This is a genomic window from Marinobacter sp. G11 (assembly GCF_021282325.1).
Taxonomy (GTDB): Bacteria; Pseudomonadota; Gammaproteobacteria; order Pseudomonadales; family Oleiphilaceae; genus Marinobacter; species Marinobacter vinifirmus.
Genome location: NZ_JAJSPB010000014.1, coordinates 57,672 through 101,539, shown reverse-complemented (window position 1 = coordinate 101,539; position 43,868 = coordinate 57,672). Strand labels below are relative to the sequence as shown.

At 59.7% G+C, this 43,868-nt stretch carries 32 protein-coding genes (1 of these 32 only partly in view); 17 read left to right on the top strand and 15 right to left on the bottom strand.

Annotated elements, in window-relative coordinates; all coding sequences use genetic code 11:
- Nucleotides 1-217 precede the first annotated feature (217 nt).
- The 3 genes from ilvD to ilvG form a co-directional block, all read right to left on the bottom strand.
- Nucleotides 218-1,894, bottom strand: a complete 1,677-nt coding sequence (ilvD, locus tag LWH94_RS10855) for a dihydroxy-acid dehydratase (protein WP_232902223.1) — start codon at nucleotides 1,892-1,894, stop codon at nucleotides 218-220.
- A 321-nt stretch (nucleotides 1,895-2,215) separates the two neighbouring features.
- Nucleotides 2,216-2,497, bottom strand: a complete 282-nt coding sequence (locus tag LWH94_RS10850) for an ACT domain-containing protein (RefSeq protein ID WP_232902222.1) — start codon at nucleotides 2,495-2,497, stop codon at nucleotides 2,216-2,218.
- The gene (ilvG, locus tag LWH94_RS10845; RefSeq protein ID WP_232902221.1) at nucleotides 2,494-4,194 is read right to left on the bottom strand and encodes an acetolactate synthase 2 catalytic subunit; all 1,701 of its coding nucleotides are present in this window, start codon (nucleotides 4,192-4,194) and stop codon (nucleotides 2,494-2,496) included. The genes LWH94_RS10850 and ilvG overlap by 4 nt, the downstream gene beginning before the upstream one ends.
- A gap of 295 nt (nucleotides 4,195-4,489) precedes the next feature.
- On the opposite strand from ilvG, the gene LWH94_RS10840 reads away from it, so the two are divergent.
- From LWH94_RS10840 to LWH94_RS10825, 4 genes are all read left to right on the top strand, one after another.
- Complete coding sequence (locus LWH94_RS10840) at nucleotides 4,490-5,572, top strand: efflux RND transporter periplasmic adaptor subunit (protein ID WP_232902220.1); 1,083 nt, start codon at nucleotides 4,490-4,492, stop codon at nucleotides 5,570-5,572.
- Nucleotides 5,573-5,577: 5 nt separating this feature from the next.
- The gene (locus tag LWH94_RS10835) at nucleotides 5,578-8,655 is read left to right on the top strand and encodes an efflux RND transporter permease subunit (protein ID WP_232902219.1); all 3,078 of its coding nucleotides are present in this window, start codon (nucleotides 5,578-5,580) and stop codon (nucleotides 8,653-8,655) included.
- Nucleotides 8,655-9,392, top strand: coding sequence for a pseudouridine synthase (locus LWH94_RS10830; protein ID WP_232902218.1), 738 nt, complete (start codon nucleotides 8,655-8,657; stop codon nucleotides 9,390-9,392). The genes LWH94_RS10835 and LWH94_RS10830 overlap by 1 nt, the downstream gene beginning before the upstream one ends.
- A 153-nt stretch (nucleotides 9,393-9,545) precedes the next feature.
- The gene (locus LWH94_RS10825; protein ID WP_232902217.1) at nucleotides 9,546-11,423 is read left to right on the top strand and encodes a sensor domain-containing diguanylate cyclase; all 1,878 of its coding nucleotides are present in this window, start codon (nucleotides 9,546-9,548) and stop codon (nucleotides 11,421-11,423) included.
- On the opposite strand, the gene LWH94_RS10820 is transcribed toward LWH94_RS10825, so the two are convergent.
- The 4 genes from LWH94_RS10820 to LWH94_RS10805 all read right to left on the bottom strand — a co-directional run bounded on the left by LWH94_RS10820 (nucleotide 11,393) and on the right by LWH94_RS10805 (nucleotide 17,918).
- Nucleotides 11,393-12,859 carry an amidase gene (locus LWH94_RS10820; RefSeq protein ID WP_232902216.1) on the bottom strand — a complete coding sequence of 489 codons (1,467 nt, stop codon included), beginning with the start codon at nucleotides 12,857-12,859 and terminating at the stop codon, nucleotides 11,393-11,395. The two genes, LWH94_RS10825 and LWH94_RS10820, sit on opposite strands and share 31 nt — an antisense overlap.
- A 73-nt stretch (nucleotides 12,860-12,932) precedes the next feature.
- The gene (gene djlA / locus LWH94_RS10815) at nucleotides 12,933-13,715 is read right to left on the bottom strand and encodes a co-chaperone DjlA (protein ID WP_022989418.1); all 783 of its coding nucleotides are present in this window, start codon (nucleotides 13,713-13,715) and stop codon (nucleotides 12,933-12,935) included.
- Between the two features lie 50 nt (nucleotides 13,716-13,765).
- The gene (locus LWH94_RS10810; protein WP_232902215.1) at nucleotides 13,766-16,567 is read right to left on the bottom strand and encodes an HD domain-containing phosphohydrolase; all 2,802 of its coding nucleotides are present in this window, start codon (nucleotides 16,565-16,567) and stop codon (nucleotides 13,766-13,768) included.
- 70 nt (nucleotides 16,568-16,637) lie between these two features.
- Nucleotides 16,638-17,918 (bottom strand): MgtC/SapB family protein, encoded by a 1,281-nt coding sequence (locus LWH94_RS10805; protein WP_022989416.1) that lies wholly within the window; start codon nucleotides 17,916-17,918, stop codon nucleotides 16,638-16,640.
- 173 nt (nucleotides 17,919-18,091) lie between these two features.
- Between LWH94_RS10805 and LWH94_RS10800 the strand changes: the two genes are divergently transcribed.
- From LWH94_RS10800 to LWH94_RS10790, 3 genes are read left to right on the top strand one after another with little or no spacing between them, the layout of a single operon-like run.
- Nucleotides 18,092-19,582 carry a SulP family inorganic anion transporter gene (locus tag LWH94_RS10800; RefSeq protein WP_022989415.1) on the top strand — a complete coding sequence of 497 codons (1,491 nt, stop codon included), beginning with the start codon at nucleotides 18,092-18,094 and terminating at the stop codon, nucleotides 19,580-19,582.
- 2 nt (nucleotides 19,583-19,584) lie between these two features.
- Entirely contained in the window at nucleotides 19,585-20,460 is an 876-nt protein-coding gene (locus LWH94_RS10795) for a universal stress protein (protein WP_058341072.1), read from the top strand.
- A 12-nt stretch (nucleotides 20,461-20,472) separates the two neighbouring features.
- A complete protein-coding gene (locus LWH94_RS10790) occupies nucleotides 20,473-22,023 on the top strand; it encodes a phospholipase D family protein (RefSeq protein WP_232902214.1) in 1,551 nt (516 codons plus the stop codon).
- A gap of 5 nt (nucleotides 22,024-22,028) precedes the next feature.
- Here the strand turns inward: LWH94_RS10790 and LWH94_RS10785 are convergent, their stop codons facing one another.
- From LWH94_RS10785 to LWH94_RS10775, 3 genes are read right to left on the bottom strand one after another with little or no spacing between them, the layout of a single operon-like run.
- Nucleotides 22,029-23,219 (bottom strand): NAD(P)/FAD-dependent oxidoreductase, encoded by a 1,191-nt coding sequence (locus LWH94_RS10785; RefSeq protein ID WP_232902213.1) that lies wholly within the window; start codon nucleotides 23,217-23,219, stop codon nucleotides 22,029-22,031.
- Between the two features lie 45 nt (nucleotides 23,220-23,264).
- Complete coding sequence (locus LWH94_RS10780) at nucleotides 23,265-24,071, bottom strand: PhzF family phenazine biosynthesis protein (protein WP_232902212.1); 807 nt, start codon at nucleotides 24,069-24,071, stop codon at nucleotides 23,265-23,267.
- Between the two features lie 8 nt (nucleotides 24,072-24,079).
- Complete coding sequence (locus tag LWH94_RS10775) at nucleotides 24,080-24,349, bottom strand: hypothetical protein (protein WP_152521774.1); 270 nt, start codon at nucleotides 24,347-24,349, stop codon at nucleotides 24,080-24,082.
- 210 nt (nucleotides 24,350-24,559) lie between these two features.
- Between LWH94_RS10775 and LWH94_RS10770 the strand changes: the two genes are divergently transcribed.
- Nucleotides 24,560-25,975: an aminotransferase-like domain-containing protein gene (locus LWH94_RS10770; protein WP_232902211.1), complete on the top strand. Its 1,416-nt coding sequence runs from the start codon at nucleotides 24,560-24,562 to the stop codon at nucleotides 25,973-25,975.
- Here LWH94_RS10770 and LWH94_RS10765 read toward each other — a convergent pair.
- The gene (locus tag LWH94_RS10765; protein ID WP_022989409.1) at nucleotides 25,963-26,622 is read right to left on the bottom strand and encodes a response regulator transcription factor; all 660 of its coding nucleotides are present in this window, start codon (nucleotides 26,620-26,622) and stop codon (nucleotides 25,963-25,965) included. The genes LWH94_RS10770 and LWH94_RS10765 overlap by 13 nt on opposite strands.
- Complete coding sequence (locus LWH94_RS10760; protein ID WP_232902210.1) at nucleotides 26,612-28,117, bottom strand: sensor histidine kinase; 1,506 nt, start codon at nucleotides 28,115-28,117, stop codon at nucleotides 26,612-26,614. The genes LWH94_RS10765 and LWH94_RS10760 overlap by 11 nt, the downstream gene beginning before the upstream one ends.
- Before the next feature lie 147 nt (nucleotides 28,118-28,264).
- On the opposite strand from LWH94_RS10760, the gene LWH94_RS10755 reads away from it, so the two are divergent.
- From LWH94_RS10755 to LWH94_RS10740, 4 genes are all read left to right on the top strand, one after another.
- Entirely contained in the window at nucleotides 28,265-29,893 is a 1,629-nt protein-coding gene (locus tag LWH94_RS10755) for an acyl-CoA synthetase (protein ID WP_232902209.1), read from the top strand.
- A 95-nt stretch (nucleotides 29,894-29,988) separates the two neighbouring features.
- On the top strand, nucleotides 29,989-31,359 hold the full coding sequence (locus LWH94_RS10750) for a solute carrier family 23 protein (protein ID WP_232902208.1): 1,371 nt from the start codon (nucleotides 29,989-29,991) through the stop codon (nucleotides 31,357-31,359).
- Between the two features lie 239 nt (nucleotides 31,360-31,598).
- Entirely contained in the window at nucleotides 31,599-32,549 is a 951-nt protein-coding gene (locus tag LWH94_RS10745) for a DegV family protein (protein WP_058341078.1), read from the top strand.
- A 139-nt stretch (nucleotides 32,550-32,688) separates the two neighbouring features.
- Entirely contained in the window at nucleotides 32,689-33,720 is a 1,032-nt protein-coding gene (locus tag LWH94_RS10740) for a hypothetical protein (protein ID WP_232902207.1), read from the top strand.
- 83 nt (nucleotides 33,721-33,803) lie between these two features.
- Here the strand turns inward: LWH94_RS10740 and fdxA are convergent, their stop codons facing one another.
- Together fdxA and mutS are read right to left on the bottom strand one after the other, a co-directional pair.
- Complete coding sequence (gene fdxA / locus LWH94_RS10735; protein WP_022989403.1) at nucleotides 33,804-34,127, bottom strand: ferredoxin FdxA; 324 nt, start codon at nucleotides 34,125-34,127, stop codon at nucleotides 33,804-33,806.
- A 163-nt stretch (nucleotides 34,128-34,290) separates the two neighbouring features.
- Complete coding sequence (gene mutS / locus LWH94_RS10730) at nucleotides 34,291-36,915, bottom strand: DNA mismatch repair protein MutS (RefSeq protein ID WP_232902206.1); 2,625 nt, start codon at nucleotides 36,913-36,915, stop codon at nucleotides 34,291-34,293.
- 103 nt (nucleotides 36,916-37,018) lie between these two features.
- On the opposite strand from mutS, the gene LWH94_RS10725 reads away from it, so the two are divergent.
- The 4 genes from LWH94_RS10725 (at nucleotide 37,019) to LWH94_RS10710 (ending at nucleotide 42,811) form a co-directional block, all read left to right on the top strand.
- Nucleotides 37,019-37,519, top strand: coding sequence for a CinA family protein (locus LWH94_RS10725; RefSeq protein ID WP_269802564.1), 501 nt, complete (start codon nucleotides 37,019-37,021; stop codon nucleotides 37,517-37,519).
- A gap of 124 nt (nucleotides 37,520-37,643) precedes the next feature.
- Nucleotides 37,644-38,687, top strand: coding sequence for a recombinase RecA (gene recA / locus LWH94_RS10720; RefSeq protein ID WP_058341159.1), 1,044 nt, complete (start codon nucleotides 37,644-37,646; stop codon nucleotides 38,685-38,687).
- A gap of 22 nt (nucleotides 38,688-38,709) precedes the next feature.
- Nucleotides 38,710-39,171 (top strand): flavodoxin family protein, encoded by a 462-nt coding sequence (locus LWH94_RS10715; RefSeq protein ID WP_199457251.1) that lies wholly within the window; start codon nucleotides 38,710-38,712, stop codon nucleotides 39,169-39,171.
- Between the two features lie 166 nt (nucleotides 39,172-39,337).
- Nucleotides 39,338-42,811, top strand: a complete 3,474-nt coding sequence (locus LWH94_RS10710) for an EAL domain-containing protein (RefSeq protein ID WP_232902205.1) — start codon at nucleotides 39,338-39,340, stop codon at nucleotides 42,809-42,811.
- 16 nt (nucleotides 42,812-42,827) lie between these two features.
- On the opposite strand, the gene LWH94_RS10705 is transcribed toward LWH94_RS10710, so the two are convergent.
- The gene (locus LWH94_RS10705; RefSeq protein WP_036219667.1) at nucleotides 42,828-43,205 is read right to left on the bottom strand and encodes a PilZ domain-containing protein; all 378 of its coding nucleotides are present in this window, start codon (nucleotides 43,203-43,205) and stop codon (nucleotides 42,828-42,830) included.
- A gap of 236 nt (nucleotides 43,206-43,441) precedes the next feature.
- Here LWH94_RS10705 and LWH94_RS10700 point away from each other — a divergent pair, with 236 nt between their 5' ends.
- Nucleotides 43,442-43,868, top strand: the beginning of a protein-coding gene (locus LWH94_RS10700; RefSeq protein ID WP_232902204.1) for a Lon protease family protein. 1,982 nt of this gene lie beyond the right edge of the window; 427 of the gene's 2,409 nt are visible here — the first part of the coding sequence; it begins with the start codon at nucleotides 43,442-43,444; its stop codon lies beyond the right edge, outside the window.

The window sequence follows — 43,868 nt, the reverse complement described above, 5'->3', positions numbered from 1 at the left end:
GCCTTTGCCTTTGCCTTTGCCTTTGCCTGTATCTTTCGCTTTGTCTTTAAACTTTCCTATTCCCTCTAGGCCCGTCGGTAGGGGGGTGTGGGGTATTTTTCTGACAGGGAAAAAGATGTCTGAGCGAAGCGAGTTGTTTTTCCCCGAAGAAAAATACCCCACACCCCGCGTACCCGCCCCCACAACCAACAGGCTAGGAACCCAAGCTCAACCCAGCTCAAGGTAGGTCAGTAACAGCCCCCGTAGAAGCCGAACTCACGGTGCGCGCATATTTTGCCAACACGCCCCGGGTAAATCTTGGCTCGGGCGGGGTCCAGGCTTTTTGCCGCTGGGTCATTTCTTCGTCAGAAATCTCCAGCAGGATCGAGTTGTTGACCGCATCGATGGTGATGGTATCGCCGTCTTCCACCAGGGCAATCGGGCCGCCCACCGCGGCTTCCGGGGTAATGTGGCCGACCACGAAGCCGTGGCTGCCGCCGGAGAAACGGCCATCGGTGATCAGGGCGACGTCGCTGCCCAAACCCTTGCCCATGATGGCGGAGGTGGGGCTGAGCATCTCCCGCATGCCTGGGCCGCCTTTGGGGCCTTCGTAGCGAATGACCAGCACATCGCCGGCCACTACGGTGCCGTCGAGAATGCGCTCCTGGGCTTCTTCTTCGGAATGGAACACCCGCGCGCGGCCGGAGAAGTGGGTGCCTTCCTTGCCGGTGATTTTGGCCACCGAGCCTTCCGGCGCCAGGTTGCCGAACAGGATACGTAAATGGCTGTCGGCTTTGATGGGGTTTTCAAAGGCCCGGATGATCTGCTGGTCTTCCGGGTAAGGGGTTACGGTCTCGAGGTTTTCAGCCAGGGTTTTGCCGGTGACAGTCAGGCAGTCTCCGTGCAACAAGCCGCGGTCCAGTAGCATCTTCATCAACGGCTGAATACCGCCGATGGCAACCAGCTCCGACATCATGTAGTGACCGGACGGGCGCAGGTCGGCCAGTACCGGCACCTTTTTGCCAATGCGCACGAAATCCTCCAGCGACAGCTCAACGCCGGCGGTACTGGCCATGGCCAGCAAGTGCAGCACCGCATTGGTAGAGCCGCCCAGGGTGATCACCACGGTAATCGCGTTCTCGAACGCCTCGCGGGTCATGATGTCGGAAGGCTTGATATCTGCCTCCAATAGCTTCAGCACGGCCGCACCGGCAGCCTCACAATCGGCCAGCTTGGTGTCAGACACCGCATTCTGCGCCGAACTGCCCGGCAGGCTCATGCCCATGGCTTCGATAGCCGAGGCCATGGTGTTGGCGGTGTACATGCCACCACAGGAACCCGGCCCCGGAATGGCGGTTTCCTCGATCTGCTTCACCTCAATCAGGTCCATATTGCCGCGGGCATGGGCACCCACCGCTTCGAACACCGAAATGATGTCGGTGTGATTCTCACCGGGCATGATGGTCCCGCCATACACAAACACCGACGGCCTGTTAAGCCGCGCCAGCCCCATCATGCAGCCCGGCATGTTCTTGTCACAGCCTCCAATCGCCACCAGTCCGTCAAAACCCTCACAGCCGGCCACCGTCTCAATCGAATCCGCAATCACCTCCCGCGACACCAGGGAATACTTCATGCCCTCGGTACCGTTGGCAATGCCGTCTGAAATCGTGATGGTATTGAAAATCAGACTCTTGCCGCCCGCTGCATCTGCCCCCTTGGCTGCTTCCCGGGCCAGACCGTCAATGTGCATATTGCAGGGCGTCAGATTACTCCAGGTAGAGGCAATACCCACCTGCGGCTTCCGAAAGTCCTCATCCTGAAACCCCACCGCCCGCAACATCGCGCGACTGGCAGACTTGTTAATACCATCCACCACCGGAGCGGAATAACGACGTCGTTTATCCGTGGTCATAACAAAACCTCCCAATCAAAACTCGTTAACGAAATCAGTCTCTCACCAGCAAAACCCACAAAGCCCCAAAGTGCAACCCTGTTAAAAAAGCGCCGCAGGCAAAAAGCAGCCTATACCAGAAATGCTCGTCGGTAGGCGTGACAACACAGGTCCACAAAGTTTTCCCGTGAACCCGCCAATGCCCGTCGGCGCGGTGTGGCTGTTGGATTTTTTGCCGGAAAAAGATGTCTGAGCGAAGCGAGTTGTTTTTCCAAAAAAAATCCAACAGCCACACCGCAAGCCCGCCCCCACAACCGGAAGTCTAGGAGCCCCAGCAGACCCTCAGGCCGAAACGGAACGAACCGAAGCCGCCTGTTCCTGAAGGGCCACATCAACAACCGTATGCAGCTTCTCCAGCTGCGAACGTAACATACCGATAGGCCGGCTACCCGAAAGGGTCAGGGCGATATTTAGGTGGTCATCGGCGGCCTCCATAGACATGCGCGAAATCCGGAAACCCCGAACCCGAACCACCTGGCACAGGCGCTCCAGTGCAGCCGCTTCCTGATTCATGCGGCAGTTTAACGTGTAGCTTGGCATAGCCGTTTGGGATTGCGGGTTCATGCTACGTTCTCCTTGTTTGCAGTGCTGGTGCGCTTGGTTTCGTCGATCATGTCACGGTTGCTGCCGCCGGGTTTAACAATCGGCCATACGTTTTCTTCACGGCTGATGGCCACGTGCAGCAGCATCGGGCCGTCGTAGGCCAGGATGGTTTCTATGCCCCGGCGGATCTGGTCGGTGCGGTCTATGTGCAGGGCCGGGATATCGAAGGCGCGGGCCATGGCCACGAAATCCGGGTTGTCGTCCAGGTTTATGTGGCTTTCCCGGTTGTTGTAGAACAGCTCTTGCTGCTGGCGCACCATGCCCAGACACTGGTTGTCGAGGATGATCAGCTTCAGGGGCAACTTGTACCGGCGGATGGTTGCCAGTTCCTGGGCGTTCATCATGAACGAGCCATCGCCGGTTACGTTGATGACGGTGCTGTTTCGGTCGGCAAACTGCGCGCCGATGGCCGCCGGCAGGCCGAAGCCCATGGTGCCCAGGCCGCCGCTGGTGAGGTGTCGGCGGGGGTGGTCAAACTCGTAATGCTGGGCAACCCACATCTGGTGCTGGCCTACGTCACAGGCGATGACCGTGTCATCCGGGGCGGTGCGGGACAGCTGGCGGATGAAGGCCGGGCCGGTGATGGGGGCCATGGGCTCTTCGTTATCCGCGGCCTTGAAACCACCGGTGGTGTGCCAGGTCTGGCATTGCTTTTGCCAGTCGGCGATGGCCAGCGACTCGCTTTCCAGAGCGGCAATGAATGCCACCAGAATGGCGTTCAGGTCGCCGCGCAGCGCCAGGTCGGCCTCCCGGAGTTTATTGATCTCGGCGGCATCGGCATCGATGTGGATCATTTTCGCGTTGGGGGCGAAACCGTCCAGTTTGCCGGTGGCGCGGTCGTCAAGGCGGGCGCCGACTACGAACAGCAGGTCGCATTCGTCGACTGCCTTGTTGGCGGCGCGGGAGCCGTGCATGCCTAACATGCCCAGGTTATGGGGATTGTGCTTACCAGCGTTGCCGATGCCTTTAAGGGTAACAACGCCCGGCAGGCCGGAGGTTTCGGCAAAGGCGCGGAAGCTGTCTTCGGCCTGGGCCAGGGAAACGCCGCCGCCACTGTAGAGCAGGGGGCGCCGTGCCGAGCGCAGCATGGCCAGGGCGCGGGTGATGTCCGGGCAGTGGGCGTCCGGTGTGGGCGCAGTGGCCGGTGAGGCAGTCGCCACTTCCGTCAGCAGGACGTCTTTGGGAATATCAATCCACACCGGCCCCGGGCGGCCGCTTTGGGCCAGCTGGACGGCTTCTTCGATGATCACCGGCAGTGCTTCGGCATCGTCCACCAGGTAGCTGTGCTTAACGATGCCCAGAGTCATGCCCAGAATGTCGGTTTCCTGGAAGGCATCGGTGCCGATCATGCTGGTGGCTACCTGCCCGGTGATCACCAGCATGGGGATGGAGTCCATATAGGCATTGGCAACGCCGGTGATCAGGTTGGTGGCACCGGGGCCGGAGGTGGCGATGCACACGCCAATCTCGCCACTGGCACGGGCATAGCCGTCCGCAGCCAGGGCGCAGGCCTGTTCGTGGCGGCACAGCACGTGTTCCACACCGACATCGTCCACCAGGGCATCGTATAGCGGCATGATGCAGCCGCCCGGATAGCCGAAAACGGTGTTGATGTTATGGCGGTGGAACGCTTCAAGAATGTGCTGTGCGCCGTTCATGGTCGTTTTTCCCTTTTTCTTTGCCGCAAAAAAGAAACCCCCGGGACCTTTCGGTGCCGGGGGTTTCTGGTGTTTGAGTCAGGTTGTCGCTATCTCACCCGCTTGTCCACGCAAAAGCCCCCGGACGGTACCACGACCACCAGGACTAGCTTTACAAGGACAATCACTGCGTTGAGATTCATAAAATCGGCAATCTGCTCTGAATTCGTAAAAACAATGTGTGTAGAATCTAACCCACGTTTTAAAGCGGTTGCAACCCTTTTATTGCCTCAAATACGGAAGTGATGAGCATTTCATGACAAAAGCAAAACTCGGATCCCTCGGTTTATCTCTTCTGGTTGTTGTTCTTCTGGTGACCTGGATGGCTACGGGTGAGCTCAAAGTGGCCAGTGATGATGCCCCGGCCGAACCCGGGCAGGAGCAGCGCCAGCCCACCCGGGTAGAGGTGGAAATGCTGGAAGCCACCAACTACCGGCCGGTACTGAAACTGCAGGGCCAGCTGCAGCCCTGGCAGTCGGTGATGGTAGGTGCCCGGGTGGCCGGAACGGTAGAGCAGTTGCACGTGCAGCTGGGGGACCAGGTAAAAGCCGGAGAGCCGTTGCTGACGTTGTCTACCGATGGCCGGGATGCCGTGGTTGAGCGCTGGAGAGCCAATATTCGCAAGCTGGAAGCCGACCTGGCCGGTGCGCGCCGGTTGCGTTCGAATAACCTGGCTTCCGAAACCGAAGTGTTGCGGTTGCAGAGTGAACTGGCCGCCGCCAGGGCTGAACGGACGGTGGCGGAACTGGCGTTGCAACATCTCAAACCGTCCGCTCCCTTTGACGCGGTAGTGAATCGTCGGGAAGTAGACCCCGGTACATTGGTGCAGGTGGGCACGCCCCTGTTCGAGCTGGTGCAGATTGATCGCCTGAAAGCCACCGGGCAGATTCCCCAGCAGTCGGTGTCTGCGGTTGAGCCCGGGCAGGCGGTGGAGATCAAGCTCTTGGATGGCACCGCCATGGCGGGTGTGGTCAGCTTTGTCGCCAGTGCGGCATCCCCGGAAACCCGCAGCTTTGCGGTGGAAATCCTGGTGGAGAACCCGGATTTACTGAGGGCGGCGGGCGGCACAGCTACCCTGAACATCCGCTTGCCGGAGCAGAAGGCACAGTTCATTTCACCGGCCTACCTGACGCTGGACGACGACGGCCGGCCCGGTGTGAAGTACGTCAACGGGCAGGACCGGGTGATGTTCCAGACCGTCAAACTGCTCAACGTAGCCACCGATGGCGCCTGGGTGTCCGGCCTGCCGGATCAGATCCGGCTGATTACCCGGGGTGGCGGGTTTGTGGCCGAGGGTGAGGCCGTGCAGCCGGTCGACCGCTCAGACCAGCGGGGCTGACCACCATGAGAGCACTGATCTCTGCGGCCATGGACCGCAGCCGCACCACGCTGCTGACCTTCCTGTTCCTGCTTCTTGGCGGCATGGCGGCGTACCAGGCGATCCCCAAGGAATCGAACCCGGACGTCACCATTCCCATGATCTATGTGTCCATGACCCTGGATGGCATCAGCCCCGAGGATGCGGAGCGCCTGTTAGTGCGCCCCATGGAACAGGAGCTGAGGGCGCTCGAAGGCATCAAGGAAATGCGCAGCACCTCCGCCGAAGGCCATGCCTCGGTGATGCTGGAGTTTGATGCCGGTTTCGACCCGGACAAAGCCCTGCAGGATGTGCGCGAGAAAGTGGACACCGCCCGCTCCAAACTGCCCCAGGAGGCAGACGAGCCCCGGGTGCATGAAATCAACGTGTCCCTGTTTCCGGTGCTGTCCATCGGCTTGTCAGGACCCTTGTCTGAACGGGAACTGATCACCATTGCCCGCCGCCTGCAGGATGCCATTGAAGCCATTCCCGATGTGCTGGAAGTGGAAATAGGCGGCGACCGGGAAGACCTGCTGGAAATCGTGGTGGATGCCCAGGTGCTGGAAAGCTACGGCATCGATTTCGACCAGCTGGCGCAACTGGTTACCCGCAACAATCAGCTGGTGGCGGCCGGCTCGCTGGATACCGGCAATGGCCGCATGGCCCTGAAAGTACCCGGGGTCATCGAGAACATTGAAGATGTGATGTCCATGCCCGTGAAGGTGGACGGCGATACCGTGGTGACTTTCGGCGATATTGCCATGCTCCAGCGCACTTTCAAGGACCCCACCGGCTTTGCCCGGATTAACGGCGAGCCGGCGCTGGTGCTGGAGGTATCCAAGCGCTCCGGGGCCAACATCATCGAAACCATCGAGCAGATTCGCACCCTGATTGCTGACGCCCGCCCGCGGCTGCCGGAGACGCTGGAAATCCGCTACATCATGGATCAGTCCGAGGAAGTGCGGGACATCCTGTCGGACCTGCTCAACAACGTACTGACCGCCATTGTGCTGGTGATTATCGTGGTCATCGCCGCCATGGGTCCCCGTTCGGCTCTGCTGGTCGGCCTGACCATTCCCGGTGCCTTCCTGACCGGCATCCTGGTGATCTGGGGCATGGGCCTCACCCTCAACATTGTCGTGCTGTTCAGCCTGATCCTGGTGGCCGGCATGCTGGTAGACGGCGCCATTGTGGTGTCGGAACTGGCGGATCGAAACCTCAGCGATGGCCAGACGGTCAAGCAAGCCTGGGTAGAAGCCGCGTCCCGCATGGCCTGGCCGGTGATTGCTTCCACCGCCACCACCCTGGCGGTGTTTGTGCCGCTGCTGTTCTGGCCCGGGGTGGTGGGGGAGTTCATGAAATTCCTGCCCATGACAGTGCTGATCTGCCTGATTGCGTCCCTGGCCATGGCACTGGTGTTCCTGCCGGTGCTTGGGGGCGTCAGTGGTGGCAAGCGCTCGCACCATGATCCGGAAGAAAGCCGGTTTGTTCAGGGCTACCGCAAGGTACTGGCGACCCTGCTCAAGCGTCCGGGGCTGACCCTGCTTGGTTCCCTGGTGCTGATAATCCTGATCTACGCCGCCTACGGCCGCTTCAATCACGGGGTGGAGTTCTTTCCCGGTGTTGAACCGGATTCCGCCCAGGTGCAGGTGCGTGCCCGGGGCGACCTTTCCATCCGGGAGCGGGATGCCATTGTGCGGGAGGTAGAACAACGCCTGCAGAATATGCCGGAGGTGAAAGCGCTGTACGCCCGCTCCATGCTGTCGACCAGTACCCAGATGGCACCGGATGTTGTCGGTGTGCTGCAGTTCCAGTTCAATGACTGGTTCACCCGCCGGACTGCCACCGAGATCCTGGAGGATTTCCGTGAACGTACCGCAGACATTCCCGGGGTAGAGCTGGAATTCCGCAAACAGGAAGGCGGCCCCGCTGAGGGCAAGCCGGTGGAGTTATTGGTCAGCAGCATGAACAGCGGCGACCTGGACGGCTATGTGGACCAGATACAACAGCAAATGCGCGCCCAGGGTGGCTTTGTCGACATTGAAGACGACCGCAGCCTGCCCGGCATTGAGTGGCGCCTGAAGGTAGACCGGGAGGCCGCCGCCCGCTTTGGTACCGATGTGTTGAGTATTGGCAGCGCCGTGCGTCTGGTAACCAACGGCCTGATACTGGCCACCTACCGGCCTGAAGACGTACGGGACGAAGTGGACATTGCCGTGCGGGTGCCCAACAACTGGCGTGAGCTGGAGCAGCTGCAACGCCAGACCATCAACACGCCGAGGGGCCAGGTGGCGCTGTCCGAATTTGTGACCCTGGAGCCGGGCGACAAGACCGGAACCATTGTGCGGGTAGACGGCCAGCGTACCGTTACCATCAAATCCGATGTGGCGCCCGGGCAGAGGATGGATGAACTGCTGCGCACCTTGCAGGCAGAGATGCCGGAGCCGCCGGAAGGCGTCACCGTGCGCTTTGCCGGTGAAAACGAAGACCAGCAACAGGCCGCAAACTTCCTGGTGGCAGCCTTCCTGGTGGCGGTGGGGCTGATGCTGCTGATCCTGGTAACCCAGTTCAACTCCCTGTACCAGACCTTCCTGATTCTGTCGGCCATTGTGCTGTCCACCGCCGGCGTGTTGCTGGGGCTGCTGTTCAATGGCCAGCCCTTTGGCGTGGTGATGGTGGGCATGGGCATTATTGCCCTGGCCGGCATTGTGGTGAACAACAACATCATTCTGATTGATACCTACAACCAGATGAAACAGGAAGGCAAAGCCGCCTATGATGCGGCGCTGGAAACCGGTTGTCTGCGTTTCCGGCCGGTGTTGCTTACCGCGATTACCACCATACTGGGGCTGATGCCTATGGTGCTGGGCATTAACGTAGATCTTTTGTCTCCGTCACTGGGGTTGGGTGCACCGTCTACCCAATGGTGGACCCAGCTGTCCAGCGCCATTGCCGGTGGCCTGGCCTTTGCCACCTTCCTGACCCTGCTGCTGACACCGGCCTTGCTGGTGCTGGGCGACAAGGCCGGTGAGCGGTTCCGGGCACTGATTGGCCGGAGGCAGTGATGGATTACCAGAACAATCCGCTTATGGAAATCTACCGGGACCCGTGGCTGCTGGCAGTCCACAAACCCGCCGGCCTGCTGGTACACCGCAGCCCGATTGACAAGCATGAAACCGAGTTTGCCCTGCAGTACGCCCGGGCCCTGAACGGCGGCGAGCACGTGTACCCGGTGCACCGGCTGGACCGGCCCACCTCCGGTGTGTTGCTGTTTGCCCGGGACCCGGACACCGCCAGGACAGTCGGCCAGGCCATGATGGCGGGCGAGGTGAGCAAAACCTACCTCGCGGTAGTTCGGGGCTGGACGCCGGAATCCGGCACCATTGATCACCCGCTGAAGGACGAGCCGGAAGACCGGCGTTTGCGCGGAACCGAGCAGCCGGTAAGGGAAGCGCTTACGCATTATCGCCGGCTGGCGACCACCGAAATCCCGGTGGAAATTGAAGGTTATCCCACCAGCCGCTACAGCCTGGTGGAGCTGTATCCGAAAACCGGGCGCAAACACCAGTTGCGGCGCCATATGAAGCACATTAACCATCCTATCATTGGCGATGCCAACCACGGCCGCGGCCGGCATAACCGGTATTTTGCCGAGCGCTTCGGGCAGGGGAGGTTGATGCTGGCAGCGACAGAGTTGGTGTTAACGCATCCGGTAACCGGCGAGGAGCTGGCTCTGAAAGCTCCGCCGGAGCAGAGTTTCATGGATGTTCTGTCCATCTTTCCGTCGCCGGGTGCCGGCTAAACGCCCCTGCCTGTCACTCTTTGATGTGATTTGTGTATCTTTTTATATCGTTTTGCTTCGATTGGTTGGGATCGGCGGAAACACAGAACCCTTTGGTGCATACTCGAAAATAAGCTTATAACCTAATAATAAAGCTCGTTATCGAGGCTTCCCGTGCCCAGATTCTGTCTTGTCCTTGCGTTCATCACCGGCCTGTTACTGCCTGCGTTGGTCCAGGCGGAGACCGCCGTTTGGAACGAGCAGTCCGAGCGGCTGGAGTTGTCCCGGTTCGTGGATTACCGTGTTGAATCCAGCCCTAGCTCGTTTTCCCAGGTGCAGGCGTTGCCGGAGGCGGAGTGGCAACAGAACGGCAGTGACAGTGTCAGCTTGGGTTATGGCGGCGATGTTTACTGGTTCCGCGTCAGTTTACGAAATGCCCGGGCGGCTGAAGCCCTGACCTTCCTGGAAATCAGCTATCCGGTGCTTGATCGTATCGAGCTGTATCGTTCGTCTGGTGCCAGCCCGCCACAGCCACTTGTTCTGGGCGACAAACAACCTTTCCACGAGCGCCCCATTCACCATCGGAATTTTGTGGTGCCTATCGCCATAGCGCCGGATACCACGGAAACCCTTTACCTGAGAGTTGAAACTACCAGCTCCATGCAGGTGCCCCTGACCCTCTGGGACCAGGAGGCCTTCTACGCGGCAGAGCAGTCCCGCAGCATGTTCGAAGGGGTCTATTACGGCATTGTCCTGGTGATGATCCTGTACAACCTGTTTGTGTACATGGCGGTCCGGGAGCGCAGTTTCCTCTATTATGTGGGCTACATAAGCAGTATGCCGTTGTTCCTCGCCAGCCTGCACGGGGTGGCGTTCCAGTACCTTTGGCCGGAGGCCACCTGGTGGAACGACCAGTCCATCATCGTGTTCCTCAACCTGGTGGTGTTGTTTGGCGGGGTGTTCAGCATCCGCTTTATCAGCGTGACCCGGCAAAACCACCCTTACCTGAACCGCTGGACCATGGCCATGGTTATGACCGCCGGCCTGCTGGCGCTGGCCGGGTTGTTTGTGCCTTACGAGCACATGATACTGCCTACCATCCTGGCGGCCTTTGTGGGGTGTTCCACCATGCTGATGCTCAGTGTGGTGCGCTGGATAAAGCGCGATCCAGCCGCGCGTTATTACACCGTGGCCTGGGTGTTCATGCTGTTCGGCGGCATTGTTCTGGCGCTCAGTAAATTCACCGTACTGCCCCGTAACCTGATCACTGAAAACGCCACCCAGGTGGGTTCGGCCCTGGGGGTTATCCTGCTGTCTGTTGCGCTGGCTGACCGCATCAACCGGGAAAAGAAACGGGCGTTCGCCGCGCAGCAGCGCCTGCTGGCCGAGGAGCGAAAAGCCCGCATGGCCCAGGAAGACTCATTGCGCGTCCAGCAGGAAGCCAACACCATGCTGGAACAGCGGGTGCAGGAGCGCACCCGTGACCTTGAGGCCGTTAACCTGAAGTTGCTGGAGCTGAACGCCAGGGATCCGCTGACCGGCCTGAAGAATCGCGGCCACTTTGATGAAGTCTTCCAGCAGGATGTGGTGCGGGCCTATCGTTTCCAGCAGCCGTTGTCTCTGCTGGTGGTGGATATTGACCACTTCAAGTCTTTCAACGACACCTACGGCCACCTGGTGGGGGACGACTGCCTGCGGATGGTCGCCGAGTGCATTGGCCGGCACATTACCCGTCCCCAGGATATGGCGGCCCGCTACGGTGGCGAAGAGTTTGTGGTGCTGCTGCCGGATACGCCGGAGGAGGGCGCCCTCCGGGTGGCCGAGCGCATACGGAATGAAATCGAAGCAACCGGGTTCCGGGTATCCGGCGAAGTTCTGCGGGTAACGGTCAGCATTGGCGTATGCAGTGCCACGCCAGCGCGGGCCGACGCCACCAAGGAAATCTTTACCTGCGCGGATGATGCCCTGTACCAGGCCAAGAATCTGGGCCGGAACCGTGTGGCTTCAGACCCGCACAAGTGTCAGAGCATTTCGGCAACTGCGTTGTCATAGGCTGTTGCCGAGAACCGCGTAATCTGTGGCCACGGTTGCTCCGCTTCCAGCAGGTAGGCAAGTTCAAGCAGGGTGCGTTCATCCCCGTGGCGGGCCATGAACTGCACCGAAACCGGCAGGTTGTGTTCGGTCAGTGCCATGGGTACCGAGATCGCCGGGGCGCCTGTGGCGTTGGCCAGCGGGGTGAAGTTTACATAGCTGTTCAGCCGCTCGAACAGCAGGTCAAACGGCACCGTGGGGCTCAGATGGCCCAGTGGTGGGGTGGTCTGGCCCAGCACCGGTGTCAGTACCGCATCGTAGTTGGTCATGTGTTGGGCGTAGTCGTTCCATGAACGCTTCAGGCGCCAGATAACCGCAGGCAGACGCCAGAAATGCTTCCGGAACATGGCATCCAGGCCATTGGTGAGGCCATCGGTTTTACGCTTGTCGAAATCCGGGTGCATCAGCTTGTGGCCCCGGGCTTTTACGCCGAAAGCCAGCATGGCCCAGTACAAGGCAAAGTCCTGTGGGAAGGATTTATTGATGGGTACCGCCATGGGTTCGACCACATGCCCAAGCTTTTCCAGCAGGCGGGCGGTGTTCTCCACCGTGCTTCGGGTAACCGGGTCCGTCGGGTGGCCATTCACGGAATCCAGTACCAGGCCAATGCGCAGTTGCCGGCCGGAGGGCCCGTGCACATGGCCGATTTCCTGCAACTTGCGATTGCGGAAGTAGTCTTCGGCATGGGCCAGGAAACCTGCGGTGTCCCGAACCGAGCGGGTAACCACGCCATCACTGACGATGTTGACCGGAAGATCCCTGGCGGCATCGTTATCCACCACCCGGCCCCGGGTGGGTTTCAAACCGACCAGTCCACAACAGGCCGCCGGAATGCGAATGGAGCCGCCGCCGTCGTTGGCGTGGGCCACCGGTACCACCCCGGCTGCCACCAGGGCCGCAGCACCACCGGACGATGCGCCGGAGGAATAGGCCGGATTCCAGGGGTTGCGGGTAGGCTCGGCGTGGGCCGGTTCCGTGGTGGCGTTAAAGCCGAACTCCGGCAGGGTGCTTTTGCCCAGGTTCAGGTAACCCTGGGCCAGCATCTGCCGGGCGAAGGCGCCTGTGGCCCTGGCAACATTGGCAGGCACCGCGGCAGAGCCATGGCCGGTGGGTAGGCCGACGATATCGGTATTGTCTTTGATAAACGTGGGCACGCCGGCGAAGGGGGCGTCCGGGTCGGGCAGGCTGGCGGCCTGCTTCAGGGCCTGCTCATAGTTCTCTGCCACCACACCGTTCAGAACGGGCTGTGCCAGCCTTGCCCTTTGTACCGCTGCCCGGGCTACGTCTTCCGCTGAAACTTCGCCGCTGCGGATGCGGGCGGCAAGCTCCGTGGCATCGGACTCGCCCATCGCATCATCGCGAAAACAGTGGAAAGGGGAAGAAGACGTGTGGGGCATGGTTCACTCCGGGCTTGTTGTTTGCCCTGAACCATACCGCACCTTCAAATGTGACGATATGTCATTTCGGGTATTAGCCGTTCCGGCTGCGGGCCGCCTTGACCACATCGTAGGCGTGGCTGATCTCCCGGGTACGCTCTTCTGCCATTTCCCGCATGCTTTCCGGCATGCCCCGGCCGGCCAGTTTGTCCGGATGGTTTTCGCTCATCAGCTTGCGGTAGGCTCGTTTCAGTTCGGCGTCCGACACCGAAGGTGACACCCCCAGCACCTTATAGGCATCGTCCAGCTGCTGGCTTGTGGAATAGTTGGACGCACCGCCCGCCTGGCCGGCATGGGCGCCCCGCAACATGGCTTCCAGCTGGTCTACCTGGCTTTCCGGCAAGCCCAGTTTGCGGGCAATGTGTACCAGCATTTCGTGTTCGGCCGGGTGCACCACGCCATCGGCGGCCACGGCAGAAACCTGAACCTGCAGAAACATCTGCAGGAAGGCGGGCTGCCGGCCGGTGCTGCGCAGGAACCGGTCCAGCTCGGCATCCAGGTCGAAATCCTCCGACTTGCCCCGGTTAAAGGCTTCCTTTGCCACGGCTCTCTGGGCTTCGTTGAGACGGAACCGGGCGAACATGGTCTCGGCCATGCGGATTTCATCCCGGGTGACCACGCCATCGGCCTTGCACAGGGCGCCCATCACCGCGAACATGGATTCGATAAAGCCGGACTGAAGGTTCTGAAGCTTGCCGATCAGGCGCTTTTTCATGCGCTGGAACAGGAAGGCACCGATGGCAGCCCCCACCAGAAATCCCGGAAAACGGCCAAAGGCATAACCGATCAGGCCACCAAAGATAATTGCAAACAGCATTCAGAGTTCCTTCGCTAGTAAATCAGTCCGTAGAATATACGGGTTTTTGGTCAAGGCTTCATGAACAGGCTTTCATCCACGGTGTCGACCTGGTCGGCATGCAGGTGCTGTTCGGCATAGTTACGCCAGACGCCGGAGCTTACAAACAGCCGGAAAACCTCGCCATCCAGGTGCCCGTTTTCAACCATGCCGGCCATAATGGTCAGGGATTCCGACAGGGTTTTACCCCGCTTGTAGGGACGATCCGAGGCGGTCAGGGCTTCGAACACATCGGCAACGGCCATGATTTTTTCCGGAACGCCCATGTCATCGCCGGTCAGGCGGCAGGGGTAGCCGTTGCCGTCAGTCCGCTCATGGTGGGTGCCCGCCAGTCGCGGTACCCTGGCCAGGCGGTCGGGCAGGGGCAGGGCATCGAGCATGCAGATGGTTTGCACAATGTGCTCGTTGATCTTGAAGCGCTCTTCCTCGGTCAGGGTGCCGTAACGCACCGTCAGGTTATGCAGTTCGCCCTGGTTATAGGCGTATTCCGGCAACGACATATCGAAGCCCCCGCGGTTTTCCGGGTCATCTTTGCGCACCGGTGGCACATGCTCACCCCAGGCTCTCAGGTGGCCGGGTTTGTCGGCCAGCAGTGTTTCGGTGGCAGGCAGCGGGGGCTCCGGATGGCCTTTCAGGGCCTGTTGCTCTTCCTCTGACAGCCCCAGCCGGTCACTGAAATGGCGGGTCCAGGTTTGCCCGGCAATGGCGTGGATGCGTTCGATGTCAGCATCCTCCATGCTCTCGCTGCCCTGATTAACGGCGGCCAGAAAGCGGAAGTCCTCCTGCAGGCGGGTTTGGACGTCGGCTTTGTCTTGCCGCGCTTGGTCCGGATCCCCACCGGCCAGGATGGCCTTCAGGCAGGTGATTTCGGCATCCCGGTGCAGCACTTCAAACCGGGTGCGGGTTTCATGGATGCGGTTGTAGATGGTCTCCAGTTTCACTGCTTTGTCGACTACGTATTCCGGGCTGGTGATCTTGCCGCAATCGTGCAGCCAGGCCGCCAGGTGGAATTCGTAGCGCTCGTCTTCCGTCATGCCGAAGCTGGCGAAGGCGCCTTCGGAACTCTGCTCCGCCTGTTCAACCAGCATCTGCGCCAGTTTGGGAACCCGCTCGCAATGGCCGCCAGTGTAGGGTGACTTGGCATCAATGGCGTTTGCTACCAGCCGGATAATGCCGTCCAGCAGGGCCTGCTGGCTTTCGATCAGTTCCCGGGTTTCGATGGCAACCGCGGCAGAGCCGGCAATCTCATCAACAAAGGTAATCAGGTCATCACTCAGGTTGGTTTGATCACCGTTTTCGATCTCGATAACCAGCACACCGATCAGTTTCCTGCGGCGGTTCCTGAGTACCGCAAACACCGGGTGCCCGGCAATGTATCGGCGAAGCTCCTGAATAACGTCGTAGTCGCTGGCGTCCGGGGCGACCGGGTTTACAGCCTGTGGCAACTCCAGCCCCCGGTTAACAGACAGTTCCAGTTTTTGCACGCGACTGTTGAACAGATACACCGCACCCCGTTCCTGCCCGACGATGCTCACAAGCTGTTCGAGGATGTCGTTTAGCAACTGTTTGAGATCCTGGCCCCGGTTCAGCACGGTCGAGATACTCTGGAAGCTTCGAATGGTGTGGGCCATATCGTCCAGCGCGATGCTCAGCTCGGAGGCTTCGCGAATGTGGGAGGTCGACCGCATCGGCGTATCAAACCGGAACCTGGACAGCCGGCTGACCTGCCCGGTCAGCAGTTCAATAGGTTTACCGACCTGCCTGCCCAGTACCCAGCCTGCCAGCAGTAACAGCAGGGCGATGGCCCCGGCGATCAGGGTTTGCCGGGTGAGGGCGGCCCAGACATCGGCCAGTAACTCGTTGGAGGGTATGGCGACAACAATGGACAATTCCTCGCCGGGCAGAGACTCAAGGGGTTCACTGATGCCGTACCAGCTTCGCCCGTCGCGGGTGAACTGGCTGATGCCGCTATGGCTTTCCGGTTGCAGGGCCTGGAGTACTACCTCGCCTGGCTCACTATCCTGTGACGAGCCGGCCAGCAGCTGGCCCGAGGCGTTCAGGATGGCAATGCGGCTGCCGGGGGTTTGCTTCAGCTCCGCCAGCTGGGCACCAAGGTCGGTGACCGTGACATCAATGCCCAGAACGGTTCCTGCCTTTTCGCTGGCACGCTGCGACAGGGTGATGCCGGTTTCCTGGGTGGTAAAAAACACATAGGGCGCAGATAACGTCAGGGCGCCTGATTCCCGGGCGGCCTGGTACCAGGGCCTTTCGCGCGGATCAAAGTTGTAACTGGCCAGGTCCCTTTGCTCAAGCAGATTCAGGTTGTGGTCATAGAAATGCCAGCGGCCTTGGTGATCGTTGCCGGTGCGAACCAGGCTTTGCAGCAGGTAATGACTGTTGGCCGGTGCATCCGGAAACTGCCTGGCGCTCGAATTCTGCAATTTCCGGAACAGGAAAAAGTCGCCGTTTTCATAGCCCGCGTATACGGCACTGACAATCTCGCTGCTGGCCAGGATGTCGGCCACAACCGGCAGGCGGTCCAGGCGTTGTTCCAGGGTATCGGCTTCGGTGAGTGGGTCGTGCCGGAGCACCGCAAGGGCGGTGGACGGGGGTTGGGTAATGGCCTGAATCCGGTCATCCACACTGATCGCCAGCTGCCGGGCGGTGGCCGTGGCTGCGGTGACCTTGGCTTGTTCCATGCCACGGAAACTCTGGCCCACCAGAACGATGGTCAGAATCAACATGCCCAGGGTAACTGCGGAGGCAATCAAAAAAGCCAGTGAAACCTGGGCGAGTTGACGGTGTTGCTGCATGGAGAGCCCTTGAAGGAAATGGAAGCCTACCGTCAGTTTAGACGCTTGCGCTGAAAATTCAGGCAGTTAGTTATTGAATCCACGCCACCAGCAAGCCGGCCCCCAGTGACAGCACCATGGGCCCGGCCACCAGCAGTCCGGTCTGCCGGTTGCCGATGCTCCAGGCAATACCGGACTTCACCAGGTTGTTCACCGCCGCTGCGATCACGATGCCCAGCACAGCGGTGTCCATCGCCAGTCCGTTGTTGGACATACGGGTGAGCGATAGGGTAATCGCATCCACGTCTGCCACGCCGGAGGTGGCCGCCAGCGCGAAGATGCCGGCATCGCCAAACGCATTTTTCAGGAATTCCCCCAGCAGCAGGATAGCGGTCAGCAGCAACCCGAACACCAGTGCGGAAGACAGATCCAGCGGGTTCTGGGACAAGCTGGGCTGGCTGACCTGCAGCTGTTTGGAGTTTTTCTGCCAGATGTACAACGCCGGGCCGTAGAGCAGGATAGTCATAACCAGCACCGGCCAGACCAGGCTGGGCAGCAGGGCAGTGTTGATCACCAGGCAGTACACCAGGATGCGGGGGAACATGGTGCCGCAGGCAATCAGGATGCCGGCGGCAAACTGGGGGCTGAAGCCTTCGTTACTTCGGGACTGGCGGGCAAAGTGCAGGGTCAGGGCGGTGGACGAACTGAGGCCGGCAAACAGGCTGGTGAACAGAATGCCCTTGCGGGCGCCGGCGACCCGGATGGCGAAGTAGCCGACGAAGGAGATGGATGCAATCATCACCACCATCCACCAGATTTCCCGAGGGTTCAGCACACCGCCCGGGCCCATGCGCTCGTTGGGCAGCAGGGGCAGCATCACCACGGAGATCAAGAGCAGTTTAAGGGCCGCGTCCAGTTCATGGGCCTGGAGCTTCTGCACCCAGCCGTGAATTTCTTGCTTGTTGTCCAGGATAATGGCGGTGACCACCGCCGCTGCCGTGGCAATCACCGGGTCGACCGCGACCGCCACCGCACCAAAACAGAAGGTCAGCAGCATGCCCACCAGCCCGGTGATGCTGAAATTGCGAATGTGTTCGAGCCGCTCGCTGTAAGCCACCAGCCCCATGGCCACCACGCTGAGTAGCAGCACCGGGAATGCCCAAACTGTAATCTCCGAGGCCAGCACTGCCGAGATGCCACCGAGCAGCCCCACCAGCGAGAAGGTGCGGATACCGGCGATTCGCTCCCCGGACTTCTGCTCCCGGGCATCCCAGCCCCGCTCCAGGCCAACAATCGCGCCCAGCAACAGGGCCACGGCCAGGTTAATGGTGGTCTGGTTAGAGGCAATAAACTGGCTGGCTACGTCATCCACAGGCCGCGTGTCCCTGAAAAAATAGATTTGCCTTGCATTCTAGGCAATTACCGGTGGCCAGGTCACCCTTTAGCCGGTTAGCAACATCGCGCTGCCATACTTTTCAGGCGGTTTCTGGTAACCTGCGCGGCCCCGATATGACCTCCCAATAAGTTAAAGCGATATTTCCTGCCATGATAAATGCACTCAAGCAAAACTGGTTCTCGAACATTCGTGGCGACCTGCTCGCCGGTATTGTGGTGGCGCTGGCGTTGATCCCGGAGGCCATCGCGTTCTCCATCATTGCGGGCGTAGACCCGAAAGTCGGCCTGTATGCCTCTTTCTGTATTGCCGTAATCATTGCCTTTGTTGGCGGCCGGCCGGGGATGATCTCTGCAGCCACCGGCGCCATGGCGTTGTTGATGGTTACGCTGGTGAAAGAGCACGGCCTGCAGTACCTGCTGGCGGCTACCCTGCTGACCGGTGTCATCCAGATTGCAGCCGGCTACCTTAAATTGGGTGGGCTGATGCGGTTTGTGTCGCGCTCGGTGGTTACCGGCTTTGTGAACGCGCTGGCTATCCTGATCTTCATGGCCCAGCTGCCGGAACTGACCAACGTAACCTGGCACGTCTATGCCATGACGGCTGCGGGCCTTGGCATTATCTACCTGTTCCCGCTGGTGCCTGTGGTCGGCAAGCTGATCCCTTCTCCGCTGGTGTGTATTGTGGGTTTGACGGCCGTGGCCATGATTGTCGGGCTGGACATCCGCACCGTCGGAGATATGGGTGAGCTGCCGGATACCCTGCCGATTTTCCTGTGGCCGGATGTGCCCCTGACCCTGGAAACCCTGATGATCATCCTGCCGTATTCCCTCGGCCTGGCCGTCGTGGGCTTGCTGGAATCGCTGATGACCGCCACCATCGTGGATGACCTGACCGATACCACCAGTGACCGCAACCGCGAGTGTAAAGGCCAGGGGATTGCCAACATCGGTTCCGGCCTGCTGGGTGGCATGGCCGGTTGCGCCATGATCGGCCAGTCCATTATTAACGTGAAATCCGGCGGCCGTACCCGGCTCTCGACGCTGACAGCCGGCGTGTTCCTGCTGATTCTGGTGCTGGTTCTGGACAAGTGGCTGGTACAGATTCCCATGGCCGCCCTGGTGGCGGTGATGATTATGGTATCCATCGGTACCTTCAGCTGGGATTCCATTCGCAATCTTCGGGAGCATCCCCTGTCCACCAACATTGTCATGCTGGTGACGGTGATTGTGGTGGTGGCCACCCACAACCTGGCATTCGGCGTGCTGGCCGGTGTTTTGCTGGCAGCCCTGTTCTTCGCCAACAAGGTGGGCCATTACATGCTGGTGACCTCCGAACTGGACGAGCAAACCGACACCCGTCGCTACACGGTTGTAGGCCAGGTATTCTTCAGTTCTTCGGAAAAGTTCCTCGAATCCTTTGACTTCAAGGAAGCGGTGGATAATGTTGTGATAGACCTGAGCCGCGCACACTTCTGGGATATTACTGCCGTAGGTGCGCTGGACAAGGCGGTCATCAAGTTCCGCCGTGAGGGTGCAGACGTTGAGGTAATCGGCCTGAACGAAGCCAGTGCCACCATCGTTGACCGTTTCGGGGTGCATGACAAGCCCGAAGCCGTTGACCAGCTGATGGGAGGGCACTGACCATGAATCAGAAAGGCGAGGCGAACATGTTACGAGTAGTGGCCTGTATCGACGGTTCCCGGGCAGCCCCCGCGGTGTGTGATTACGCCGCCTGGGCCAGCCGGCACATGGAAACACCGCTGATGTTGCTGCACGTTCTGGATGAAGAGCGCTACCCCGCGGAACCGGACCTGGCTGGTAGCATCGGGCTGGGTAGCCGGGAGCACTTGCTGGACGAGCTGGCAGACCTTGACCGGAAACGCTCCAAACTGGCCCTGGAGCACGGCCACCACATGCTGGATGAAGCCGAAGCGCGGGTACAGAAGGCCGGCATTGCCGAAGTGGTAAAGCGCCAGCGCCATGATAATCTGACCGATTCGCTGCTGGCCCTGGAGAAAGAAACCCGCCTGTTCGTGATGGGTCTGCACGGTGAAAGCAGCTCCGACCGGGATATTCACATCGGCAGCCAGCTGGAAACCGTGATCCGCAGCGTTCACCGCCCGATTCTGCTGGTGCCCGACGAATTTACCCAGCCGAAGAGCGCCATGTTGGCCTTTGATGGCAGCGAAACCGCCTTCAAAGGCGTGGAAATGGTGGCCGCCAGCCCGGTTCTGAAAGGCATGCCCCTGCACCTGGTGATGGTAGGGGCAGATACGGCAGACCGTTGGGAACAGCTACGGAAGGCCGAGAAAATGCTGGCAGGCCTGGATGTGGAGATCACGCTCGCCATCCGCGCCGGCGATGTGGAGCCCACGCTCCATGCCTATCAGGACGAGCACGACATCGACATGCTGGTCATGGGCGCTTATGGCCATTCCCGCATTCGCCAGTTCCTGGTGGGCAGCACCACAACCACCATGCTGAAAACCGCGAAGAAGCCCCTGGTTATCCTTCGCTAAGGAGCCCAGCCTATGCCCGGTCAGCGATTACTTTCGCTTGTCGCCAGCCTCTGCGCCTTGCTGATGCTGGCCGGGTGTTCCACTGCCCTGAAACCGGTCGTGCATGACCCGGATTTCCGGCTATCCTCGGTGAAGGATTCCTTCATAACGGACCAGCGCCGGATGCACCTTGCCCCAGACTCCCCGAACACCGGCTTTCAGCTGCTGAACAGTGGCCGTGATGCCTTCCTGGTGCGGGCTGCGCTGATCGAAACCGCCGAACAGTTTATCGACGCCCAGTATTACATCTGGAATAACGATTCCACCGGGCGCTACCTGGCCGGCCGGCTGGTAGCCGCTGCAGACCGTGGCGTTCAGGTGCGCCTGCTGCTGGACGACATCAACGTGGCTGGCAAGGAGCCGCTGTTTGCTGCGATGGCAATACACCCCAACATCCGGGTGCGTATCTTCAACCCGGCCCGTTCCCGCAGCGGGGTGGGGCGCTGGTTGTCGCTGATTACCGACTTCGACCGCATCAACCGGCGCATGCACAACAAAACCTTTGTGGTGGACGGCCAGGTGGGCATCGCCGGCGGGCGTAACATTGGTGACGAATATTTTGACGAACATCCCAGCCTGAATTTCCGGGACCGGGATGTGATGGTTCTGGGGCCGCTTGCTGAAGATATGACCGCCAACTTCGAGGCCTATTGGAATAATCAGTGGGCCTATCCGCTGGCTACCCTCTATGACCTGCCTGACAACCTCGCTGGCCGCGATGCACTGTCACAACTGCTCAGGGAAACGGCGGCTGATCCGGGCCTCCGGGCCGTTCCCCACCAGGAACGGGACGCGGCGGAAACCTATCTGAGGGGCTGGTTTGCCGGTATGGTGCAGGCCCCTGGCGAACTGGTGTTTGACCCGCCACCGCAAGATCCCCAGGTTCCGGCGGATTCCCCCCAGAATACCGCCAGGGCCTTGTACGGACTGGTTCAGGCAGCCCAATCCGAAATCCTGATTGAGTCCGCTTACCTGATCCTGGCAGACAACCAGCTCGACAACCTCGGAGCGCTGGACAACCAGCCGCTGAAGGTGGCGGCGTTAACCAATTCCCTGGCAACCAACGACCTGGTGACCAACCACTCCGGCTATGCCCGCTGGCGCCGGGAAATGCTGGAGCAGGGCATCGAACTATACGAACTGCGCCCGGATGCGCCGGCCTGCCAGCACTGGGTAGCCAGCCGCTCGGCCTGCGAACAGGGTGCTGTCAGCCTGCATTCCAAGGCAGTGGTGTTTGACCGGGAAACCCTGTTCATCGGCTCGTTCAACGTCAACCTGCGCTCGATCTACCTGAATGGCGAAACTGTGCTGATTATCCATAGCCCGGAACTGGCGACTGCTGTTGCCGAAGACATCCGTTATGCCATGGCCCCGGAAAACAGCTGGCAGGTAAGGCTGGACAAGCAGGGCGACCTGGTCTGGCAGTCTAAGGGCGAGCAGGTTGGCCATGAGCCGGGCGTCGGGTTCTGGCGGCGGGCGACGTCGCGCTTCCTGTCCTGGTTACCTATCGAGAAATATCTGTAACCGGCTCAGGCCTCGTTGCCTGCCGCCACGCCGGACGCCCACGCCCATTGAAAGTTATGCCCGCCCAGATGGCCGGTCACATCCACCACCTCGCCGATAAAGAACAGGTTTGGCTGCTCCAGCACGGCCATGGTTTTCGAGGATAACTGTCGGGTATCCAGTCCGCCCAGGGTCACCTCGGCGGTCCGGTAACCTTCGGTGCCGGCGGGTTTGATGGTCCAGTTGCCCAGGGTGTCGGCAATCTGCTCGATATCCTGGTTACGGTATTCCTGCAGTGGCCGGTGCCAGCCCTGCAGTTCATTGAAGGCCTGGGCGAAGCGTTTGGGCAGGTGCTGGTTCAGGTACTGCGCCATGGTGGACTGGGGCTTCTGCTTGCGCAGGGTAAACAGGTCGTCCTGGATGGCTTGTGCCGGCAGCAGGTTGATGTGCAGTTCGTCTCCCGGCTGCCAGTAACTGGACACCTGCAGCATGGCGGGCCCGCTCAGGCCCCGGTGGGTGACCAGCATGGGCTCGCGAAAATGCTGCTTGTGGCAGCTTGCGTCTACGGGGCAACTTACGCCGGCCAGGGGCGACAGCTGTTGCTTCAGCTCCGGGTGCAGGGTGAAGGGCACCAGCCCGGCGCGGGTGGGTAGCACTGTTAGCCCGAACTGCTTTGCCAGTTCGTAGCCGAAACCGGTCGCGCCCATGGTAGGGATGGACAGGCCGCCGGTGGCAACCACCAGCGACTGGCACTTCAGGGTGCCAGCACCGGTTTTGACGGTATAGCCGGAACCGGAGGCCTGAACGCCGGAAACGGAGGTGTTCATACGGATTTCTGCACCCGCCCACTCGCACTCGGTTAACAGCACATTGAGGATGTCTTTTGCGCTGTCTTTACAGAACAGCTGTCCTGGCGCTTTTTCTTCGTATTCCACCCCGTGGCGGTCCACCAGTTCGACGAAATCCTGCGGGGTATAACGCTTCAGGGCCGAGATGCAGTAGTGAGGATTGTCCGAAAGGAAGTTTGCCGGCGTGCTGTTCAGATTGGTGAAGTTGCAGCGGCCACCGCCGGACATCAGGATCTTCTTGCCGGGCCTGTTGGCGTGGTCAATCACCAGCACTTTGCGGCCGCGATAGCCGGCGGTGGCCGCGCACATCAGCCCGGCGGCACCGGCGCCGATGATGATCACGTCATACTGGGATGTGGATACTGCCATTGCCTGCCCGCCGCTGATAGAAAACCGGCGGGCAGTATATCAGTCTCAGGGCAGCTGTACGGAGCCTTCCAAGAAGAACGCCGCCTGGCCGGCAATGGCCACGCGTTCGCCTTTCAGTTCACAGCGCAGTTCACCACCCCGGGCCGAGAGTTGCCGCGCCTGCAGGCAGGTTTTGCCCAGACGTTCTGCCCAGTAAGGCGTTAGCATACTGTGTATCGAACCGGTGACCGGGTCTTCATCGATACCCACGCCCGGCGCGAAGTATCGGCTGACAAAATCACAGTGTTCCCCCTCCGCCGTCACAATCAGGCCTTGATTGCCCAGCTGTGCCAGTTTGCGGATATCCGGGACGGCGGACCTGACCTCTGCCTCGGATTCCAGAACCACCATGTAGTTGGTGTCGTTGGGTACGAAAAAGGCCTCATCCGGCGAGCCGGGCAGCGCTTCGGTAATCAGGGCCGGAGTGGGGCAGCGTTCGAAGGCCAGGTTTGGAAAGTCGAGTTCCAGCCAGCCGTCCGGCTTTTGCGAAACCGCCAGCGGCCCGGATTTTGACTGGAATCGAACGATGTTGTGGGGCCAGTCCAGCTTGTTGAACACCACCCAGGCTGAGGCCAGGGTGGCATGGCCGCATAACGGCACCTCGGCAGTGGGGGTGAACCAGCGAATGTGGAAGTCGGCGTCATCAAGCTCCGGTGTTGCCACCAGAAAGGCGGTTTCCGACAGGTTGTTTTCCCCGGCAATGGCCTGCAACAAGGAGTCTGGCAGCCAGCGTTGCAGCGGCATGACGGCGGCCGGGTTGCCGCCGAACAGTGTGTTGGTAAAGGCATCTATCTGGAAGATCGGTGTCAGCATGGTTCGTCCTATGTTCGGTTAGCAGTGAACTGCTGTAATTCCAGTTCACTGTAGCAATGAAATTCTGGCAGTGGCGTTCTGCCTCGAATGATCCAGTGCGTTGGCGCGGTCTGGTTAACACTGAAGCCAGCCTGCGCGAGCTTCTGGAAGGCCTGTAACAGGGTGGGGTGTCCGGTTTCGCCGGCATCAGCAAGACCAAGTACGTCCTTGCGATTTCTCCGGTAGTGAGGGCGTGTCCTCTCGCCTGCACGGGCAGGTGTTGAAAGTGATGCGGCCATGGTGAAATTCCTTCTTCTCTGATCCGGACACCATTGTCTGCCGGGCCAGACTTCCATAACAGATTCAGATAAGTTTTTATTGAGCCGGTACAGTTGTCATCTTCAGGGGTCTGTACTGCATAAAAAGTGGCCGATCTGTACTGTCGGTTTTGCTGGTGGTTCTGGTCCAATAGGTGATGGAGCGATGAATGGTGATTGTGGGAGGCAAGTATGGGTGCGCTATATAACCAGGTGGCTGACCAGTTGCAGGCGCTGATAGCAGACGGTGTTTATCGGGCAGGAGACCGCCTGCCGGGCGTGAGGGCTCTCAGCCGTCAGTTCGGGGTGAGCATTTCTACCGTGCTGCAGGCCCATCAGACCCTCGAAGCCCGTGGTTTCCTTCAGGCCCGGGAGCGCAGCGGCTATTTCGTGCGTCTGCCGGCCCGGGAGGTGCCGGAGCCAACTATGCCGGAACATCGCACCCGGCCTTTGCCGGTGTCTGCCCGGGAGATGACGCTGGATCTGTGTGCAGATGAGCAAAAACTGATGGTGCCACTGGCAACGGCCATTCCCCATCCGGATTACCTGCCGGTCCGGCAGATCCAGCAGAGCACGATCTGGGCCGCGAGGCGTGGGCTGGAAACGCTGGATTACGCCTTTCCCGGCAAGGAAAGTTTCCGGCGCCAGATTGCCCAGCGCATGGCAACACTGGGGGTTCCGGTGTCACCGGATGATGTGCTGGTTACCAATGGCGCGCAGGAAGCGATTATTCTGGCACTGCGGGCGGTCACCCAGGCTGGCGATATTGTTGCGGTAGAGTCGCCATCCTTTCCGGGTATCCTGCAGGCGCTGGAGGTGGTGGGCTTGCGGGTGATTGAAATTCCCACTCATCCATCAGAAGGCATGAGCCTGGAGGGTCTGCAACTGGCGCTTGAGCAATGGCCACTGAAGGCCTGCGTGGTGGTGCCCAATCACAGCAATCCAATGGGTGCCAGAATGAGTGACGAGCGCAAGCAGCAGCTGGTATCCATGCTGGCGGCGGCCAATGTGCCATTGATTGAGGATGATATATACGGTGATCTCTATCACTCGGGTGAGCGCCCGCGGCCGGCCAAAGCCTTCGACCGCTCCGACAACGTTATTTTCTGCAGTTCGTTTTCCAAGACCGTGTCGCCTGGTCTTCGGCTGGGCTGGATGATCCCGGGGCGCCACATGGCCAGCGCCCGCCAACACAAATATTTTGTGAACCTGGCCACCTCGACCATTCCGCAGTTGGCAATGGCGCATTTTCTGGAGCAGGGCGGCTACGATCGTTACCTGCGCCAGGCCCGGCAGCATTACCGGGAAGGTATTGAACGGCTGCGCACGGCGGTGGCACGGTCTTTCCCGGAGGGCACTGCGGTCAGCCGGCCTCAGGGCGGATTTGTCCTGTGGGTTCAGATGCCGGCGGGTGTGTCAGGCACCGGGCTGTACCGTCGGGCCCGGCAGGAAGGCATCAACGTGGCGCCTGGCCTGATGTTCTCCACCACCAACAAGTTTGAGAACTGCTTGCGGCTGAATGGCGGCAATCCCTGGACTGAGCGCATTGAAAAGGCGGTTATCCGCCTGGGCGCCTTGGCCCACGAGCTCCGTGATCAGGGCGCCTGAACGCCGCGCAGGTGCTCGGGGTCCAACAGGCCGGCGGCGATGGCCAGGCCCGTCACATCCGGCAGCCGTTCGGCGCCCAGGCGCTTCATCACCCGGGCCCGGTACAGGTCGATGGTTTTGACACTCACATCCAGCTGCTCGGCAATTTCCCGGCTGGTGTATCCTTGGGCCAGAGGCAGGAACACATCTCGCTCCCGACGGGTGAGGGTGCTGATGAGGGCTTCGGTATCGGCGCTGACCGGGATCTTTTCCGGAGCTGAGGATGCCTCCTGAAGCGCCTGCTGCACACTGTCCAGCAGCAACTGCTCGTTGAATGGCTTTTCGATGAAATCGAAGGCGCCGGATTTGAATGCGCGCACCACAATGGGCACATCGGCATGGCCGGACACGAAGATGATGGGAATCTCCAGCCCGCGTTTCTGCAGTTCTTCCTGCACGTTCAGGCCGCCGAGCCCGGGCATGCGGATGTCCAGCACCACACAGCCGGGGCGGTTTTCGGCCACATCGTTCAGAAACTGGCGGCCGTCGCTGTAGGCCCGCACCTGTAATCCAACCGATTCCAGCAGCCATTGGGTGGACTCGAGCATACCGGCATCGTCGTCTACCACGAACACGGTGTTGGCTTCGGCAGGAGTGCTAGCGGACATCAGGGGATCTCTCCGTATTATTGTTGGCGGCGGTCATTCTAGAGCTCCCGCGGCTGTTGTTGAAGGAAAGGTTGGCCGGAAAGCGGCAAATCAGTGAAAGACCGCCGGTGCCGGCAGGGGTGGCGTCCAGGAATCCGCCGAAGCCTTCAATGATGGATCGGCTCATGGATAAGCCCAGCCCCAGCCCCTTGGGCTTGCTGGTATAGAACGGCTGGAACATCTGGCGAATACCTTCGTCGTCCAGCCCCGGGCCTTCGTCGGTTACCTGGATCAGGGTTTCCTGCTGGTCGTTGATGCAGGTGCATACGGTAATGCGGGACGGTTCCAGGTTCTCGCCCTGGTTGGCAGCTTCCACGTTGGCTTCAATGCCGTTACGAATCAGGTTAATCAACACCTGCTCCAGCAAAATCGGGTCTGCGGTGATCACCGGGGAATTCTCCGCCAGGTTCTCTTGCAGCTTTACGCCGTTCTTTTCACCTTCCCACTGGCACAGGCGAACCACGTCGCTTACCACCGAGTTTAACTGCACCGGGGCCATCTGTTTCTGGCCTTTGCGCAGGAAGGCCCGCAGGCGCTTGATCACTTCCGAGGCCCGGTTGGCGTGGTGCACGATCTTCTGCAAGCCATCCTCTACCTTGGCCAGTTTCTCCGGGCGCTTGTCGGCTTCTTTCAGAAAGCGCTGGCTGGCGCTGGCGAAATTCACAATCGAGGCCAGCGGCTGGTTCATCTCATGGGCAATGCTCGAGGCCAGTTCGCCCAGGGTGGCCAGCCGGGCGGTGTGGGCCAGCTCCTCGGCCAGCAGGCGATTCTGTTCTTCCTGCTCGATGCGGGGCGTGATGTCGCGGGACACGCTGATCACTTCCACCACAGCGCCTGTATAGGTTTCCCGGATGGCCCGGCTGGCAATCTCGAACCAGCGGCGGCTGCCGTTGCGGTGCTGGATTTCCAGGGTCAGGGTGGCGTAGCCGTCTTCCTGCAAGCGATTGCGGGTGTGAGTCAGTTGTTCCGCCACCTTGTCGTTGCCGAAAACCTCTTCAAGGGATTTGCCCCTGAGCTCTTCCGGCCAGTAGCCCAGCAGCCGCCAGGAGGCCGGTGTGGCGTCGATAAACCGGCCGTCCGGGGCGTGGCGGGAGATCAGGTCTGTGGTGTTCTCGGTAATCAGCCGGTAAAGCCGGCTGGAGCGCAGGGCTTCTTCCTGGGTGAGTACATCGGTGGTGGCGTCTCGCCCACGAATCATGACCTGCTGCTTGTCGGAGTCCGGAATGAAAGTCCAGAGGCAGATCTTGTCGGCAAACCGGGATTCCACGTTCTCGATGGCCCGGTCCTGGTTCAGGGCCGAGGCAGCAAGGGCCGGGGCGTTTACCGGCAAGAGTTCCCCGGCCTCGGCCAGGCGCGCGGCTTCCACCAGCTGGCGGGCGGCGGCATTGCAGCTTAAAACCCGGGCATCGGCGCTGGTCACGAGTGTGGGTTGGGGGTCTTTCTCGGGGATTTTCATAGATTATAGTAATGTTCCTATAATACCATGGTAGAGTTTCTAGTATTGATTTCGTTAACTACCATTGTTGTTAATGCAAAGTATAGCTGCTTTGGCGTTTCTACTGAACACGCATAAGAACAACATAAGCATACGAGGACCACACCAATGACTTCGATCTTTGATCAGGGCCTTGAGCCCCGGAACGCAAACTACGCGGTCCAGTCCCCCATTGATTTCATCGAACGTACCGCCAGTGTTTACCCGGATTATCCGGCGATTATTCACGGTGCCATCCGTCGCAACTGGGCCGAAACCTACGATCGCTGCCGCCGGCTGGCGTCTGCCCTGAAGGGCCGCGGAATCAGCCGTGGTGATACCGTTGCGGTGATGCTGCCGAACATTCCGGCCATGGTGGAATGCCACTTTGGTGTGCCGATGATTGGTGCTGTGCTGAACACCCTGAACGTGCGCCTGGATGCCGAAGCCATTGCCTTCATGCTGGAGCATGGTGAAGCAAAGGTGGTGATTGCCGACCGTGAATTCGGTCAGGTGGTCAAAGATGCTGTTCGTCACCTTGAACACAAGCCGCTGGTGATCGATGTTGATGATCCCGAGTACGGCGAAGGCGTTCAGGTAAGCGACCTGGATTACGAAGCCTTCCTGCAGGAGGGTGACCCCGAATATCAGTGGAGTTTCCCCGCCGACGAGTGGGATGCCATTTCCCTGAACTACACGTCCGGTACCACCGGCAACCCCAAGGGCGTGGTTTACCACCATCGTGGTGCCTACATTAACTCGCTGGGTAACCAGACTGTGTGGTCGATGGACATGCACCCGGTGTACCTGTGGACCCTGCCGATGTTCCACTGCAACGGCTGGTGTTTTCCCTGGACCATCACCGCCATGGCCGGTACCCATGTGTGCCTGCGCCGCGTAGACCCTGAGAAAATCCTCAAGCTGATCCGCGACCACCAGGTAACCCACATGTGTGGTGCGCCGATTGTCCTGAACGCGCTGCTGAATGCGTCTCCGGAAGCCAAGGCCGGTATCGACCACGACGTGAAATCCATGACCGCCGGTGCGGCGCCCCCAGCCCAGGTGATTGGTGCCATCGAAGAGATGGGCATCAAGGTAACCCACGTTTACGGCCTGACCGAAGTGTACGGCCCGGTTACCGTGTGTGCCTGGAAGTCCGAGTGGGATGAGCTGCCACTGCAAGAACGTGCCCAGATCAAGGCGCGCCAGGGCGTTCGTTATCACACCCTGGGCGGCACCATGGTGGCAGACCCCAACACCATGCAGCCGGTGCCGAAAGACGGCAAGACCATCGGCGAGATCTTCCTGCGTGGTAACACGGTAATGAAGGGCTACCTGAAGAACCCGAGTGCCACCGAAGAAGCCTTCCGGGGCGGCTGGTTCCACACCGGCGACCTGGCGGTATGGCACGAAGACGGATACATGGAAATCAAGGACCGCCTGAAAGACATCATCATCTCCGGTGGCGAGAACATCTCCACCATCGAAGTTGAAGACACCCTGTATCGCCACCCGGCGGTGATGGAAGCCGCGGTGGTTGCCCGGCCGGACGAGAAGTGGGGTGAGACACCCTGCGCCTTCATTACCCTGAAAGCGGACGCCGGCAACGTAACCGAGGAAGACATCATCAGCTTCTGTCGCGAGCACCTTGCCCGCTTCAAGGTTCCTAAAACCGTGGTGTTCTCGGAGCTGCCGAAGACCTCTACCGGCAAGATCCAGAAGTTTGTACTGCGGGACCAGGCCAAAGAACTGAACTGATCCGGCAAGGCTGCGCCGCCGGGCGCAGCCACACCTCTTATCCACAAAAACAACATTGACTGGCACCCGACACTGGCGTGCCCGGAGGTAGTTTTATGCAAATGTTCCACAGAAAAAACGGTGAAGAACAGCCGTTCTGGCCGGCTGGCCCCTTCAAAATCCGTCTTCCGTTTGTCCACTATCGCTGGGAATTTGCGGAGATGGTGCAGGCCCTGATCATGTTCGTGGTCAGCCTGGCGATGATTCCCCTGCTGGAAAAATACCTTGGTGTTCCCTACGACGTGGCCCTGGCCTACGTTGTGGTGTGTGGTATCGGCTTCATGCTGCCGGCCCTGCTGGGCGTACCGCTGGTGCCCGGCTGGATTACCCCGGGTATACCCGTGGTGTTGCTGTTCCTTTCAGACTACGAGCCCGGCCCCGAGGCCATCCAGGCGCTCTTTGCCCTGCAATTCCTGGTGTTCCTGATCTTCCTGTTTCTGGGGGTTACCCGCCTGGGCAGCAAGCTGGTGAACTGGATTCCTCGGTCCATGAAGGGCGGTATTATCATCGGTGCCGGTATTGCTGCACTGATGGGCGAAATCGAGGCCGGTGGCCGCCTGGCCAACACGCCAATCTCCCTGATTGTGGGTGGCCTGGTGTGCCTGTACCTGATGTTCTCCGTTTCCTTCAAAGGCTTTGTGGACAAGAGCAACATTGCCCGCAAGATTGCCAACTACGGCATGGTGCCGGGCATGGTTGTGGCCATCCTGGTGGGCTTTGCCGTTGGCGAGTATGAAGTCCCCGACGTACAGTGGGGCATCACCAAGCCGGCCTTTGACCAGTTGTGGAACTACCTGCCGTTCAGCGTGGGTTTCCCGGACCTGAACATTTTCCTGTATGCCATTCCGACCGCGGTTATCGCCTACGTCATCGCCTTTGGTGACATCGTGGTGGGTCAATCCCTGATGAGCCGTGTCGATCACCTGCGCAAAGATGAAGACATCGACAACAGCATCGACCGCGCCCACCTGGTAACCGCCATCCGGAACGGTGGCCATGCGTTCTTCGCGCCGTATCCTGGCCTGGCCGGCCCAATCTGGACCGCCGTAACCGCTACTATGGCCGAGCGCTACAAGTATGGCCGTAATGCTATGGATTCCATCTACAGCGGTGGTGGCACCTTCTGGATTACCGGTTTCATTGCGCTGTTCGTGCTGCCGCTGGTGAGCTTCTTCCAGCCGGTGCTGCCGATTGCCCTGTCGCTGACCCTGCTGCTGACCGGTTACATCTGTTTGATGGTGGGCCTGGAGCAGTTGGAGAACAACACCGAGCGTGGCATTGCCGGCACCATGGGTGTGGTACTGGCGGTGTACGGCGCAGGCTGGGGCCTGGCCACCGGTGCCATCCTGTACTACCTGATCGAGCGTACTCACTTGTTGAAGTTTACCTCTGACCCGGAAGCGCCGGGCGCCGAGACGAGCGAGTAATTCTGAACCCGGTGCCGCTGAGCTAGCAGCGGTACCAACCCACTGTGTGTCCTTGGGAGGCTTCGGCCTCCTTTTTTTTGTTTTCGGTTACCGGATTTGTTGTCGTGGGCCTTTTTGTTAACTGCTTCACGGGGCGGCTGAAATTATCGCCGGCATGTGCAAGACTTGTGTCTCCAGAATAATCACAAGAAAGGGTGCTCCCGCCTGAGGAAACACCCGAACCCCGGAGGCTTTTGCACATGCGAGTTGGTTTGATCGTTGATTCCGCCTGTGATCTACCCTATGAATTTTCCCGCAAACACGATCTGTTTGTGCTGCCGGTAACGGCCATTATTGATGGCCAGACCTACATCGATACCCACGATCCGGTGCGTACCCAGGAGTTCTACCAGAGCGGCCTGCTTGATAAAGGCCACCAGGCGGAAACCGAAGCCTTTTCCGCAGAACAGATCCACAACCTGTTCATGGAAAAGATTGTCACTCAGTTTGATGTGGCCATCTGTGAAACCGTCACCCGAAGCCGCAGCCAGATTTTCGACCACGCCTCCGAAGCCATGAACACCGTGATGGCCAACTACGAAGGCGCCCGCAAGGCCGCCGGCCGGGAAGGCAAATTCTCCATGCGGGTCATCGACAGTAAGCAGATCTTTGCGGGCCAGGGATTGCTGGCGGCCCACACCCTGCGGCTGATCAACCAGAAAGTCTCCAAGAATGCCCTACGCCACGAGGTGGAAACCTTCACCGACAAGATCTACACCTGCGTGATTCCCCGCGACCTGCATTACATCCGTGAACGGGCCCGGCGCCGCGGCGACAAGAGCGTGTCTGCGATGGCCGCCTTCATGGGTAAGGTGCTGAACATCAACCCGGTGATCTTCGGGCAGGGCGTGGAAGGCAAGCCGGTGGCCAAAACCCGCGACTTCAACGTGGCGGTTGAAAAGGTGATGAATTACGCCATCGGCCGTCTGGAAGCTGGTTTGCTGACACCCTATGTAAGTTTGTCCTGCGGCCTGAGCTGGACTGAGATCGAAGAGCTGCCGGGCCTGAATCGCCTGCGCGATGCCTGTGAAAAGCACGGTGTAGAGTTGCTGTTGTCGCAGATGGGCATTACCAGCTCCATTTACGTTGGGCCCGGCAGCCTGTGCCTGGCGCTGGCGGCGGAACCCCACGAGTTTTCAGACTTCCAGTAACCGTCTGTTTTTGCCGGGCCGGTTGCCGGACTGGCCCATAATCACGGGTTCGCCGGTAATTCCGGCAAACCCTTGCTGCCTGCTTCCGTGTTAGCCTCATCGGCATACTTCAGGAATTCAGCCAAAGGATGCCAGCTCTATGAGCAAAACTGCCCCCAGTCTTGTCGATACCCTGTTTGAAGCCCACGTAAAGCACGAAGTGGCCGCCCTCAAAGGCGCCAAGCTGAAGAAGTTCCTGGAACAGGAAGTGGATGAATTGCTTGGCTATGCCGAAAAAGTGCCGCTGGGCCGGCTGATCAGCCCCGAGCAGGTAATGGGCGTGATCAAGCGCATCGCCGTGAACATGGAACTGGATGCCGGCATTCCGGAACTGGCTGCGGAGATGGCGGCAGAAGTGCTCAAGGCACCGGTTCAGGCAGACACCACGCTGGGCGAAATCCTGTCACGGGAGCAGGCCAGCGGCTTTATTGAAGAGGCCCTGGAGCTGCGCCAGCAGCGGGAGCGGATCATCAGCGAGATCATGGCGCACCCGGTGTACCAGGAGCTGGTGTCGAACGTGGTGTACCACGGGCTGGTGAATTACCTTTATGAAGATAACCTGATTACCCGCTCGGTGCCGGGAGTGGGTTCGGTGATGAAGTTCGGCAAGAAAATGGCCAACAAGGCCGTGCCGGGGCTGGATGAAACCTTCGAACGTCGCATCAAGGCCTGGCTGGCAGAGAGCTTGCCGGGGCTGATTGTACGCAGCGAGCAGTTCCTGCACCGGGCACTGACCGACGATGAATTGCGCGACAGCGTGATGGCGGCCTGGGTATCGCTGGAGAACCAGACCATTGCCGAGCTCCAGGACGGGCTGGGTGAGGTGGAGCTACAGGAGTTTGTGGTACTGGGTTATGACTTCTGGCTGAACTTCCGTAAAACCGCCTACTTTGAAGGCTGCGCCCGGGCCGTGGTCGAGCACCTGTTTGCCAAGTATGGCGACCGGCCGGTGATGGACCTGCTGAATGATATCGGGGTGACCCGGGAAGTGATTGTTACGGAAATTGCCGAGCTCGGCCTGCCGATTATCGATGTGCTGCACAAGGAAGGTTATATGGAGGCATTGGTGCGCAGAAGGCTGGGAAGCTTCTACAAGTCTGCTGCCGCGAAGAAGTTGCTGGCAGAGGGGTAAGCCGGGCTGCACAGGCCTGAAATAAAAAAGCCGGAAGAGGATCGCTCTTCCGGCTTTTTCGCAGCTGCTGACAGCGTTTGGCCTCAGCGCTCCAGGTACTGGAGCTTGTCGGGCTGGCCGTCCCACTCGTCGGCGTCTGGCAGCGGGTCTTTCTTCTCGGTGATATTCGGCCACTTGCCGGCCAGGTCCGCGTTGATCTCAACGAAGGCTTCCTGGCCTGCAGGCAGTTCGTCTTCAGAGAAGATGGCTTCCGCCGGGCACTCGGGCTCGCACAGGGCGCAATCGATGCACTCGTCCGGGTCGATCACCAGAAAGTTGGGGCCTTCATAGAAGCAGTCTACCGGACACACTTCCACGCAGTCGGTGTATTTGCACTTGATGCAGTTATCAGTAACGATAAACGCCATAGTCAGATCCCTGGTTCGTAGAACATTCAGTCTCATCAGGAGCCCTGAAAATCCGGCCCCATCTATAATTTTGTGCGCGATATTGTAGGGAGCGGCCCCCGAAGCCGCAAGCGTTGGGCTGCTATAACCTTATTACACAGATCAAGTTTGGCCCAGTTTTCTGTTATTTCTTCAATAATGCCCGCAGTTCATACAGCTGGTTCAGGGCCTCCCGGGGCGACAGGCCATCAACATCCAGCTGCTGTAAGGCCTCTTCCACCGCGCTTGGCTCCGCCATGGCGAACATATCACCCTGATAAACCGTTTCCGCGCTGGTCGGTTGTGTGACGGCTTTCGGTGCCGGTTCATGCACATGCTCCGGGGCCGGCGCTGACGGGCTGGCACTGCCTTCCAGGTGTGCCAGCTGGGCCTTGGCGTTACGGATAACATCCTGCGGCACGCCGGCAAGCTTGGCCACCTGCAAGCCATAGCTCTGGCTGGCGGGGCCGTCATGCACATTGTGCAGGAACACGATGGAATCATCATGCTCCGTGGCAGTCAGGTGCACGTTTACCGCATGTTCCAGGTCATCCGCCAGTTGTGTCAGCTCGAAGTAGTGGGTGGCGAACAGGGTGTAGCAGCAAATGTCCTTCGCCAGGTGCTCTGCCGTGGCCCAGGCCAGGGACAGGCCGTCGAAGGTGCTGGTGCCCCGGCCCACTTCGTCCATAAGCACCAGGCTGTGTTCGGTGGCGTTGTGCAGGATGTTGGCGGTTTCGGTCATCTCCACCATGAACGTAGAGCGGCCACCGGCGATGTCGTCGGAAGAGCCCATGCGGGTGAAAATCCGGTCTACTGGCCCCAGCACCGCCCGGTTGGCGGGCACGAAGCTGCCAGTGTAGGCCAGCAGGGCAATCAGGGCGGCCTGGCGCATGTAGGTGGACTTACCGCCCATGTTGGGGCCGGTAATCACCAGCATCCGGCGCTTGGTGTCCATCAGCAGGTTGTTGGGCACAAAAGGCTCGTCCAGCAGTTGCTCCACCACCGGATGGCGACCTTCTTCCACATCAAAACCGGGCTGGTCAGTAAACTCCGGTGCGGTAAAGCGCAGGCTGGTGGCGCGCTCGGCAAAGTTGCTGAGCACATCCAGCTCGGCCAGGGCCTGGGCGGCATCCTGCAGCGGCGCCAGTTGTTCGGCGACGGTTTCCAGAACGTCGTCATACAGGCCTTTTTCCCGGGCCAGGGCGCGGCTCTTGGCACTCAGGGCCTTGTCTTCGAACTCTTTCAGTTCGGGCGTAATAAAGCGTTCGGCGTTTTTCAGGGTCTGGCGGCGAATGTAATCTACCGGCGCCTGGGCAGACTGGCCCCGGCTGATTTCAATGTAATAGCCGTGTACCCGGTTGTAGCCCACTTTCAGGGTAGAGATGCCGGTACGCTCCCGCTCCCGGGTTTCCACATCCAGCAGGTACTGGCCTGCGTTCTCGCTGATGTTGCGCAGCTCGCCCAGCTCTTCATCGAAGCCCTCGGCTATCACGCCCCCCTCGCGGATCACCACCGGCGGGTTTTCGATGATGGCCCGCTCCAGCAAGTCAGCAAGCTCCGGGTATTCGCCAATGGTTCCGGCCAGCTGTGCTACATGGCTGGAATTAACCGGCTTCAGGGCTTCCTGAAGCTCTGGCAGGGTCTGGAAAGCATCCCGCAGGCGGGCGAGGTCCCGGGGCCGGGCCGAGCGCAGGGCTACCCGCGCCAGGATCCGTTCGATGTCGCCCACACGCTTGAGCAGGTCGTGCACCGGTTCATAGTGAAAACCGTCCAGCAGGGCCGAGACTGACTGCTGGCGTTGCTGGACCACTTCCACATTCCGCAGCGGGCGGTTCAGCCAGCGGCGCAATTCCCGGGCACCCATGGCGGTGGCCGTGCGGTCCATCACCCAGGCTAGGGTGTATTGCTGGCCGCCCATCAGGTTGGTGTCGATTTCCAGGTTACGGCGGCTGGCGGCATCCAGAATCACTGCGTCTTCCCGGCGCTCCCGGGTCAGTTTGCGAATGTGGGGCAGGGCGGTGCGCTGGGTTTCCCGGGCGTACTGCAGCAGGCAGCCGGCGGCACAAATGGCTAGGTGCAGGTCTTCGCAGCCAAAACCGGTGAGGTCACGCACCTGTAGCTGCTGGGTAATCACCCGCCGGGCCGAATCCAGCTCGAACAGCCAGGGGCCTTGCCGGCGGACACCGGTGAAGCCTTCCAGCAGGTCACCGAAGGGGAAGTCTTCGCTGATCAGGATCTCGGCCGGGCGTAGCCGCTGCAGTTCCCCCTGCAGGGCTTCCAGGCTGTCAAGTTCAGACACCGCAAAGCGACCACTGGAAATATCCAGCGAGGCAAAGCCGAACTGCTCTTTATGGCTGAAAATAGCCGCCAGCAGGTTGTCGCGGCGGTCTTCCAGGAAGGCTTCATCGCTGAGGGTGCCGGGGGTAACAATGCGCACCACCTTCCGCTCCACCGGCCCCTTGCTGGTGGCCGGATCGCCAATTTGTTCAGCAATAGCGATGGATTGACCTGCGCGCACCATGCGGGCAATGTAGCCTTCAGCAGCGTGGAAAGGCACGCCGGCCATGGGAATAGGGTTGCCACCGGACTGTCCCCGGGCGGTCAGGGTAATGTCCAGCAACTCGGCCGCTTTTTTGGCATCGTCATAAAACAGCTCGTAGAAGTCACCCATGCGGTAGAACACCAGCTCGTTCGGGTGCTCCCGCTTGATCTTCAGGTACTGCTGCATCATGGGGGTATGCTTGGAAAGATCGGTCTGGGTTGCAGGCATGGAAGCGTCCGGTTGATCGTGCGTTTGGGTCAAAGCGGGGATTGTAAGAAAATAACGCCCGGGATGAAACGAAGGGTTTGGCAACAGAAGCTTGGAGACGGCTATGCAAGCAACCGATCAGCAAATGGAAACCGCCGGCAATGCGCTGGGAGACTTGTTGATGCAGCAAGGCAGAACCATGGCCACCGCTGAAAGCTGCACCGGTGGCTGGGTGGCCAAGGTGCTGACAGACAGGGCGGGTTCCTCTGCCTATGTGATGGCCGGGCTGGTGACCTACAGCAACGAGGCCAAACAGGCCATTCTGGGCGTGGAAGAAAAGGCGCTGGCCGAACATGGCGCTGTCAGCGAACCGGTGGTGCGCCAGATGGTGGCCGGTGCCGTTCGCGCCACCGGTGTGGATGTGGCCGTGGCCATCAGCGGCGTTGCCGGCCCCGGCGGCGGCAGCGTGGAAAAGCCTGTGGGCACGGTATGGTTTGCCTGGGGTACCGGCCCGGACAACACGCAAACCCGTGTTCAGCACTTTGACGGCGACCGGGAACAGGTACGCCGGCGATCGGTTTTGTATGTGTTGCAAGGGGTTACGGAGTTTCTGAAAACACTGTGATGTTTTTCACCCCGGCAGGGGTTGGTCTGTGCCAAGGCTTATGTTTTAATACTGTTCAAATATACAGGAAAACACTGGATACACCTCCGGTGTCGTCATATCGAATAGTGAGGGGCAGGTAACAATGGAAGACAACCGCAAGAAAGCACTCAGCGCAGCACTGGGCCAGATTGAACGCCAGTTCGGCAAGGGCGCCGTGATGAAAATGGGCGACCAGCCCCGTGAAGCCATTCCTGCGGTATCCACCGGCTCCCTGGGGCTGGACGTGGCCCTGGGTATTGGTGGCTTGCCGTATGGCCGGATTGTAGAGATCTACGGCCCGGAAAGCTCCGGTAAAACCACCCTGACCCTGCAAGTGATCGCCGAAGCGCAGAAAGCCGGCAAAACCTGTGCCTTCATCGACGCCGAGCACGCACTGGACCCTATCTACGCTGAAAAACTGGGCGTAAACGTCGACGACCTGCTGGTCTCCCAGCCGGACACCGGCGAGCAGGCCCTGGAAATCGCTGACATGCTGGTACGCTCCAATGCCATCGACGTCATCATCGTCGACTCGGTAGCGGCCCTGACTCCGAAAGCGGAAATCGAAGGCGAAATGGGCGACAGCCACGTAGGCCTGCAGGCCCGTTTGATGTCCCAGGCGCTGCGTAAGCTGACCGGTAACGTGAAGCATGCCAACTGCCTGATGGTGTTCATCAACCAGATTCGTATGAAGATTGGTGTGATGTTCGGCAGCCCAGAGACCACCACCGGCGGTAACGCCCTGAAATTCTACTCTTCCGTACGCCTGGACATCCGCCGCATCGGTGCGGTGAAGGACGGCGACGAAGTGGTAGGTAACGAAACCCGCGTAAAAGTCGTCAAGAACAAGGTGTCGCCGCCGTTCAAACAGGCCGAGTTCCAGATCATGTACGGCAAGGGCATCTACCACATGGCCGAAGTTCTGGACATGGGTGTGAAAGAAGGCTTCGTCGACAAATCCGGTGCCTGGTACGCCTACAACGGCGACAAGATCGGCCAGGGCAAGGCCAATGCCTGCAAGTTCCTGGAAGAGAATATGGACATCGCCAACGAAATCGAAGCCAAGGTTCGTGACAAGCTGATGCCCAAGCCGGTGAAGAAAGAAGCGGCAGAAGCGCCGGTGGAAGCGAACGGTGAATTGCTCTAAGTAAGACCCCGGGAGGCGTTACATGAAGCGACTGTTGATAGTAGCCCATGCACCGTCTCCCAATACCCTGCGGTTACGGGAGTCCGTGGAAAAGGGCGCCCGTAACCCGGATATTGAAGCGGTGGAAGTGGTGGTGAAAGCGCCGCTCGAAGCCGGCCCCGAAGATGTCCTCGCCTGCGACGCCATCATCCTCGGCACCACCGAAAACCTCGGTTATATGTCCGGTGCCCTCAAAGACTTCTTTGACCGTAGCTATTACCCCTGCCTGGAAAGAACCCAGGGCCTGCCTTTTACTTTCTATATCCGCGCCGGCCACGACGGCACCGGCACACGCCGCGCCATAGACAGCATCACCACTGGCTTGCGCTGGAAGCTCATCCAGGAGCCCCTCCTGTGCCGGGGTGACTACCAGCCCGAATTTGCCGACCAGTGTGAAGAGCTGGGGCTGTTTGTGGCGGCCAGCCTGGATGCCGGAATTATCTGAAAACCCCGGCGCAACGGCGTTTAATTGCTGCCGGCCACCGCCGATAGGCGAGGAGGGCTATTCGGTAACAAGGAAACAACGGAATTGGCTAAAATCAACTGCTAGTATTCAGGTGCTAGTAACTTGTTAATTTCTCCTTACTTCCGGGCGACAACAAAGTTTTTTCATGCCACAGCCAACTCGCGACCTCAGGCTCCAGGCCTGCTTACTGATTCTCTTTCTGTGCGGCCTTCAGGCCGGCGTCCTGGCATTAATTATCACAGCCTTCCCGATGGTGCCGATGCCTCAGAGCCTGATGCTTACGGCAGAGGGGGCGCTGGCGATTATTGCCGGTGCAGGGGCAATGACTGCTATTTTCTTTCGAAAGCGCCTCTGGCAACTCGCGTTCGGGATAATGCTGGTGGGCCTGGGTGCATACAGTCTGGGCCACAACCTACTGGATAGCGGGGACGGCTCAGCGGTGTCGCTGCTCAGTGGACAGTCCCGGCTGATGAACCTGCCTGCAGTCGCCGTGCTGGTGCTGGCCAGCGTATCTCTCATCGGGCTGCGCGGGGCAGCAGGGCGGTTGTATGCCTTGCTGGCCGGTTGTTTTGGCTTGGCCATTGGCTCCTATGCGGTGCTGGAGAATGTCCGCCCGGGCCTGTTGGGTGCTCCGGGCGGTCTGGTTGAAGGTTTTTCGCTGATTGCCGGGTTGTTCTGCCTGGGGTTTGGCATCGCGTTGATTATCCTGGCCCAGCTCAATCCCAATAAGCCGTTCATGCTGCGACGAGACGGCGTAGTTGCTGGGGTGGCTGGCGTATTTGGCACGTTTGTGTTGTCGGTCATTGCCAGTTGGGGCACCCATGAAGAGCGACACCACATCGCCCGCTCTACCATTCAGTACTATGCCAGCGAGCTAAAACTGGAGTTGCAGTCCTCCGTCGCGTTGATTGATCGGCTGGCCAACCGGTGGGCGTCGTTGGGCTTTGAAGTGCCTGAAGCTCTCGAGCAAACCGAAACGCGCTGGTATTTCAAAGATACGCCGGCCCTGAAGTCCCTGGTGTTGTTCCGGGATGGTCGGTCTCCGGTGTGGCGGCGGAGTCGTAACCCTGAGGATCTGCTGTGGGTGATGGATCAGACCGTCAACCCGGAAGTGTTGGGTTGGGTTCGCAAAGCGCGCGACGAACGGTTGGCCAGCGCCTGGATATTCCCGGACCCGGCTAAGCCGTTTTCGGCGATCGCCCTGGTGCGGCCAGACCTGAATTCGGGTGCGTATTTCCTCGCGGTATTTGATGTGGCGGAGTTGCTGGCGCTTGAATCATCCAGGGACTATTACGATTTCGAGATCCGGCTTGAGGGAGCGGACAGCCCGGCTGTGGAGCGAGCTATTGCACTTCATCACCTGGAACATGAGGTTTACGAGCATGTGCCAGTAAACATTCCCAACGGCCCGGACCTTGTGCTCAGTGCCACGGCTGGCCCGGCATCGGTACTTTCTCTGCGGGGAATGCTGCCGCCGGCACTGTTTGGTTTCGGGCTGTTGATGAGTTACATGCTGATTATGGGGCGCAGCCTGTTGGGCTTGCAGAAACGGCAGGCCAGGGAAATCAACGTGGCAGAGCAACGCTTCCGGTCGTTGTTCTCCCAGTCGCCGGATGCAGTGTTTGCCTTCGACCGCGAAGGGGTTTACCAGGCGGTTAACCCGGTAGCCCAGAAGATCGTGGGTTTTACCAACCGGGATCTGGGGGTTACCCGTTACCAGGATGTTCTGACTCAAGGCGCTATGGATGAGGCCGACTTTGTTGTGTTTGATACGGCCTTTCAGAATACCGTGGCAGGCCATCCTCAGACCTTTGAAGTGGCCTTTCTGAACGCCCTGGGCAAACGCAGGAACTATGAATGTGCGTTTGTTCCGATTGTGGTGGATGCAGGGGTAGTGGGTGTCTTTGCCTTGGTGAAGGATGTAACCGACCGGCACCAGGCACAGGAAAACCAGAGGATTCTGCAGCGCAGCCTGGAGTCCAGCGAGAACGCTGTGGTGGTGGTTGATGTGCGGGAAAGCCACATGCCGGTGGTGTTCGTGAACTCTGCGTTCACGGCCATCACGGGATATTCCCGCGAGGAAGTGATCGGAGCGCCGGTAAAGCAGCTCACCGGCCCGGAAACCGAAGAGAGCGATATGGACGCTATCTGGACCGCGGTTCGGTTTGGGCGTGCAGCCAGTGTCACCTTGAAAAGCTATCGTCGGGACGAAACGCCGTTCTGGAACCATGTCGCGCTGGCGCCAGTGAAAGATGACGATGACCGGGTTACCCACTTTACCGCCATCATGACCGACATCTCGGAGAAGAAAGAGCAGGAAAACCGACTTGCCTATCAGGCTACTCACGACGTGTTGACCGGGTTGGGTAACCGCAGCCTGTTTGAAGATCGGCTTACTCACGACGTGGCGCTGGCCCAGAGGAATGATCAACAGCTGGCCGTGCTGTTTGTAGACCTGGATGAATTCAAGCCGATCAATGATGCTCTTGGCCACAAAGTGGGGGACGGCCTGCTGATCAGCATTGCCAGGCGGTTGGAGCTGGTAACCCGGCCGGAAGATACGCTGGCCCGTTTTGGAGGCGACGAGTTTGTGTTGCTGTTACCTGACCTGACCTCCCCGGCCCAGGCTGACGAAGTGGCAAACCGGATTCTGGATAGCATTGCGGACCCTCATCAGGTGGGCAGTCATGAACTTTATATTTCTGCCAGCATCGGCATCAGCTTGCTGGACAAGCAGTCCACCGGGCCGGAAAAGCTGATTCAGCAGGCTGATATGGCCATGTACAAGGCCAAGCAGCAGGGGCGTGATACCTATGTGGTGTACTCCGAAGACCTGGATTCCAAGCTGTCCAAGCGTGTGGAGTTGCGTAATGAATTACAGGAAGCCATCAAAACCGGCCAGCTGTTCCTGAATTACCAGCCCCAGGTGGATCAGGACGGTCACCTTTGCGGCCTGGAGGCGCTGGTTCGATGGAAGCATCCGGAGAAAGGCTTTATCTCACCGGCAGACTTTATTCCCGTAGCCGAGGAAACCGGCCAGATTGCCCACCTGGGTAAGTGGGTAACCACCCAGGCGTGTAAAGATGCACGGCGGTTGCTGGAGATGGGGCTGCTGAAGGGCCGTATGGCGGTGAACCTGTCGCCGCTGCAGTTCCACCGCCCGGGCTTTTTGACGGTGCTCAGGTCGATTCTGGAAGACACCGGTCTTGCACCGGAACACCTGGAGCTGGAGCTGACCGAAGGCATCCTGATGAAAGACAGCGAAGGCGCCATTGATATCCTCAATGCCCTGAACGACATGGGGGTTGCCACGGCCATTGATGATTTTGGCACCGGTTTTTCCAGTTTCAGTTACCTGAAAGACCTGCCGGTGGACAACATCAAGATCGACCGCAGCTTTGTAGACAACGTCACCACCAACGAGAAAGACGCGGCGGTGTGCAAGGGTGTGATTACCCTCGCCCGGGAAATGGGGCTGAACGTGGTGGCCGAAGGCGTGGAAACCCAGGAGCAGTTTTGCTACCTGAAGAGCCATGGTTGCGAGAGCTTCCAGGGCTACTACTTTGCCCGGCCCATGGTGTTCGAGGACCTGGTGCAGTGGATTGGTAGAACCGGGTAAGCGGGCAGGCGGTGGCCTAGCCGGCCAGGCGGCTGTAAAAGCCTTCAATGCGTGACAGGGCGTTGTCGACGGCCCGGGAATAGCGTTTCTGGTCCAGGCAGTAACTGAACTGAACGCTCACCCGGAAGCCGGTGCGCCATGGCTGGCAGCGGACCACCCGGGCCGCCACGCGGGGTTCGTTAATGTATTTGCCGCGGATTTGCAGGTACAGGCGGGCGCCGGGTTCGACCGGCCGGGGGCACTGAACCGCCATGCCGTAGCGGTTCATATCCAGGCAGTTCACCGCCACCGGGTTCTTGCCACGGCCAAAAAAGCCGCGTTCACTGAGCTGCACGTTCAGGCAGGTGGCGGGAAACCGTTCCTTGATTCGGCGATCTGAGGGCTTACTTGCCATGGCTGCATCCACTGTCTTTTTGTCTTTGTTGTTTCCGGAAGCCATCCGGACCCTCAAGTGTAGCCAGCACCGGGTTGTCTGAAAATTGATCAACATGAAAAGTGTGACTGGCGTCTCACCCGGCAGTTGCTCCGGCCTGATCGGATAAAACCGGAACCGGTAGGCGACAGTCTGTCTGGCAAACACTACAATGGCGGGTTCAAAACCATTCAAAACGATGTCGACGGGAAGCAAACTTGAAGTCATTGCCGCTGCACCAACTCTACAAATCCTGTGTTCTGAAAGAGCTGCCATTCAAAACCACCCGGCAACTGGAGCCGCTGGCTGAGATCGTCGGCCAGAACCGTGCCCAGGAAGCCGTGCGCTTCGCACTGGCCATGCCCCACGGTGGTTACAACGTGTATGCGGTAGGCCGGAACGGGTTGGGCAAGCGCACCATGATGCTGCGCTACCTGGAGCACCATGTAGACACCGAACAGCAAAGCCATGACTGGTGTTACGTGGCCAATTTCGAAGAGCCCCGTAATCCGAAGTTGCTGAAGCTGCCCTCTGGCAAGGGCACCCAGCTGAAGCAGGACATGGAAAAGCTGATGGCCCGGCTGGTGAAGATGATTCCCCAGACCTTCGAGGGCGACAGTTTTCTGGAGCGCGCCGAGCAGCTGA

Bases quoted from the DNA above. Each gene is read 5' to 3' on its own strand.
- ilvG (WP_232902221.1), bottom strand. From the start codon at position 4,194: ATGAACGGCGCACAGCACATTCTTGAAGCGTTCCACCGCCATAACATC.
- LWH94_RS10760 (WP_232902210.1), bottom strand. From the start codon at position 28,117: ATGAAAATCCCCGAGAAAGACCCCCAACCCACACTCGTGACCAGCGCC.
- LWH94_RS10850 (WP_232902222.1), bottom strand. From the start codon at position 2,497: ATGAACCCGCAATCCCAAACGGCTATGCCAAGCTACACGTTAAACTGC.
- djlA (WP_022989418.1), bottom strand. From the start codon at position 13,715: ATGCTGTTTGCAATTATCTTTGGTGGCCTGATCGGTTATGCCTTTGGC.
- LWH94_RS10840 (WP_232902220.1), top strand. From the start codon at position 4,490: ATGACAAAAGCAAAACTCGGATCCCTCGGTTTATCTCTTCTGGTTGTT.
- LWH94_RS10785 (WP_232902213.1), bottom strand. From the start codon at position 23,219: ATGGCAGTATCCACATCCCAGTATGACGTGATCATCATCGGCGCCGGT.
- recA (WP_058341159.1), top strand. From the start codon at position 37,644: ATGGAAGACAACCGCAAGAAAGCACTCAGCGCAGCACTGGGCCAGATT.
- LWH94_RS10740 (WP_232902207.1), top strand. From the start codon at position 32,689: ATGAGCAAAACTGCCCCCAGTCTTGTCGATACCCTGTTTGAAGCCCAC.
- LWH94_RS10800 (WP_022989415.1), top strand. From the start codon at position 18,092: ATGATAAATGCACTCAAGCAAAACTGGTTCTCGAACATTCGTGGCGAC.
- LWH94_RS10835 (WP_232902219.1), top strand. From the start codon at position 5,578: ATGAGAGCACTGATCTCTGCGGCCATGGACCGCAGCCGCACCACGCTG.
- LWH94_RS10775 (WP_152521774.1), bottom strand. From the start codon at position 24,349: ATGGCCGCATCACTTTCAACACCTGCCCGTGCAGGCGAGAGGACACGC.
- LWH94_RS10710 (WP_232902205.1), top strand. From the start codon at position 39,338: ATGCCACAGCCAACTCGCGACCTCAGGCTCCAGGCCTGCTTACTGATT.
- LWH94_RS10810 (WP_232902215.1), bottom strand. From the start codon at position 16,567: ATGCAGCAACACCGTCAACTCGCCCAGGTTTCACTGGCTTTTTTGATT.
- LWH94_RS10705 (WP_036219667.1), bottom strand. From the start codon at position 43,205: ATGGCAAGTAAGCCCTCAGATCGCCGAATCAAGGAACGGTTTCCCGCC.
- LWH94_RS10755 (WP_232902209.1), top strand. From the start codon at position 28,265: ATGACTTCGATCTTTGATCAGGGCCTTGAGCCCCGGAACGCAAACTAC.
- LWH94_RS10780 (WP_232902212.1), bottom strand. From the start codon at position 24,071: ATGCTGACACCGATCTTCCAGATAGATGCCTTTACCAACACACTGTTC.
- LWH94_RS10790 (WP_232902214.1), top strand. From the start codon at position 20,473: ATGCCCGGTCAGCGATTACTTTCGCTTGTCGCCAGCCTCTGCGCCTTG.
- fdxA (WP_022989403.1), bottom strand. From the start codon at position 34,127: ATGGCGTTTATCGTTACTGATAACTGCATCAAGTGCAAATACACCGAC.
- LWH94_RS10745 (WP_058341078.1), top strand. From the start codon at position 31,599: ATGCGAGTTGGTTTGATCGTTGATTCCGCCTGTGATCTACCCTATGAA.
- LWH94_RS10750 (WP_232902208.1), top strand. From the start codon at position 29,989: ATGCAAATGTTCCACAGAAAAAACGGTGAAGAACAGCCGTTCTGGCCG.
- ilvD (WP_232902223.1), bottom strand. From the start codon at position 1,894: ATGACCACGGATAAACGACGTCGTTATTCCGCTCCGGTGGTGGATGGT.
- mutS (WP_232902206.1), bottom strand. From the start codon at position 36,915: ATGCCTGCAACCCAGACCGATCTTTCCAAGCATACCCCCATGATGCAG.
- LWH94_RS10820 (WP_232902216.1), bottom strand. From the start codon at position 12,859: ATGCCCCACACGTCTTCTTCCCCTTTCCACTGTTTTCGCGATGATGCG.
- LWH94_RS10725 (WP_269802564.1), top strand. From the start codon at position 37,019: ATGCAAGCAACCGATCAGCAAATGGAAACCGCCGGCAATGCGCTGGGA.
- LWH94_RS10795 (WP_058341072.1), top strand. From the start codon at position 19,585: ATGAATCAGAAAGGCGAGGCGAACATGTTACGAGTAGTGGCCTGTATC.
- LWH94_RS10715 (WP_199457251.1), top strand. From the start codon at position 38,710: ATGAAGCGACTGTTGATAGTAGCCCATGCACCGTCTCCCAATACCCTG.
- LWH94_RS10770 (WP_232902211.1), top strand. From the start codon at position 24,560: ATGGGTGCGCTATATAACCAGGTGGCTGACCAGTTGCAGGCGCTGATA.
- LWH94_RS10830 (WP_232902218.1), top strand. From the start codon at position 8,655: ATGGATTACCAGAACAATCCGCTTATGGAAATCTACCGGGACCCGTGG.
- LWH94_RS10765 (WP_022989409.1), bottom strand. From the start codon at position 26,622: ATGTCCGCTAGCACTCCTGCCGAAGCCAACACCGTGTTCGTGGTAGAC.